This is a genomic window from Streptomyces sp. TRM68367, from assembly GCF_014495685.1.
Classification (GTDB): Bacteria; Actinomycetota; Actinomycetes; order Streptomycetales; family Streptomycetaceae; genus Streptomyces.
On record NZ_JACTVI010000073.1, the window covers coordinates 1 to 42,515 of the forward strand.

34 protein-coding genes and 4 pseudogenes are annotated in these 42,515 nt (G+C 70.3%); 13 read left to right on the plus strand and 25 right to left on the minus strand.

Annotated elements, in window-relative coordinates; translation table 11 throughout:
• The first annotated feature begins 78 nt into the window (after positions 1-78).
• The 4 genes and pseudogenes from H8R17_RS32815 (at position 79) to H8R17_RS32830 (ending at position 8,557) form a co-directional block, all read left to right on the plus strand.
• Positions 79-1,656 (plus strand): ISAzo13 family transposase, encoded by a 1,578-nt coding sequence (locus H8R17_RS32815; protein WP_187826859.1) that lies wholly within the window; start codon positions 79-81, stop codon positions 1,654-1,656.
• A 164-nt stretch (positions 1,657-1,820) separates the two neighbouring features.
• A pseudogene (locus H8R17_RS32820) lies at positions 1,821-2,546 on the plus strand (ISAs1 family transposase); the annotation flags it as partial.
• A gap of 45 nt (positions 2,547-2,591) precedes the next feature.
• Positions 2,592-7,363: pseudogene (locus H8R17_RS32825) on the plus strand (RHS repeat-associated core domain-containing protein); the annotation flags it as partial.
• A 246-nt stretch (positions 7,364-7,609) separates the two neighbouring features.
• A complete protein-coding gene (locus H8R17_RS32830; RefSeq protein ID WP_187826860.1) occupies positions 7,610-8,557 on the plus strand; it encodes a hypothetical protein in 948 nt (315 codons plus the stop codon).
• 57 nt (positions 8,558-8,614) lie between these two features.
• Here H8R17_RS32830 and H8R17_RS32835 read toward each other — a convergent pair whose 3' ends face one another.
• Together H8R17_RS32835 and H8R17_RS32840 are read right to left on the minus strand one after the other, a co-directional pair.
• Positions 8,615-8,761, minus strand: coding sequence for a hypothetical protein (locus H8R17_RS32835; RefSeq protein WP_187826861.1), 147 nt, complete (start codon positions 8,759-8,761; stop codon positions 8,615-8,617).
• A gap of 207 nt (positions 8,762-8,968) precedes the next feature.
• Positions 8,969-10,126, minus strand: coding sequence for an acyl-CoA dehydrogenase family protein (locus H8R17_RS32840; protein WP_262505676.1), 1,158 nt, complete (start codon positions 10,124-10,126; stop codon positions 8,969-8,971).
• Positions 10,127-10,312: 186 nt separating this feature from the next.
• On the opposite strand from H8R17_RS32840, the gene H8R17_RS32845 reads away from it, so the two are divergent.
• Positions 10,313-11,656, plus strand: a complete 1,344-nt coding sequence (locus H8R17_RS32845) for a UDP-glucose/GDP-mannose dehydrogenase family protein (RefSeq protein WP_187826862.1) — start codon at positions 10,313-10,315, stop codon at positions 11,654-11,656.
• A 203-nt stretch (positions 11,657-11,859) separates the two neighbouring features.
• Here H8R17_RS32845 and H8R17_RS32850 read toward each other — a convergent pair whose 3' ends face one another.
• A complete protein-coding gene (locus tag H8R17_RS32850) occupies positions 11,860-12,369 on the minus strand; it encodes a CGNR zinc finger domain-containing protein (RefSeq protein ID WP_187826863.1) in 510 nt (169 codons plus the stop codon).
• Positions 12,370-12,461: 92 nt separating this feature from the next.
• On the opposite strand from H8R17_RS32850, the gene H8R17_RS32855 reads away from it, so the two are divergent.
• Both H8R17_RS32855 and H8R17_RS32860 read left to right on the plus strand, forming a co-directional pair.
• Entirely contained in the window at positions 12,462-12,830 is a 369-nt protein-coding gene (locus H8R17_RS32855) for a VOC family protein (RefSeq protein ID WP_187826864.1), read from the plus strand.
• 14 nt (positions 12,831-12,844) lie between these two features.
• A complete protein-coding gene (locus H8R17_RS32860; protein ID WP_187826865.1) occupies positions 12,845-13,231 on the plus strand; it encodes a VOC family protein in 387 nt (128 codons plus the stop codon).
• Between the two features lie 46 nt (positions 13,232-13,277).
• On the opposite strand, the gene H8R17_RS32865 is transcribed toward H8R17_RS32860, so the two are convergent.
• Entirely contained in the window at positions 13,278-14,408 is a 1,131-nt protein-coding gene (locus H8R17_RS32865) for a dipeptidase (protein ID WP_187826866.1), read from the minus strand.
• A 274-nt stretch (positions 14,409-14,682) separates the two neighbouring features.
• Here H8R17_RS32865 and H8R17_RS32870 point away from each other — a divergent pair, with 274 nt between their 5' ends.
• Positions 14,683-14,892 (plus strand): hypothetical protein, encoded by a 210-nt coding sequence (locus H8R17_RS32870; RefSeq protein WP_187826867.1) that lies wholly within the window; start codon positions 14,683-14,685, stop codon positions 14,890-14,892.
• On the opposite strand, the gene H8R17_RS32875 is transcribed toward H8R17_RS32870, so the two are convergent.
• The 3 genes from H8R17_RS32875 to H8R17_RS32885 are packed head-to-tail and all read right to left on the minus strand — an operon-like array spanning position 14,841 to position 17,796.
• On the minus strand, positions 14,841-16,019 hold the full coding sequence (locus H8R17_RS32875) for a dipeptidase (protein ID WP_187826868.1): 1,179 nt from the start codon (positions 16,017-16,019) through the stop codon (positions 14,841-14,843). The genes H8R17_RS32870 and H8R17_RS32875 overlap by 52 nt on opposite strands.
• 5 nt (positions 16,020-16,024) lie before the next feature.
• Positions 16,025-16,549: a 5-(carboxyamino)imidazole ribonucleotide mutase gene (gene purE, locus H8R17_RS32880; protein WP_187826869.1), complete on the minus strand. Its 525-nt coding sequence runs from the start codon at positions 16,547-16,549 to the stop codon at positions 16,025-16,027.
• Positions 16,546-17,796 carry a 5-(carboxyamino)imidazole ribonucleotide synthase gene (locus H8R17_RS32885; protein ID WP_187826870.1) on the minus strand — a complete coding sequence of 417 codons (1,251 nt, stop codon included), beginning with the start codon at positions 17,794-17,796 and terminating at the stop codon, positions 16,546-16,548. The genes purE and H8R17_RS32885 overlap by 4 nt, the downstream gene beginning before the upstream one ends.
• A gap of 95 nt (positions 17,797-17,891) precedes the next feature.
• Between H8R17_RS32885 and H8R17_RS32890 the strand changes: the two genes are divergently transcribed.
• Positions 17,892-18,398 (plus strand): GtrA family protein, encoded by a 507-nt coding sequence (locus H8R17_RS32890; protein ID WP_187826871.1) that lies wholly within the window; start codon positions 17,892-17,894, stop codon positions 18,396-18,398.
• Between the two features lie 10 nt (positions 18,399-18,408).
• Here the strand turns inward: H8R17_RS32890 and H8R17_RS32895 are convergent, their stop codons facing one another.
• Together H8R17_RS32895 and H8R17_RS32900 are read right to left on the minus strand one after the other, a co-directional pair.
• A complete protein-coding gene (locus tag H8R17_RS32895; RefSeq protein ID WP_187826872.1) occupies positions 18,409-19,689 on the minus strand; it encodes a HAMP domain-containing histidine kinase in 1,281 nt (426 codons plus the stop codon).
• Between the two features lie 153 nt (positions 19,690-19,842).
• A complete protein-coding gene (locus tag H8R17_RS32900; RefSeq protein WP_187826873.1) occupies positions 19,843-20,520 on the minus strand; it encodes a response regulator transcription factor in 678 nt (225 codons plus the stop codon).
• A gap of 352 nt (positions 20,521-20,872) precedes the next feature.
• On the opposite strand from H8R17_RS32900, the gene H8R17_RS32905 reads away from it, so the two are divergent.
• A complete protein-coding gene (locus tag H8R17_RS32905) occupies positions 20,873-22,369 on the plus strand; it encodes an oligopeptide:H+ symporter (RefSeq protein ID WP_187826874.1) in 1,497 nt (498 codons plus the stop codon).
• A gap of 85 nt (positions 22,370-22,454) precedes the next feature.
• Here H8R17_RS32905 and H8R17_RS32910 read toward each other — a convergent pair whose 3' ends face one another.
• From H8R17_RS32910 to H8R17_RS32935, 6 genes are all read right to left on the minus strand, one after another.
• Positions 22,455-23,822, minus strand: a complete 1,368-nt coding sequence (locus tag H8R17_RS32910; protein WP_187826890.1) for a hypothetical protein — start codon at positions 23,820-23,822, stop codon at positions 22,455-22,457.
• A gap of 92 nt (positions 23,823-23,914) precedes the next feature.
• Positions 23,915-25,009: a hypothetical protein gene (locus H8R17_RS32915; RefSeq protein WP_187826875.1), complete on the minus strand. Its 1,095-nt coding sequence runs from the start codon at positions 25,007-25,009 to the stop codon at positions 23,915-23,917.
• On the minus strand, positions 25,006-25,860 hold the full coding sequence (locus tag H8R17_RS32920) for a hypothetical protein (protein ID WP_187826876.1): 855 nt from the start codon (positions 25,858-25,860) through the stop codon (positions 25,006-25,008). Before H8R17_RS32920 ends, H8R17_RS32915 begins: the two co-directional genes overlap by 4 nt.
• Positions 25,861-26,000: 140 nt before the next feature.
• Positions 26,001-26,693, minus strand: coding sequence for an LPXTG cell wall anchor domain-containing protein (locus H8R17_RS32925; RefSeq protein WP_187826877.1), 693 nt, complete (start codon positions 26,691-26,693; stop codon positions 26,001-26,003).
• A gap of 225 nt (positions 26,694-26,918) precedes the next feature.
• Positions 26,919-27,578, minus strand: a complete 660-nt coding sequence (locus tag H8R17_RS32930; RefSeq protein WP_187826878.1) for an ATP-binding protein — start codon at positions 27,576-27,578, stop codon at positions 26,919-26,921.
• Between the two features lie 254 nt (positions 27,579-27,832).
• The gene (locus tag H8R17_RS32935) at positions 27,833-28,210 is read right to left on the minus strand and encodes an STAS domain-containing protein (protein ID WP_187826879.1); all 378 of its coding nucleotides are present in this window, start codon (positions 28,208-28,210) and stop codon (positions 27,833-27,835) included.
• A 240-nt stretch (positions 28,211-28,450) separates the two neighbouring features.
• On the opposite strand from H8R17_RS32935, the gene H8R17_RS32940 reads away from it, so the two are divergent.
• The gene (locus H8R17_RS32940; protein ID WP_187826880.1) at positions 28,451-29,356 is read left to right on the plus strand and encodes an RNA polymerase sigma factor SigF; all 906 of its coding nucleotides are present in this window, start codon (positions 28,451-28,453) and stop codon (positions 29,354-29,356) included.
• Between the two features lie 388 nt (positions 29,357-29,744).
• Positions 29,745-31,292: an RICIN domain-containing protein gene (locus tag H8R17_RS32945; RefSeq protein ID WP_187826881.1), complete on the plus strand. Its 1,548-nt coding sequence runs from the start codon at positions 29,745-29,747 to the stop codon at positions 31,290-31,292.
• Here the strand turns inward: H8R17_RS32945 and hutI are convergent, their stop codons facing one another.
• The 4 genes from hutI to hutU all read right to left on the minus strand — a co-directional run bounded on the left by hutI (position 31,293) and on the right by hutU (position 36,965).
• The gene (gene hutI / locus H8R17_RS32950) at positions 31,293-32,498 is read right to left on the minus strand and encodes an imidazolonepropionase (protein WP_262505677.1); all 1,206 of its coding nucleotides are present in this window, start codon (positions 32,496-32,498) and stop codon (positions 31,293-31,295) included.
• A complete protein-coding gene (locus tag H8R17_RS32955) occupies positions 32,495-33,832 on the minus strand; it encodes a formimidoylglutamate deiminase (RefSeq protein ID WP_187826882.1) in 1,338 nt (445 codons plus the stop codon). Before H8R17_RS32955 ends, hutI begins: the two co-directional genes overlap by 4 nt.
• A complete protein-coding gene (locus H8R17_RS32960; RefSeq protein WP_187826883.1) occupies positions 33,829-35,031 on the minus strand; it encodes an allantoate amidohydrolase in 1,203 nt (400 codons plus the stop codon). The genes H8R17_RS32955 and H8R17_RS32960 overlap by 4 nt, the downstream gene beginning before the upstream one ends.
• A 215-nt stretch (positions 35,032-35,246) precedes the next feature.
• Positions 35,247-36,965, minus strand: coding sequence for a urocanate hydratase (gene hutU / locus H8R17_RS32965; RefSeq protein WP_187826884.1), 1,719 nt, complete (start codon positions 36,963-36,965; stop codon positions 35,247-35,249).
• A gap of 127 nt (positions 36,966-37,092) precedes the next feature.
• Here hutU and H8R17_RS32970 point away from each other — a divergent pair, with 127 nt between their 5' ends.
• The gene (locus H8R17_RS32970) at positions 37,093-38,514 is read left to right on the plus strand and encodes a diaminopimelate decarboxylase (protein WP_187826885.1); all 1,422 of its coding nucleotides are present in this window, start codon (positions 37,093-37,095) and stop codon (positions 38,512-38,514) included.
• 100 nt (positions 38,515-38,614) lie between these two features.
• Here H8R17_RS32970 and H8R17_RS32975 read toward each other — a convergent pair whose 3' ends face one another.
• The 6 genes and pseudogenes from H8R17_RS32975 to H8R17_RS33000 all read right to left on the minus strand — a co-directional run bounded on the left by H8R17_RS32975 (position 38,615) and on the right by H8R17_RS33000 (position 42,282).
• Positions 38,615-39,196, minus strand: a complete 582-nt coding sequence (locus tag H8R17_RS32975) for a hypothetical protein (RefSeq protein ID WP_187826886.1) — start codon at positions 39,194-39,196, stop codon at positions 38,615-38,617.
• A gap of 121 nt (positions 39,197-39,317) precedes the next feature.
• Positions 39,318-40,160 (minus strand): MurR/RpiR family transcriptional regulator, encoded by an 843-nt coding sequence (locus tag H8R17_RS32980; protein ID WP_187826887.1) that lies wholly within the window; start codon positions 40,158-40,160, stop codon positions 39,318-39,320.
• 77 nt (positions 40,161-40,237) lie between these two features.
• Positions 40,238-40,549: pseudogene (locus tag H8R17_RS32985) on the minus strand (aromatic amino acid lyase); the annotation flags it as partial.
• Between the two features lie 191 nt (positions 40,550-40,740).
• Positions 40,741-41,049: pseudogene (locus tag H8R17_RS32990) on the minus strand (SDR family NAD(P)-dependent oxidoreductase); the annotation flags it as partial.
• Between the two features lie 79 nt (positions 41,050-41,128).
• A complete protein-coding gene (locus H8R17_RS32995) occupies positions 41,129-41,776 on the minus strand; it encodes a response regulator (protein ID WP_187826892.1) in 648 nt (215 codons plus the stop codon).
• Complete coding sequence (locus H8R17_RS33000) at positions 41,764-42,282, minus strand: sensor histidine kinase (protein WP_187826888.1); 519 nt, start codon at positions 42,280-42,282, stop codon at positions 41,764-41,766. Before H8R17_RS33000 ends, H8R17_RS32995 begins: the two co-directional genes overlap by 13 nt.
• Between the last annotated feature and the right edge of the window lie 233 nt (positions 42,283-42,515).

A 42,515-nucleotide genomic window follows, 5' to 3' on the forward strand; every position in this document is an offset into this window, starting at 1 on the left:
CTGAATCATCGCAGGTCGGAAGCACCCTTCCTCCATGAAGTGACTGGCTGTCACTGAAGCTCCTGGTGCCGTGAATTCGTGAGGCTGGCGCTGGGCGCCGCGGCCCGCGTTCTGGGCCACGGCGGGATCCGCATGGTGGCCGGAGCGGCCGGGGTGGCGGAGTCCACGGTGTCGCGCGGGAAGCGGGAGCTGGAGCACGCGGAGGAACCCGCTGGCCGGGTCCGGGCACCGGGCGCGGGTCGGAAGCCCTTGCGGGAGGCGGATCCGGGGCTGGTGCCCGCGTTGCTGGCGCTGGTCGAGCCGGACCAGCGCGGCGACCCGGAATCTCCGCTGCTGTGGACGGTGAAGTCCACCCGGAATCTGGCGGCCGAGCTGACGCGCCAGGGGCACCGGGTCGCTTCGGACACGGTGGCCACGCTGTTGAAGGCGGAGGGCTTCTCCCTGCAGGGCACCTCGAGGACCACCGAGGGGGCCCGGCATCCGGACCGGGACGCCCAGTTCCGCTACATCAACGACCAGGTCACGGCGTACCTCGCCGACGGGCAGCCGGTCATCAGCGTGGATGCCAAGAAGAAGGAGACGCTGGGAAACTACGCGGTCATCGGACGCGAGTGGCATCGCGCCGGGCAGCCGGTGCAGGTCCGCGCGCACGACTTCCCCGAGAAGGGTGCCCAGAAAGCGGTGCCGTACGGGATCTACGACATCGGCGCGGATACCGGCTGGGTGTCGGTGGGCTGCGACGGGGATACCTCTGCCTTCGCGGTGGGCACTTTGCGCCGCTGGTGGAACGGTGAGGGGCGCCGCCGCTACCCGCACTCTTCTCGTCTGTTGGTCACCGCCGCCGCCGGAGGCTCCAACGGCTACCGTGTGCGTGCCTGGAAGAAGGAACTCGCCGATTTCGCCTATGAGTCGGGCCTTGATGTGACTGTCTGTCACTTTCCACCGGGAACATCGAAGTGGAACAAAATAGAGCACCGGCTTTTCTCACAGATCAGTATCAACTGGCGTGGCAGGCCCCTGAACAGCCACGAAGTCGTCGTCAGCACCATCGGAGCGACCACGACACGCAGCGGACTGTCCGTCCACGCCGAGCTCGACCCCGGCGCCTGCCCCACCGGCGTCACCGTCCCCGACACCGTCATGGAGCGCCTGCCCCTGACGCCGCACGAGTGGCACGGCACGTGGAACTACACGTTGCGCCCCGAACCGCTCGCTCCCGAACCGCCCCCGCCCAGCACCGAGTTCGGGCGCTTTCCCACCGGGGACAAGCTCCCCGCCTGGCTGCGGCACCCCAGCCTCACCGGACTCGAGCCCGCCGCCTTTGACGATCTCGCCGTCCGCTACCGAGCCTGGCGTGCCGAGCACCCGCCGATCTTCCTGCCCGGGAAACGCCCCGACGGCGGCCCCGGCGCCGGCGGCAGACGGCTCTCCGTCTCCGACCAGCTTGTCGTCTTCCTCCTCAAGAGGCGCTGGTCCATGACGAACGCCGTTCTCGCCGAGGCGACCAGCCTGGCCAAGAGCAGAATCGGCGCGACCCTCCAGGAGGTCACCCCCGTGCTCACCGCGCTCGGGCACAAGGTCCCGGCCGGCGCCCTCACCGTGACCACGGCACAACAACTCGCCGCGATCGCCGGGCACTACCCCACCCTCCCGTAATCCCCACCAAGATCGACGAGTTATTGATCGGCAGGCCCCAGGGCTTCGGCGTTCTCGCGTGATGCCGGGCTTGCCGAGGTTGGGGCGGTGGGGGCGGAAATAGTGCAGGCACGGTCATCCGAGATCATGTGAGTGTCTACGTCCCATGATCGCTACGGAGGTCCGTGCCTGCTGACGCATCCTCTCAAGTTCCCGCAGCTCTTGGCCAGTTACGCGATCAGCTACCGGTCACGCCTGATGAGCGGGTCGGCCGTCTGCGGCGGCTGGCTCAGGTACCCGACCCGCGTGCGGCGCGCGGGCTGCGGCATGCCGCCGTGTACGTACTCGCCCTGAGCGCCGCGGCCGTGCTGGCCGGAGCCCGATCGGTGCTCGCCATCGCGGAGTGGGCGGCCGACACCCCGGCCCCCGTACGGGGCGCGCTGGGCGGTGTACGTGATCCGTTCTCGGATGAGGTCCCAGTTCCGTCGGAAGCCGCGATCCGTCGCCGGCTGGCGCGCATCGACGCCGATGCCCTCGACCGGGCGGTCGGTGCCTGGCTGGCCGACCGCCGTCCCACCCCGGGCACCGGGCTGCGGGCCGTGGCGGTGGACGGCAAGAGCCTGCGAGGTGCGGCGAAGGCGCACGACCGTCGGATTCACCTGCTGGCCGCTGTCGACCATGCCGCCTCGGTGGTCCTGGCCCAGCTCGATGTCGGTGAGAAGCAGGGTGAAGTCGCCTTGTTCCAGCCGCTGCTGGATAGCATCGATCTGACCGGGACGGTTGTCACCTCCGATGCCCTGCACACGCAGCGTGAGCACGCGGAATACCTGGTGAGCAGCCGGAGGGCCCACTGCATCGTGATCGTGAAGGGCAACCAGAAGAAGCTCCGCGCGCAGCTGGGCGCGCTGCCCTGGGCCGAGATCCCGCTTCAGGACCGCACCCGTGACACCGGGCACGGCACGGAGTGCACCCCGGACAAGGACAACACTCCGGACGCATGGTCGCTGACCCGCCCCGACGGCACGCGCTTCTTCTTCGGCTGTGACGGCTATCTGACGTCGGTCGTCGACAACGACGGCAACACGCAGACGTTCACGTACGAGGAGCGCAGGTCCAACAACAAGCCGACCAAGTTCCTGCGCTACATTCACGGACCCGGTCGGCCGTCAGTCCCTGGTCGTCGACTACTACAAGGAGGGTGACGCCACCTACGAGTACATCGACGACACGGGCGCCAAGGTCAGCGACACCAACCTGACCAACCCCAAGATCTACGACCACATCAAGTCTGTCACGGACATCTCGGGTCGCAAGATCACCTTCTACTACACGACCAAGGGCCTGATGGGCCGCATGGTCGACGGCGAGGACTCGTCCCAGCCGAAGGTCTTCAAGTTCACCTACGACGCCACCCAGGGCAACAAGAACGTCAAGCTGGTGACCGCCACCGACCCGCGCGGCAACGGCACCGACCTGGCGTACTATGCCCCGCAGACGGGTGACGATCCCAAGTACCACTGGTGGACGAAGACGATCACCGACCGTCTCGGTGGCGCGACGGACTTCGCGTACGCGGCCAACGCCACGAACACGAAGTTCACCGACACCACGGTCACCGACGCCGAGACCCACGCGACGAAGCACGTCAGCGACGACTTCGCCCGCCCGGTGGAGACGACCAACGCCAAGGCGCAGACCACCAAGCTGGCCTGGGACGCGGACAACAATGTCACGTACCTGGAGGAGGACAACGGCGCCAAGACCGCGTACTGCTACGACCAGAAGACGGGCTACCCGCTCTGGCAGCGCGACGCGGAAAACAACAAGACCGGCGTCCCTGACCAGACGACCACCTGTGTCACGGACACCTCCAAGTGGCCAGCGAACGCGGCGAAGTACGAGTACCAGACCCGCGCGGACGGTTTCTCAGCCGACCTGTTCCGCAAGACCTCCCCGTAGGGCCGCGCCTGGCAGTTCGGCTACGACAGCTTCGGCAACCTGAAGACGGTCACCGACCCGAACGGTGTCGCGACGACGACGGCGGGTGACTACACGACGTCGTACGAGTACGACTCCTACGGTGAGTTGACCAAGGCGACCGACGCCAACAGCCACTGGACCACTTACAGCGGCTTCGAGCCAACCGGCTACCCGACGACGATCACGGATCCGAAGACCTTTGCGACGACGTTCGTCTATGACGAGCGGGGCCAGGTCACCCAGGTCACCGACGCCAACAACAAGGTGACCACGCAGACATACGACACGTTCGGGCGTCCGCTGGTCCACACCGTGCCCAAGGAAACCGGCGTCGTGTTCACCACCCCGGCGCCGGTGTACGACGAGAACGACAACGTCACCAAGTCGACGGCACCAAACGGCGCGGTCTCGACAGCGGTATACGACAACGCGGACCAGGTCACCTCGGCGACGGCACCGGCGAACAACCAGACCAGCCCGCGCACCACGACGTACACCTACGACAAGGTCGGCAATCCGAAGACGACGACCGAGCCCAAGGGCACGGCGACAACGGATGCGACCGACTACGTCACGACGAACAACTACGACGAGATCTACCAGCCCACCTCCGTGGTCAACGCGAAGGGCGACAAGCTCTCGTACGAGTACGACAACGTCGGCAACGCCACCAAGGTCATCGACCCGAAGAAGAACGCCACTGCCGACACCACCGACTACACGACCAAGACCGACTACGACCTGGACCACCGAGTCACAGTCGTCACGGACGCGGCCGGCAAGACCAACAAGAAGGGATACGACAAGGACGGCCTGGTCACCTCGGCGACGGACGCCGAGAACAACAGCACCACCGTCACCTACGACGAGCGGGGCAAGCAGACCGAGGTCAAGGTCCCGCACGACGGCACCTCGACCATCACATACCGCACGACGAAGTACGAGTACGACCAGGTCGGCAACACCACCAAGGTGCTCACGCCGCGGGCGACGGCGGCCGGTTCCACCGACGCTTTCACGTTCCGCACGTCGTACGACGAGCTGAACCGCCCGGTCAAGCAGTACCAGCCCTACGACCCGGCGGACTCCCGCTACAACGACCCGAACGTCTACACGGAGACGACGTACGACAAGGTCGGCCGGGTCGCCAAGACCTCGCTGCCGCCGTCGGACGGCGAAACCGTCCGCAACGACACTACCTACGGCTACTTCGACAACGGCTGGGTGAGGTCCTCCGCGGACCCGTGGGACATCACCACGACCTACGACTACAACGAGCTGGGCCAGCAGACCAAGCGCACCCTGACCTCGGCGGGCGGCTCCTCGGATCGCACGATGACGTGGTCGTACCACCCCGACGGCTCGCTGAGGTCCCGCGCGGACGACGGTGTCCCGGCCGGTAAGTCGGTCGTCCTGGTGGACAACTCCGACACCCAGAATGAAGTTCCCCAAGGTGACGGGCGCCGCGACCACGGCCAAATACACGGTGACCTACGACGGCGGGACGGCCGACAAGACGATCGACCAGAACGCCACCGCCAACCAGGGCACCTGGGTCTCACTGGGTTCCTTCGCCTTCAAGCAGGGCAACACGGCCAAGCTCCAGCTGTTCCAGAACAGCGGCGGAGTCGTGGTCGCGGACGGCGTCAAGCTCGTCCGTGACACGAGCGGCGACCCGGCCGACACGGAGAAGGACAACTTCGCCTACTCCTACGACCTCAACGGCAACCTGACCCAGATCGACGACTCCTCGTCGACGGCGAAGATCGACAACTACGCGATCACCTACACGGGCCTCAACCAGGTCCAGAAGGTCACCGAGAACCTGGCCGGGGCGGAGGAGAAGTCAACGTCGTACACGTACGACGCCAACGGCCTGTTGGACACGGTCACCCACCCGGATCAGTTCTCCAAGTACACGTATGACCTGCGTGACCTGGTGAAGACGGTGTCGGTGGGTAAAACGCCCACGGACGCCTCGCCGAAGCTGACGTCCTACACGTACACCGACCGCGGCCAGGCGCTCCAGAAGACCAAGGCCAACGGCAACACCGTCGACTACACGTACTTCCTGGACGCGGCGCTCAAGACGTCGACCGAGAAGAAGCCCAACGGCACTCTCGTCTCCTCGCACACCTACGCCTACGACCCCAACGGCAACAAGGCGCAGGACGTCGCGAAGAAGATGAACGCCGACGACCACACGGCCTACCTGTCGTCGACGACGGACTACACCTACGACCCGGCCGACCGCCTGGCGAAGTCGGTGAAGACGGGCAACGGCGCGAGCACCGAGACCTATGTCCACGACAACAACGCCAACGTCATCAGCCAAACGGTGGGCGGCACTACAAGCACCTACAACTACGACCGCAACCGCCTGCTGACCGCCACGATCGGTGGTTCCACTGCCAACTACAACTACGACCCGTTCGGCCGCCAGGAGTCGGTGACCTCGGGCGGGCAGGTCATCTCCCGGAGCGTGTACGACGGCTTCGACCACGTCATCGAGTCCCAGAAGATGGACTCCACCGGCGCGATGAAGTCCACCACGTACACCTTCGACCCCCTTGACCGCACCATCTCGGAGACCGCCGACGGCAAGACGACGGACTACGAGTACCTGGGCCTGTCGAACGAGGTCCTGGACGAGAAGGTCGCCGGCACGCTGACCAAGTCGTACCAGTACAGCCCGTGGGGTGAGCGCCTGTCGCAGGTCAAGTACAACAGCGACGGCACGACCGAGGACGGTTACTACGGCTACAACAGCCACACCGACGTCGAGACCCTCACGGACAAGAACGGCGACACAAAGGCGACGTACGGCTACACCGCCTACGGCTCCGACGACAAGTCCGAGTTCACCGGCATCGACAAGCCGGATACGGCCGATCCCAGGAAGGAGGCGTACAACCCCTACCGCTTCAACGCGAAGCGCTGGGATGCCCAGTCGGGTACGTACGACATGGGCTTCCGCAACTACGACCCGGGCCTGAACCGCTTCACCACCCGGGACATGTACACCGGTGCCCTCGCCGACATGGATCTCGGCACCGACCCGTACACCAGCAATCGGTACGCCTTCGCCGGGGGCAACCCCATTTCGGGTATCGAAGTCGACGGTCATACGTCGGTTGATGCCCTGTGCGATGGCGTCCCCGGTTGCAATGCCGTGACCAGCGGTCGCGTCGAGGCAACGGAAGAAGCGAAGAAGCAAGGGCGTGCCGCTGAAGAACTGGCCGCCGACCGGATTCGACACGACGCTGCCGTGCAGGCTACGGCGGCCTTTCTGCGGGCTCAGTATGCGCAGATACCTGACGTGCAGGTGCTCACGGAATACTACATTCCAGGCGCCCAACGCAAGAACGGTAAGGGCGGCAGGGCCGACATCGTTCTGATCTGGGGCGACGACATGTTCGTCTGGGAGATGAAGTCGGTCAAAACCGCTGAGGAGGACGGCCCGGCCACGCTCGATCGGTACATCAATGCGATGCGCAAGATCGAGGAGAAGAAGACGTTCGGCAGGACCGTGCAGCGCGGCTGGGAGCTTCCTCAGATCGCGACCATTGACCCGCTGATCGTCAGGCAACAACTGGTTGCTCAGTCCACACGTACTCGACCTGGCTCAACGCGCACCAGCTCGAAGTTCCAGGGTGTGGTCGGTTGGTGGACACGTAAGCAACAGAACAGGGCTCCCAGGGGAATGGAACCCGTGCCGGTGCATGCGCCGGTGACGATTCAGGCATGACAGCCGACACCGGAGCAGCAGAAGCAAATCGCATGGGGTGCGATTGCCACGGGAACGCTGTACGTGTTCGGCAAGATGCTGACCGATCCCTTCGGAGTGAGTGGCTGACGTACCCCTCGGGGACTTCGGCAAAGAAACTGATCTGCAAGTGACCACAGGCCATCGGACCCGATAGGATACGCGGTGGGGTGGTCGGAGAGCCTCCGGCGCCCCACCGCGTAACGTTCTGATCTTCGGGTGAATGCAATGGATGCCTTCGTATCGATCAATTCCTCCCTGAGCCATGGCTTGGCGGCAGAACTCACCGTGTATGGGGAGGAGCAGTCGGACCTGGTCTCGGCAGCACTCGGTTGGCTCACGGACGGCGTGGCGCAAGCTGCCATGCATAACGAGTTGAATCACCTTGCGCCGAACCACCCGGCCGTGTCGGGTGGTGGGTACTCCCATGTGCGGCAATGCCTACAAGAACCGACTCCAGGGAGTAACTGGGGATTTGTGTCGGTCTGCCCCCAAGGGTCACTCGATGTTCTGTACAACCCGTATAGCCCGGAAGTGGTTCCCTGGCTGAGGAGTCGCATCGAGGAGGCGCCTGAATCTGCCGCAGTTGACATCGGAGGATTCTCGACAGACGGCGAGACCGGGAACCCGATCATTCGACTTTCTGTCTCTTTTGACGAGGAACTCCCGAACTATGTGAAGCTTTCCTATCATGTCGACGAGGCAATGTTGACCGGCACTGCCACTGCGCGGGACGAACACATGCGCCTGCGGACCGTGGTCAGTTGGGCCTGCATGCGATACAACGTTGTTTTCGGGCACTTCTCATATGAACGCTCCGGGGGGGCGACCGAACTCGAGCGCTACTTGCGAGGGCCCGCGCGAGTTCCTTCACGGAACACGCCGCAGTGGCGTGAACGCCTCAGGGGGTACTCCTGGCTGATGGTGGTTTCCGGTGACATTGCCGAGCTCCTCGGAGGCTCGGAAGCTCTCCAGTCCTCTGGAGCCTTCGACTCGGTCCGCATTCTTCCGAACGGTTCCCTGTTGCTCCAGGCCACCCCCTCGTTCCAGCAGTATCGGGGTGAAGCTGTCAGGGCGGTACGCGACGCGGTGCGTGATGTACTCGCTGAAGGTGAGCTTCGCGGTCCGTCTCCGGCGCCAGGACAACCCCCCACGCACATGGTGCTCTTCGGGTAACGACCTCGGGGGAAATTGAGGTCTGGGCGTGCTGGCCTGGCGGTTCGGCTGTTGTGATCAGCAAGCGGTGCCGCGGGCGAGGACGAGTTCGGTGCTCGTCTCGGGGCGGGTGGGCCGTCGGGCGGCGCGGTCGGAGACCAGGCCGGCGCTCGCCAGGTGGGTGTCGGCGTAGGTAGACCACCACGTGCGGGGGCAGCTTGCCATCGGAGCGGCGGGCCTTTCTGCCGTATGAGACCGTGCCGACTGTGGTCGTGGCCGGCCAGCCGCACGTCAACCCGGACCCTGAATGGGTGCGCGCACAGCTCTCCTCTCCCGCGTGATCGAGAGCGGTGCCGGATCAGTACTGACGAGGGGCTGGACGTCCGACGCAGAAGCCCCGGCCTGCCTGGGCCGGGGCTTGTGCATGGCGCGTTACGGCAGGTTCCTCGCCATCACGATCCGCTGGACCTGGTTCGTGCCTTCATAAATCTGCGTGATCTTGGCGTCGCGCATCATCCGCTCCACCGGATAGTCCCGCGTATACCCGTACCCGCCCAGCAGTTGGACCGCGTCCGTCGTGACCTCCATGGCCACGTCCGAAGCGAAGCACTTCGCCGCTGCCCCCTGGTACGTGAGGTCCGCGTCGCCCCGCTCCGAGGCCGCTGCCGCCTGGTAGGTCAGGGCGCGGGCGGCCGAGGTCTTCATGGCCATGTCGGCGAGCATGAACTGGATGCCCTGGAAGTCGGCGATCGGCTTGCCGAACTGCTTGCGCTCCTTGACATAGCCCTTGGCGTAGTCCAGAGCGCCCTGCGCAATGCCCAGCGCCTGGGCCGCGATGGTGATGCGGGTGTGGTCCAGGGTCTTCATCGCCGTGGCGAAGCCGGTGCCCTCCTCGCCGATCATGCGGTCGGCGGGGATGCGGACGTTGTCGAGGTAGACCTCGCGGGTCGGGGAACCCTTGATGCCGAGCTTCTTCTCGGGGGCGCCGAAGGAGACCCCGGGGTCCGACTTCTCGACGACGAAGGCCGAGATGCCCTTCGAGCGCTTCGACGGGTCCGTCACCGCCATCACCGTGTAGTACTCGGACTCGCCCGCGTTGGTGATCCAGCGCTTGACGCCGTTGAGGACGTAGTCGTCGCCGTCGCGGACCGCCTTCGTCTTCATGCCGGCCGCGTCCGAGCCCGCGTCGGGCTCGGAGAGGCAGTACGAGAACATCGCGTCGCCCTTGGCGAGCAGAGTCATGTACCTCTTCTTCAGGGCCTCCGAGCCGGAGAGGATCACCGGGAGGGAGCCCAGCTTGTTCACGGCGGGTATGAGAGAGGAGGACGCGCACACGCGCGCCACCTCCTCGATCACGATCACCGTGGCGAGCGCGTCGGCGCCCGCGCCGCCGTACTCCTCGGGGACGTGGACCGCGTGCAGGTCGCCCGCGACCAGCGCGTCCCGCGCCTCCCGCGGGAACCGCGCCTCCTCGTCCACCGCGGCAGCGTACGGCGCGATCTTCGCCTCGGCCATCGAGCGGACGGCGTCACGGAGCATGTCGTGCTCCTCGGACGGGCGGTACAGGTCGAAGTCAGCCGATCCGGCCAAGGTCGATCACGCTCCAAAGCTGCGGTGCTGGCGCTAATTACCGTTAAGTAACTCAAATTCTAGAGCTCCGCCCAAGCCAGTGATACGTGAGCTTGACGACAACGGGAAGTTGCCCTGCGAAGCGCGCCCGCATGCCCCCGTTATGCTCGGGCGCGCACTGCCTGCCGTAGACCCCCTGGAGCACCCATGGCCCTCAAGATCACCGTCATCGGCACCGGTTATCTCGGCGCGACACACGCCGCGGCCATGGCGGAGCTGGGGTTCGAGGTGCTCGCCCTCGACATCGTGCCGGAGAAGATCGAGAAGCTGGAGCGCGGCGAGGCTCCGATGTACGAGCCCGGCCTTGAAGAGCTGCTGCGCGGCCATGTCGCCGGGTTCGCGGGATCGACGGGCCGGCTGCGCTTCACCCAGGACTGGGCGGAGGTCGGCGCCTTCGGCGACGTGCACTTCATGTGCGTGAACACCCCGCAGCGGCACGGCGAGTACGCGGCCGACATGAGTTACGTCGACGCCGCGATCGCCTCGCTCGCGCCGCACCTGAACGGCCCCGCCCTGGTCGTCGGCAAGTCCACCGTGCCCGTCGGCACGGCCGACCGGCTCGCCGCCTACCTCGCCGCGAACGCGCCCGTCGGCGAGGACGCGGAGCTGGCCTGGAACCCGGAGTTCCTGCGCGAGGGCTTCGCCGTCAAGGACACGCTGCACCCGGACCGGCTCGTGGTCGGCGTGCGCAGTGAGCGGGCCGAGAAGCTGCTGCGCGAGGTGTACGCGACGCCGATCGCGGAGGGCTCGCCGTTCGTCGTCACCGACTTCCCGACCGCCGAGCTGGTGAAGACCTCCGCGAACTCCTTCCTCGCCACGAAGATCTCGTTCATCAACGCCATGGCCGAGGTGTGCGAGGCGGCGGGCGGTGACGTGGCCAAGCTGGCGGAGGCCATCGGGTACGACGACCGGATCGGGCGGAAGTTCCTGCGCGCCGGGATCGGTTTCGGCGGCGGCTGTCTGCCCAAGGACATCCGGGCGTTCATGGCCCGCGCCGGTGAGCTGGGGGCCGACCAGGCGCTGACCTTCCTGCGCGAGATCGACTCCATCAACATGCGCCAGCGCGGGCAGATGGTGGAGCTGGCGCGGCACGCCCTGGGCGGCGGGCCGTTCCTCGGCAAGCGGGTCGCCGTGCTCGGCGCGACCTTCAAGCCCGACTCCGACGACGTACGGGACTCGCCCGCGCTGAACGTCGCCGGGCAGATCCACCTCCAGGGCGGCCAGGTCACGGTGTACGACCCGAAGGGCATGGACAACGCCCGCAGCGTCTTCCCGACGCTGGGCTACGCCGACTCCGCGCTGGATGCCGTGCGGGGCACCGACATCGTGCTGCACCTGACGGAGTGGCGGGAGTTCCGCGAGCTGGACCCGGCGGAGCTGGGCACGGTGGCGTCGAGCCGGCTCGTTCTGGACGGGCGCAACGCCCTGGACCCGGAGACGTGGCGGAAGGCCGGGTGGACGTACCGGGCGATGGGGCGGCCGAAGGCCTGAACTCCGGCCGTCGGGCCGAGTTCGGGAAATGGCCGTGAGGTGAGTTCGACACCGGGGTGACAGCCCGGATCGTCGTCCGGGCGGCGGGCCGCGGCGACCTCCGCGGCGCCGACGCACGAGCACCACGCGGAGGCGCCGGTTCAACGGCCGAGCGTGACACGCCGTCCCACGACCCCCATGCCCTCCCGGACGCCGTTGGCCGGTCAGTCCTTGGCGCGGTAGCGGCGCATCTTGGCGCGCGCCCCGCACACCTGCATCGAGCACCAGCGACCGCGGCCCGCCGGGCTGCGGTCGTAGTACGCCCAGTGGCAGTCGCCGGCCTCGCAGGCCTTCAGCCGCGTCCAGGTGCCCGCGACCAGTGACTCGGCGACGGCCGCCGCGACCCGGCCGAGCAGCGGGCGGCCGTCGGCGGGGGCGAGGGCGAGGGCGGCCGAGCCGTCGCGTTCGTCGACCGTGACGCGCAGCGGAGCCCGCGCCAGCAGCTCGCCCAGCGGGGTCACCTCGCGGTGCGGGGCGTGGCCGGCGTGGGCGAGCAGGGCCGCGCGCAGCGACTCGCGCAGCTCGCGTACGTCCGCCAGGTCCGCCTCGGCTATGCCGAAGGGCGCCCGTCCGTCCGCCGTGTCGAGCGAGTCGGCGCCCGACTCGAGGTCCAGCGTGTTGACCAGGCGCTCGATCAGCGCCAGTCCGCCGGGCGCGGGCGATCTCTCACTCATGGTTGCGACGTTACCGCCGATGGGGGAGTATGCAGTAACCGCGTTACCGGTAGATATCATTTATCGGTAACAGTCGCTTCGAGGAGGAAGTCATGGCTCTCGCCGAACTGGGCGTCGTCGTCCTGGACTGTCCTGATCCACGCGCGCTGGCAGGGTTCTACGCCGAGGTGCTCGGCGGCACCGCCGAGGTGAACTCCGAAGATCCCGCCTGGGTGGACCTGAAGGTGCCGGGCGGGCCGGCGCTCGCCTTCCAGGCCGCCCCAGGGTTCGTACCGCCGCGCTGGCCCGCGCCCGACCACTCGCAGCAGTTCCACCTGGACCTGACCGTCCAGGACCTGGACGCGTCCGAGCGGGGCGTGCTGGCGCTCGGCGCGAAGCCGCTGGACACGGAGGACCGCTCTCGTAACTGGCGGGTGTACGCGGACCCGGCGGGGCACCCGTTCTGCCTGTGCGCCTGCTGAGGACGGAGGAACCCATGGCACCCGTGGCACGTTTCCGCAGCGTCGTCGTCGACTGCCCCGACCCCGCCGCACTGGCCCGCTTCTACGCCGCGATCGTCGGCGGCGAGCCCGACACCGAGGATCCCGAATGGGTCGTGCTCCAGGTGCCCGGCGGTCCCCGGCTCTGCTTCCAGCCGGCCCCCGGGTACACGCCGCCGGAGTGGCCGCGGGCCGACCGCAACTCGCAGCAGTTCCACATCGACCTCGACGCCGGGTCCACCTGGGAGGAGGTCGAGGTGGCCCAGGAGAAGGTGCTGGGGCTGGGCGCGCGGCCGCTGCACGCGGAGGACAAGGAGGACTTCCGGGTGTACGCCGACCCGGCAGGGCACCCGTTCTGCCTCTGCCGGATCGAGCACGACTGATTCCTGGGGCGAGCACACCTGGTCAACCGCACCTCTTGACCCCCGATCAGCCGTCCAGCTCGGCGATCGTCTTCGTCGACGGCTCCCGGCGCTGCTGGGCCGCCCGCGCCGTGAAGTCGCCGCTGCGCAGCATTCGCTGGACGTTGCCCCAGGTCAGCAGGGCGATGTCGGCCTCGGCCCAGCCGCGTCCGATCAGCTCGGCGATGAGCCGCGGGTAGCAGGAGGCGTCGCCCAGCTCCTGCGGATGGGCGGCCCCGGAGTCGTACGTGCCGGACAGGCCGACGCACTGCGACCCCGCGACCGCGCGCACATGGTCGAGGTGGTCGGCGACGTCCCGGACCGTCGGACCGGTCTGCTCGGCGGTCAGCGGCACCATGCACAGGCCGCCCGCGGCGCCCAGCTCGGCGAGCAGGTCGTCGGGGAGGTTGGCCGGGTGGGGGCGCAGCGCGCGGGCGGCGGAGCGGGTGCACAGCGCCGGCGCCCTGGAGACGGCGAACACGCGGCGCATGGTCTCGGGCGAGGCGCCGGAGAGGTCGGCGAGCACGCCGAGCCGGTTCATCTCCCGTACGACCTCCGTGCCGAACCGGGTCAGCCCGGCCTCGCCGGCCCAGGACGCGCCGGACAGGGTCAGCACGCGCAGGCCGAGGGCGTGCAGGGAGCGCAGGATGCCGAGGGAGTCGCTGAGGGCGGTGGCGCCGGCCGGGCCGAGCAGCACGGCGACCCGGCCGCAGTTGCGGGCGTCGGTGGCCTGCCCGGCGCTGTACGCCAGGCGCAGGCCCTCGGGGTGCGTGCGGGTGACCGTCTTGACCAGGTCCAACTGGTCCAGGGTGGCGCCGACGGCCCGGTCGCCGTCGAGGCCGCCGGGCAGGTGCAGCGACCAGAACAGCGCGCCCACGTGACCGCGCCGCAGCCGGGGCACGTCCGTGGCGACGGCGCTCTCGCCGAGTTCCAGGTCGTACCAGTGCAGGTGCCGCAGCGCCCAGGGCAGTCCGCTGTAGCCGTCGGCGACGGGGTGGGCGGCGAGGATGGCGTGGGCCCGCTGGAGCGGCTCGTCGTCCGGGTCGGAGACGGGGGTGTAGGGCTCGGCCGTAACGGGCCCGGCGGCCAGCGGCCCGGTCAGGTCGTCGAGCTCGCCGACCTCGGTGGCGGGGTGCAGGCCGTGCTGGAGATCTGCCATGGCGCTCCGTACGTCGTGATCTACGGCGGTAGGGTCACCGTCGCACGGAGCCCCCGAGGTCTTCCTGGTGGGCGGGGCGTTCGGGGGTACGGCGTCCCGCACCGCGGCACTGCTCAGCCGCGCCGCGCCGCCTCGATCACCTCGTCGAGGGTGTCCCGCGAGCGGTCCAGGTCGGCGATCATCCCGTCGGTGCGGGCGCGCTCGGCGGTGAGGTCGGCGACGAGTTTCGCTCGTCGAGGCGCTGACGGACCCGGGACTGGCGAATCTCCACCTGGTGTATGCCGACCCGGACTCGCCTGTCGTCCGGCGGATCCGCGCGGACTGGCCGGGGGCCCTCGTCGCCAACCCCGTGCTGCCGGAGATCTCCGCCGAGGCGGTGCACCGGGAGTCCGCGCGGCTGCCGGCCGCCGGGGCCGACCTGACCACCCTCGATCAGCTGTCCAGCGACTCGAACGTCGCGTTGGACGGCGAGCGCGTGGCCTGAAGGCCGCGGGCCACGTCCTCGGCCGCGCCCAGCACCCGCACCGCGTTCCGCCAGGTCAGCTTGGCCAGGTCGGGCCTCGACCAGCCGCGGTCCAGCAGCTCGGCGATCAGGTTCGGGTAGCCGGAGACGTCGTTCAGGCCGTCCGGGGTGAAGGCCGTGCCGTCGTAGTCGCCGCCGATGCCGAGATGGTCGACGCCGGCGACCTCGCGCATGTGGTCGAGGTGGTCGGCAACCGTGGACACCGTGGCGACCGGGCGCGGGTGCCGCTCCTCGAAGGCGCGGTGCACCTTCATCGCCTCGGGGGTGGTGTCGAGGTGGTGGAAGCCGTGCGCGCGCATGTTCTCGTCGGCCGCGGAGGTCCAGTCGACGGCGGCCTGGAGCACGAACTTCGGTACGAACGTCACCATCGCGACGCCCCCGTTGGCGGGCAGGCGCTCCAGCACGTCGTCCGGGATGTTGCGGGGGTGCTCGCACACGGCCCGCGCGGAGGAGTGCGAGAAGATCACCGGCGCGGAGGTGGCGTCCAGGGCGTCCCGCATGGTCGAGGCGGCGACGTGGGAGAGGTCGACGAGCATGCCGAGGCGGTTCATCTCCCGGACCACCTCGCGGCCGAAGGCCGACAGCCCGCCGACGCCCGGCTTGTCGGTCGCCGAGTCCGCCCACGGCACGTTGTCGTTGTGGGTGAGCGTCAGGTAGCGGACGCCGAGCGCGTACAGGCCGCGCAGGGTGCCCAGCGAGCAGCCGATGGAGTGGCCGCCCTCGGCGCCCATGAGGGAGGCGATCCGGCCCTCGCCGCGCGCGGCGGCCATGTCGGCGGCGGTGAGCGCGGGCCGGAGGACCTGCGGGTAGCGGTCCTGCAACTGCCGTACGCAGTCGATCTGTTCGAGCGTGGCCGGGACCGGGTCGGGCAGGTCCGCGCGGACGAACACCGACCAGAACTGGGCACCGACGCCGCCCTCGCGCAGCCGCGGCAGGTCGGTGTGCAGGTGGGCGCGCTGGTCGGTGGCGATGTCGCGGGCACCGAGGTCGTAGCGGACCTGCTCGCGCAGGGCCCAGGGCAGGTCGTTGTGCCCGTCGGCGACGGGGAACTCGGCGAGGAGCGTGCGGGCGTCGTCGAGGGACGTCATGCCGGTCACTTCCCGAAGCCGAAGCCGCCGCCCGTGCCCTCGACCTTGGAGCGCAGGCGCTTGCCCTTCTCGGTGGCCTGGTCGTTCAGGTCCTGCTGGAACTCGCGCATCTTCTGCAACAGTTCCTCGTCGTGCGCGGCGAGGATGCGGGCCGCGAGGAGACCGGCGTTGCGGGCACCGGCGACCGACACCGTCGCTACGGGCACGCCGGCCGGCATCTGCACGATCGACAGCAGCGAGTCCATGCCGTCGAGGTACTTCAGCGGAACGGGTACGCCGATCACCGGGAGCGGGGTGACGGAGGCGAGCATGCCGGGCAGGTGGGCGGCGCCGCCCGCACCCGCGATGATCACCTTGATGCCGCGTTTGTCGGCCTGCTCGCCGTACGCGATCATCTCGCGCGGCATGCGGTGCGCGGAGACGACGTCGACCTCGTAGCCGATCTCGAACTCGTCGAGGGCCTTGGCGGCGGCCTCCATGACGGGCCAGTCCGAGTCCGACCCCATGACGATGCCAACAACAGGGCTCATTCGGTGATCGTGCCTCTCAGGTAGCCGGCTGCGTGACGGGCGCGCTCCAGCACCTCGTCCAGGTCGTCGCCGTAGGTGTTGACGTGGCCGACCTTGCGGCCGGGCTTCACGTCCTTGCCGTACATGTGGATCTTGAGCTGGGGGTCGCGGGCCATGCAGTGCAGGTATGCGGAGTACATGTCCGGGAAGTCGCCGCCGAGGACGTTGACCATGACGGTCCACTTCACGCGCGGGCGCGGGTCGCCGAGCGGGAGGTCGAGGACGGCCCTGACGTGGTTGGCGAACTGGCTGGTGATCGCGCCGTCCTGGGTCCAGTGACCGGAGTTGTGCGGTCGCATCGCCAGTTCGTTGACGAGGATGCGACCGTCGCGGGTCTGGAACAGCTCCACGGCGAGGTGGCCGACGACGCCGAGTTCCCTGGCGATGGTCAGGGCCATCTCCTCGGCCTTCAGGGCGAGGTCCTGGTCGAGGTCGGGCGCGGGGGCGATGACCGTGTCGCAGACGCCGTTCACCTGGCGGGACTCCACGACCGGGTACGCCACGGCCTGGCCGTGCGGGGAGCGTACGACGTTCGCGGCGAGCTCCCGGACGAAGTCGACCTTCTCCTCGGCGAGGACGGGGACGCCCGCGCGGAAGGGGGCGGCGGCCTCGTCGGCGGAGTCCACGACCCACACGCCCTTGCCGTCGTAGCCACCGCGCACCGTCTTGAGCACGACGGGGAAGCCGCCCGCCCGTCGCCCACCGCCGCCCTTGCCGGAGGGCACTTCGTTTCCGCCCCCTTCGAGCTCGGCGGCGAAGGCCGCGACATCGGCCGGATCGGAGACGATCCGGTGCCGCGGGCACGGCACGCCGATCGCGTCGAGTCTCGCGCGCATCACGCCCTTGTCCTGGGCGTGCACGAGCGCGTCGGGGCCGGGGCGCACGGGTATGCCGTCCGCCTCCAGGGCCCGTAGGTGCTCGGTGGGCACGTGCTCGTGATCGAAGGTGATCACGTCACAGCCGCGCACGAACTCACGCAGCGTGTCCAGGTCGCGATAGTCGCCGATGACGACATCGCTCACGACCTGGGCCGCCGAGTCCTGAGGGGTGTCACTGAGGAGCTTGAATTTGATGCCCAACGGGATGCCCGCCTCGTGCGTCATACGCGCGAGCTGACCCCCGCCGACCATGCCGACTACCGGGAACGTCACGCCCCCAGGGTATCGGCCACGCCACGGTGGCCGATTCCCCGGCCTCGCCCGACGCATTTCCGGGCCGCCACGCTCGTCCACAGGAAGATCACACGTGTGGATGGTTAGCATGGCTGAGTTGACGCAACCGACGGACAGGGGCCGGTACGCATATGGGACGCGGTTCCTCGGGGCTCCGACGGCTCGTTCACGAAGTCGCCAAGTTCGGCGCGGTGGGCGGAGCCGGACTGCTGGTCAATCTCGGCGTGTTCAACCTGGTACGGCAGGTGACCGACCTCCAGGTGGTGCGCGCGAGCGTCATCGCGACCGTCGTCGCGATCATCTTCAACTACGTCGGCTTCCGCTACTTCACCTACCGTGACCGCGACAAGACCGGCCGGACCCGGGAGATGACCCTGTTCCTGCTGTTCAGCGTGGTCGGGCTGGTGATCGAGAACGGCGTGCTGTACGTGGCGACGTACGGCTTCGGCTGGGACAGCCCGCTGCAGAACAACATCTTCAAGTTCCTCGGCATCGGCGTCGCCACGCTGTTCCGGTTCTGGTCGTACCGGACGTGGGTGTTCCGGGCCCTGCCGGCGCGGGAGGCGGTGGCGGACTCCGCGTTCCTCAAGGCGCACAAGCCGATGCCGAAGCCGAAGCCGAAGCAGCGGGTGGGCTGAGCCCGGGCGCCTACCGGACCATCGGCCCTCCCTCGTCGCCCACCGTGGCGTTCGCCAGCGGCGTGCGCGACAGGAACAGGCCGAACACCGCCGGCTTGGTCTGGAGCAGCTCCAGACGCCCGCCGTCGGCCTCGGCCAGGTCGCGGGCGACGGCCAGGCCGATGCCTGTGGAGTTCCGCCCGCTGATCGTGCGCTCGAAGATGCGCGCCCCCAGGTCGGCCGGGACCCCCGGCCCCTCGTCGGTCACCTCCACGACGGCCTGGTTGCCGATGACGCGCGTACGCAGCGCGACCGTCCCGCCACCGTGCATCAGCGAGTTCTCGATCAGCGCCGCCAGCACCTGGGCGACCGCGCCCGGCGTGCCCACGGCCTCCAGGTGCCGCTTGCCGGAGCTCACGATCGCGCGCCCCGCGCTGCGGTACGCCGGCCGCCACTCGGCGATCTGCTGCTGCAGGACCTCGTCCAGGTCGAAGGTGACGGCGGAGCCGTTGCGCGGGTCGCGCGAGTTGGTCAGCAGCCGGTTGACGACGTCCGTCAGGCGCTCCACCTGCGTCAGCGCGATCGTCGCCTCGTCCTTCACCGTGTCCGGGTCGTCGGTGAGGGTGATCTCCTCCAGCCGCATGGACAGCGCGGTCAGCGGCGTACGGAGCTGGTGGGAGGCGTCGGCGGCCAGCCGCCGCTCGGCGGTGAGCATCCGGGCGATGCGCTCGGCGGAGGAGTCCAGCACGTCCGCGACCCGGTCCAGCTCGGGGACGCCGTACCGCTTGTGCCGCGGGCGCGGGTCGCCGGAGCCGAGGCGTTCGGCGGTCTCCGCGAGGTCGGTCAGCGGCGAGGCCAGCCGGTTGGCCTGCCGGATCGCCAGCAGTACGGCGGCCACCACCGCCAGCATCGCCACCAGCCCGATGATCAGCAGCGTACGGCCGACTTCCCGGGTCACCGAGGAGCGCGGCTCCTGCACGGTGACCGTCTCGCCCTCCTCGCCCGGTTCCGTGGCGCTGATGACGTCACCGATCGGCTTGGTGCCGATCTCGATCGGCGCGTGTCCCGGGATCCGGATCACCGCGTAGTAACCGTCCTCCGTGATCTTCCCCCGCAGCGCCGTTGCATCCACCGACTGCGCCCCCAGCAGCCGGCTGTCCACGATGCTGGCCAGCCGCACCGCCTCGGACTCCACCCGCTCCTGCGCACTCGAACTGATCGTCTTGGACTCGACGATCACCAGGGACACCCCGAAAACGGCGATGACCACGAGCACCACGGCAAGCGTGGACTGAATAAGACGACGACGCACGGGCCCCTCCGGGCAGTTCCTCTATGCCAACCAGTTGTGCAGCCCCGAAAGGGGCGCGGGGCGTCGTCGATATGCGGCTTGGCCGCGTGGGCGCGACCAGCCACAGAGCACCCGCAGCCGCCGCCGAACACAAACCCTACGGCGAACAGGAACTCAGCTCTTCTCGAACCGGAACCCAACACCCCGCACGGTGGCGATGTACCGAGGATTCGCCGCATCGTCCCCGAGCTTCTTGCGCAACCAGGAGATATGCATGTCCAGCGTCTTCGTGGAGGACCACCACGTGGTGTCCCACACCTCACGCATCAGCTGGTCACGCGTAACGACCCGCCCCGCGTCCCGCACGAGCACCCGCAGCAGATCGAACTCCTTGGCAGTGAGCTGCAACTCCTCGTCACCCATCCACGCCCGGTGCGACTCGACATCGATCCGCACCCCGTGCGTGGCAGGCGGTTGCTGCGGCTCCGCGGCACCCCGCCGCAGCAGCGCCCGGACACGGGCGAGCAGCTCGGCGAGCCGGAACGGCTTGGTGACGTAGTCGTCGGCGCCGGCGTCGAGGCCCACGACGGTGTCCACCTCGTCCGCCCGCGCGGTCAGGATCAGGATGGGGACGGAAAGCCCCTCGGCGCGGAGCCGGCGGGCGACCTCCAGGCCGTCCATGCCGGGCAGGCCGAGGTCCAGCACGACGAGATCCACGCCGCCCTGCGTTCCGGCGTCGAGCGCGGTGGGTCCGTCCTCGCGCACCTCGACCTCGTACCCTTCCCGGCGCAGTGCGCGGGCCAGCGGCTCCGAGATGGACGCGTCGTCCTCGGCGAGCAGTACACGGGTCATGAGGTGATGGTAGTCCTGCAAACACAAGAGCTGGGGTGTGACCGCTCACCTTGGTTCTTATCGCGCTCAGCACTGCCTCTTACCTTCGCTCGCGCGAGGGCGAACTCCGCAGGTATAGGGTGCGATCCAGGTAAGGACCTTCGAAACGGTTGCATGGTTGCGCCGATACCTGTGATCCGCATCTCATGCCCTTTCATATCCCGCCATATCCTGCCGTATGGTGAATCTACGCCTGTAGCACCACAGGGACCTTTGGCACCGGCTTGACGCTGAAGGTCTCTTTTGTGTGCCGACCCCCACAACCGGGAGCGCACCGCGCAGGCAACGCGTCCCGACCAGCAAGGAACGACCTATGGCGTCCAGACTGACGAAGGACTCGGCCCGTCCGGGCACCCCCGGTACCGAGAAGACCTTCTTCGGCCACCCCCGCGGACTGGCCACCCTGTTCATGACCGAGATGTGGGAGCGATTCTCCTACTACGGCATGAGGGCTCTGCTCCCGCTGTACCTCGTCGCCCCGGGCGGCCTGCACCTGAGCGCGACCGCCGCGACGGCGATCTACTCGGTGTACCTGTCGCTGGTGTACCTGCTCACCATGCCGGGCGGCTGGTTCGGCGACCGGCTCTGGGGCCCGCGCAGGACCGTCGCCGTCGCCGCCACGGTCATCATGCTCGGCCACCTCACGCTGGCGCTGCCCTCGTCCGGCACCTTCTACGCCGGTCTCGGGCTGGTCGCCATCGGCTCGGGCCTGCTGAAGGCCAACATCTCCACGATGGTCGGCCAGCTCTACGACGGTCCGGACGACCCGCGCCGCGACGGCGGCTTCACGGTCTTCTACATGGGCATCAACCTCGGCGCCTTCGCCGCGCCGCTGGTGATCGGCACCGTCGGTGAGAACGTCAGCTGGCACCTGGGCTTCGCGCTGGCCGCCCTCGGTATGGCGCTGGGCCTCGCCCAGTTCCTCTTCGGCCGCCGCCACCTCGCCGCGCACTCCAGCGTCGTACCGAAGCCGATGTCCGCCGACGAGAAGGTCGCCACCCTGCGCAAGGCCGCGATCTGGGCCGGCATCGCCGTCGTGTTCTACGCGATCGTCGGCTTCTCCGGCCACTACACGCTGAACTGGATCCTGGTCCCGCTGACCCTGCTCGGGGTGATCATCCCGACCCTGGTCCTGGCCCGCATCAAGCGCGACCGGGAGCTGGACCGGGCCGAGCAGTCGAAGATGTCCGCGTACATCTGGTTCTTCGTCGCCGCGGCCGTGTTCTGGATGATCTACGATCAGGGCGGCTCGACCCTGGCGATCTTCGCCTCGTCGTCAGCCGAGAACAGCGTCCTCGGCTGGGACTTCCCGGTCGCCTGGTACCAGTCGGTCAACCCGGTCCTGATCATGGCGCTGGCTCCGGTCTTCGCCTGGGTCTGGCTGGCGCTGAACCGGCGCGGCAAGGAGCCGAGCACGATCGTGAAGTTCGCCTCGGGCCTGGTCCTGGTCGGCGCGTCCTTCTTCCTCTTCCTCGCCCCGCTCTCGATCGCCGACGGCGGGCACAAGGCGGCGGCGCTGTGGCTGGTGGCGATCTACTTCGTGCAGACCGTCGGCGAGCTGATGCTCTCCCCGGTCGGCCTGTCGGTCACCACGAAGATGGCGCCCGCGAAGTACGCCTCGCAGATGATGGGCGTCTGGTTCCTGGCCGTCACCGCCGGTGACGCCACGACCGGCCTGCTGTCCATCGCCGGCGTCGAGCTGAACCGCATGGGCGTCGTGGCCATGGAGGCCGCACTCGCCGTGATGGCCGCCACCGCGGTGTGGATGTACCGCAAGAAGGTCAGGTCTTTGATGGGCGACGTCCGCTGACGTCCGTCCACGGGCAGCACGGAGGGCCGCCGCATCGTCCGATGCGGCGGCCCCCGGCCGTTTCCGGGGCGCCTTCGGCGGAGCGCTACCGCATGAGCCGGCCCGGCATGAAGGTGAACACCGCGCCGCCCAGCAGGATCGCCGTGCCGGCCACCAGGCCCAGGGCCTTGAGGGTGCCCTGGTCGTCGGCGCCCGTTTCGGCGAGGCCGCCGTCGGGGGCCGTACCGGCTCCGCCGGCGGAGCCGCCCGAGGAGCCGCCCGCGGAGCCGCCCGCGGCCGATCCCGAGCCGCCCGCGGCGCCGCCCGGCTGTTCGGAGGTGTCGAGGGTGAGGGAGACCTCCGTCTTGGCCGGGGTGCAGGTCGTGGTCGTGCCGAGGGCCTGCACCGTCAGAACGCCCGGGGAGAGCGTCGACTTGCCGCTGGCGCCCGGTTTGTAGGTGCCCTTCAGGTCCGGGATCTCGATCGGCTGGCCCGATTTGATGTCCTCGGAGTTGGTCGGACCCTCCACATGCACCGTGCCCTTGTCGGCGCCGCCCAGCACCACCTCCATCGACGGTTTCACGGAGTCCTCGGGGATGTCGGCGGGGCTGTCCATGACGGACTTCTTGAACTGCACGGTGAGGTCGTAACTACCGCCGTTCTTCTTGGCGTTGATCTGCACGGGCGAGGTCGCGTCCCTGTCGCCGATCGGGGTCTTGCACTCGTACGGGATCTGGACCTCCTCGCCGGTGAAGTCGGTCTGCCCGCCGTCGCCGCCACCACCGGTTCCTCCGGTACCTCCCGTGCCCCCGGTGCTCGAACCGCCGCCGTCACCGCCGGTGTCGGTCGGGCCGGGGGTGTGCGTGGGGGTCTGCGATCCCGTCGGCAGGCCGGTCGGCAGCTCGGTCGGGAGCGTGGGTACGACCGTCGGCAGCCCGCCCGTAGTGCCGCCCGAACTCCCGCCCCCGTCCGTCACCTTGATGGTCGCGGCCTTCTGCACCGCCTCCTTGGGCGCGCACTTGGTGTCGGTCGGGATCGGCTTGCTGACGTTGATGGTGTACGCGTGCGGAGTCAGCGTCACCTCGCCGGGCGCCGTCAGCTTCAGCTTCCCTTTCATGTCGGCCAGCTTCATGTCACCGCCCTTGGGAATCGGCGGGTTCTGCCGTGCCCCCTGCATGGCGATGTCGGCGGTCTGCCCGCCGGCTGCCTTGAGCGTGCCGGCCGGCTGGACGGTGTTCTGCTCCAGGTCGAGGATGTCGGGGTTCTTGGACGCGGCCTGGACGAACTTCCAGACGATCTCGACCTCGTCGCCGACCTTCGCCTCGGCGGGCGCGCTGATCTCGACCTTCGTGGTGCCCTGGACCGGGGGCAGCCCGGAGATCGCGGGCGGGATGCACTCGGTCGCGTAGGCCACCTCGGCGGCCTGGGCGGGCGCGGCGGTCACGCCGACCAGCATCCCCGCACCGCCGAGCATCAACGCGACGCCCGCGGCACGCGCGCGCGTGGCCGCGCTCACTCTTGCCGGTGCTCTCCGGCTCGCCTTCGTGGGTGCTCTCCCCTGCGTTCTCACGTGTTTCCCTTCGTCGTCCTCGTCGTCGGGTTCTTCTCGTGCGGTGCGGAGAGCCGATCCGCCGCGCCCGGATCCGCGTCCGGGGTGAACCACGGCAGGTTCGAAGTCGTAGCTGGATCGGTGGTGCCGAAGGAGGTGAACTTGGGGCTGCGCGGCGTCAGTTCGGGCAGCCGCAGCCCGCGGTGCCGCGCGCCGCGATGCCGCAGACCGCTCGTCGTGCGCGGCCGTACGCGGTCCAGGACGGCCAGCCCGGCGCGGAAGACGGCGGCCGGTACGACCAGGGCCACCAGGATCCAGAACAGGGTCACGCCCCAGGGACGGCCCACGCCCCAGGGCTGTTCGGCGAGGACCTTCCCGCCGTACTTCAGCGACACGGTGTAGTCGCCGTGCGCCCCGGCGGCGAGCTCCACCGGCAGCTCGATGCGGGCCTTCCGGCCGGGCTCGATCGTGCCGCGCCACTGCTGGTCCTGCCACTGAGGGGCGAACACGCCGTGGGAGGTGCCGACCTGGAAGACCGGGTTCTTCACCGTCGACGTGCCGACGTTGCCGACGGTGAAGACGAGCGTGCGGGCCTGCGCCGCGCCGAACCAGGTCAGCAGCCCGCTGGAGCCGTCGAGCCGGGTGTCGGTGAGGACGGACAGCCGCCCGCCGGCCGCCTCGGCGGGCAGCGGTTCGACCGCGTGCCCGGCGACCTGGAAGATCGCGTCGGCCGCGGCCTTCGCCCCGGTGACCGTCGCGACATGGACCACGCACGGGCACGGCACCGGCGGCTCGGCGACCGGCAGTTTCCGGCTGAACCGGCCCTCGGCGTCGGTGGTGACGGCCCGGCCGTCGGCGTTGGCACAGGAGTTGGTGCCGCCGACCACGCCCCTCGAGGGCACGGACCGGCCGCAGATCAGCAGCATCAGCAGGGCACCCGGCCGCCAGCCGCTGCCCGTGACGGTGATCGAACCGCCGGTTCCCGCCTGGGACTTGGACAGCTTCACCTGCGGCCCCTCCGCCGCTCCGGCGGGCGTTCCCGCCGCCCAGGGGCCCACCAGCGCGAGCAGCAGCGTGAGCACCGCCGCCGGAATCCGCAGCCTGCCGTTCACGGCACCGCTCCCGTCAACTCGACGCCCCTACGCGGCGGTTCGACCGCGATGCCCTCCGCCGTACGACGCCTGCGACGCCGTACGACGGCGAAGGCGGCGGCCGCCACGGCCACCGCTCCTCCCCCGGCCCCCGTCACCGCGCCCCACGGCACGAACCGCGCCGACGCGCCCGCCGTGTCGTGCGCCCCGCCCGCCGCCGTGACGGTCAGCCGGACGTCGACCGCGTCGAGGGCGGGCCGGCCGGGCCACGGTTCGGCGAGCTGCACGCGGCGGCCCGGCGGCAGCTGCACGGGCAGGGTGCGCGGAGCGCGGTCGAGGAGCCGGCCGAAGACGCCGTCCGCGCGCACGGCGAGCCTCGGCGCGAGGACCGTGGTGCCACGGTTGACCAGCTCGTACGTGATGCGGTCAGCGCGTACGGCCACGTGCTCGACGGTCAGCGCGGACAGCGCCGGGCCGCCGACGCGCAGGCGCAGCGGTACGGCCGTGGACCGGCCCTCGGTGTCGCGCGCGACGAGCGTGCCGGTCTGGTCGCCGGGCGCGGCGCCCGCCCGGACGGTCACCGTGAACGGCACGTCGGCGCGGGTGCGGGCCGGGACGCGCACGGCCGGCTCGGCGAAGGCGAGCGGGACGTCGGTGCCGCTCAGCCGGACGGTGACCGGGCGCCCGCCGCGGTTGGTCACGGAGACCGTGTCCTCCAGGACCGCCCCGGGCGCACCCTCGGCGTAGAAGGACGGCCGCCCGCCGCCGGAGGGCGCCAGCGACCAGCCGCCACCCGCCGGCGCCGCCCCGATCAGGGCGAGCAGCGCCACCGGCGACAGGAACAGAATCAGGGCGCGGACGGGTGACGGCATGGGCGGCTCCATGGTCGTGCGGCGGCTCCACTGGCGTAGGGCGGCGCTGAGGTCGTGCGGCGGCTTCCGTGGGTTTACGGCGGCGATGCGCTCGTGCGGCGGACGGCCCAGCTCCGGCGAGCGGTCGTACCGCCGTCGGGTCAGCGGCGTACCCGCGCCGGCTGGTTCCGCCGGGTCAGCCACAGGACGCCGGTCGCGCCCGCGAGCAGGACCGTGCCGCCGAGGGTGCCGAGGGCGATGGCCGAGTCCTCGGGGCCGGTCTGCGGGAGTTCGGCGCCGGAGCCGCTACCGGTGCCCGCGCCCTGTGCGGAGCCGCCGCCCGCCGCGGCCTTCACGTCGAGGGTGAGGGACGGCTTCGGGTCGTTGGTCGGTGTGCAGGTCGTCGTCGTACCGAGGGCCTTGATGGTGAGCACGCCCGCCGTGAAGGTGACCTTGCCGGTCTTCTTCGGTGTGTACGTCCCGCTCAGGTCGCTGATCTTGATGGGCGTGTTGGCGGGGATGGCCTCGGCGTTGGGCGGGCCGGTCACGGTCATGGTGCCGCTGTCGGCACCGCCGAGCTCGATGGTGGCGCTGGGGTTCATCGCGCCCTTGCCCAGTTCGACCGGGCTGGACGAGACGCCCTTCTGCCACGACATGGTGATCTTGTAGCCACCGCCGCTCTCGACCCCCTTGATGTCGATGGGTGAGACGGCGCTCTTGTCGCCGATCGGTGTCTTGCACTGGTAGTTGACGTCGACGACCTCGGCGTGGGCTGCGGGGGCGGCCATCAGCACCGCCGAACCGGCCAGGGCCGCGGCGGACGCGAGCGCGGCGGTTCGTTTCCGGTACGACACGGTTCCGCTCCCTTTCGAGTTCCTGGTACGCGTTTCCTGACGGCACATCAGATCGGCCGTCAAGGTACGCCCGGGGTCGAAAGGAAGGAAGACACAGTGCATGCCAAATGTGGGAGGTGATCCGCCCAAAGGGCGCGGGGCTGTGCTCGATGTGCGGCTCCGCCGCGTGGGCGCGACAAGCCACAGACAGCACGCCGACCGCAAACGACAGGCGCCCCTACGGCGCTACGCCGGCGCCCCCAACTCCGCCCACACGGTCTTTCCCGCAGCACCAGGGTTCCGCACAACCCCCCAGTCCAGACACAACCGCTGCACGATAAACATGCCATGCCCGCCGGGCCGCCCCGCACGGTGCGGCGTCCGCGGCGCAGGCTGCCCCGCACCCCGGTCGGAGACCTCAAGACGGATCACCTTGTTGTCACAGGTGATCCACAGCTGGTCCGGCCCCTCGGCATGCAGACACGCGTTGGTGACCAGCTCGGAGACGACGAGCAGCACATCCTCGGCGGCGGCCCGCTGGTCCGCGCCGACCGCCGGCAGCCAGCCCCAGGCGTACAGGGCCTGACGGGTGAAGTCACGGGCGAGCGGAACGACACCACTCTGGCCGTCGAAGCTCAGGCGGCGGATCTGCCGGCCCCCCGGCGGCGCGGACGACTCGGCCGACGGCTCTCCCGCCGCGGACGACTCGGCCGTGACGGACGCCCCGCCCGGCCGTACGCCGCCCTCGGACGCCCCGCCCGGCCGTACGCCGCCCTCGGACGCCCCGGCCGGCCGTACGCCCTCTCCGGACGCTCCCGCCCCGGGTCCGCCTCTCTCGGACGCTCCGGAAGCGCCGCTGGGCTCCGGACCGCGGTCGCCCGGCGAGTAAGGCCGGGTGGTGCTCATCAGCGCTTCACCTCACCGATTCACCAGTTCATGATTCAAAAGTCAGTACACAGTCAGTCACGCGGTACGCCGCCCGCCGGTTCGTGACGACCCGGTCACAGCGGGCGGCCGACATGTCAGCGACATGTCCAGCATGACTCCTGCCCTGGCCGCCGGGCAGAACACCCCCTTCTTCGGCGCGAACGGCATAGCGAGGGGAAAGTGCTGGTCAAACGAGGGAGATCCGAGGCGTGGCAGTGGCACGCCGAACCAGGTCAGCCGGTTTCGCCGCCCAGTGCCGCCTCGACCGAGTCGTGGACGGTGAAGACCGCCTCCGCCCCTGTGATTTCGAACACACGTGCCACCACCGGCTGCATTCCCGCGAGGTGGACCCCGCCTCCGGCGGACTCCGCCTTGAGGCGCGCACCGAGCAACACGTTCAGCCCCGTCGAGTCGCAGAACTCCAGCCGCGAACAGTCGAGGACGAGCCGGTTGAATCCCTTGGCAAGGCAGTCGTCGAGTGGCTCACGCAACAAATCGGCGGTGTGGTGATCCAACTCACCCACCGGGGTCACGACGGCACTGGTGCCCTCTTCCCGAACCTCCACCAGAAGCCGGCCAGACTGTGTGCTGCCGACCGTCCCGCGGTCCATACCGCCTCTCTCTCCCGACGTCGTGGCTGCTTGCTGACGCCCTCGAACACTACGCCTTCCCTCCGCGGTCCGACACCCGAACAACCACCCACAAACGGACATATGAACACAGAACGCACTTGCGGTGGGCTCAGGAAAGCGGGTAGGGCTAGTAAGGACACGTAACCGACACGGCCGGCTTTGGAGGCGCCGCACACCGCAGTGCACGTAATTGGCTTCGGCAGCCATATGCCGTGAACGATGGAGGACATCATGTCACCCCGGCTCGACGCATCGCGTACCCACAAGGCGACGTCGACACCCCCTCCGGAACATCTGGATCCCATCGAGCAGGACGACATACTCGCCGGACTACCGGAGATCCCCCCGTACGACGAGGTGGGGCCGGTAGACGCACGAGCCCTGTCCAAGACCCTCTTCGAGCGGCTCGAATCACTGGAGGAAGGCACCCACGAGTATTCGTACGTCCGGAACACGCTCGTCGAACTCAACCTCGCGCTGGTCAAGTTCGCCGCCTCCCGCTTCCGCTCGCGCAGCGAGCCGATGGAGGACATCATCCAGGTCGGCACGATCGGCCTGATCAAGGCGATCGACCGTTTCGAACTCTCGCGCGGCGTCGAGTTCCCCACATTCGCGATGCCGACCATCGTCGGCGAGATCAAGCGCTTCTTCCGCGACACCTCGTGGTCCGTGCGCGTCCCGCGCCGCCTTCAGGAACTCCGGCTCGACCTGGCGAAGGCCGGCGACGAACTGGCCCAGAAGCTCGACCGCGCACCGACGGTGAACGAACTGGCCGAGCGGCTCGGACTCTCCAACGACGAGGTCGTCGAGGGCATGGCGGCGTCGAACGCCTACACGGCGTCGTCGCTGGACGCCCAGCCCGAGGAGGACGACGCCGAGGGCGCGCTCGCGGACCGGATCGGGTACGAGGACCACGGGCTCGAAGGCATCGAGTACGTCGAGTCGTTGAAGCCGCTGATCGCCGAACTCCCGCATCGGGACCGGAAGATCCTCTCCCTCCGGTTCGTCGCCAACATGACCCAGTCGGAGATCGGTGACGAACTGGGCATCTCTCAGATGCATGTGTCGCGGTTGCTGTCACGGACGTTGGTGCGGTTGCGCAAGGGGTTGACACTCGAGGAGTGACGGTCGCTCACGGCCTGTGCAGGTATTGCGGACATCACAGGTATGGCGGGTATCCCGGGTATCCCGGGTATCCCGGGTATCCCGGGTATCCCGGGTATCCCGGGTATCCCGGGTATCCCGGGTATCCCGGGTATCCCGGGTATTACGAACAGACGGACCGTTGACCGTCGGCCGGGTTCGCGCCCGGCGCCCCGTCGACGCCGAGTGCCCTCCGGGCGCAGGGCGTCCATCGGGCGCCGGGCGCGGTTTCGTTTGCCAGGGCACTGTTTGATTACTCGCGGAAACCTCTTTTCTCACGGTGCCCGTTCCACCACTATGGGGCACTCCCATACCGGACGGTCCGTCAGGGCTGCGGCATGGATGCAGCGGGGTGCGAGGAGGCAGGTGGATGGCTCGGGCCGACGGGACCGACGACGACGCCGGCGGCGTGGGCGGGGTGCTCGCCGGTGCGTCCGACGCGCGGCTGGCCGAGTTGCTGCGTGCCGACACCTCCGCCACGCAATCGGCGCTGCGCGAACTCCGGGGGCGGCACGGCCCGTCGGTGCTCGCCTACGCCCGCCAGTGCACGGTGAGCGATTCCGTGGCCCGGCAACTGGCCGCGCAGACCGTCACGTTCGCCGCCCGTGAGGCGGCCCGCGGCTCCGATGCCGACGGCCCGCTGCGGCACCACCTCCTGCTGCTGGTCGGCCGGGTGGCCGAGCAGTGGGCCGCGGACGAGCGGGCCACGGGCCTCGACCCCGGTCTGCTCCTCGTCCTGAACGCGGCGGGCCCCGGCGGCCCGGTACCGCCCCTGCTCGCGGCCTTCCGGACCCTGCCGTACCGCACCCAGGGCCTCGTCTGGTACGGCCTCGTGGAGGGGGTGCCGGCGGACCACACGGCCACCCTGCTCGGCCTCACCCGCGACGACGTGGCCTACGGCACCGGCGCCGCGCTCCAGTGCCTGGCCCAGGCCTGCCTGCGCGCCCGCCTCGCCGCCTCCGACGAACCCCGCTGCGGTGACTTCCGCCGGCTCATCGAGGAGTCGGCACGGCCCGGCAACCCCCGGGACAGCGCCGACCTGCGCGTCCACATGGCGCAGTGCGCCCGCTGCTCGGCGGCCCACGAGGAACTGTGCGCCCTGCGGGACTCCCCGCGCACGGCCCTGGCGGAGGGTCTGCTGCCGTGGGCGGGCACGGCGTACGTGTCGGCGGGCGCGGCGGTGGGCGAACCGCGCCGCAACGCCCGTGCGGTGGCGGTCACTTGGCCGCCGTCCCGCCGCTTCGTCCTGGCCTCCGCGGCCCTCGGGGTGGCGCTGGCGCCGCTACTGGTCTTCCTGCTGTCGCAGGGCGGTTCGCCGTCCCAGCACACGGCGGCCCCGGCGAGCACACCGCCGGTGAGGGTGACGATCCCGGCCGTCACCCCGTCCCCCACTCCCACGCCCTCCCCTTCGGCGACGAGCAAATCCCCGTCGCCGTCGCCGAGTTCGCCCTCTCCTCGGACACCGCGACCAAAGCCCACCCCCACGCTCACGCCCACCGCACCTGCGTACCAGCCGCCGGGCGCCGCCTACGCCCAGGTGGTCAACCTCACTTCGGGCCGGTGCCTGGACATCGACGGCGCCCCGGAGAACGGCAGGGACGTGGTCACGGCCGCCTGCACGTCCTCCCGTGACCAACGGTGGCGGGTCGACTCCGCACGGGGCGTGCTGCAGTCGTACGCCGACCCCGGCTACTGCCTGGACAGCCGCGGCTCCGTGGACCTGGGCATCGGCATCTGGGAGTGCGACGCGGTGGACGGGCCCAACGGCCGGAACCTGAGGTTCGCGGTGGACTCCAGCGGAGTGATCCGCCCGGGCATCGCCACGGACCGCGCGGTGACTGCGAGCGAGGGCGACTCGCTGTCCCTGGTGCGCGAGGCGGGGCGGGGGGACCAGCGGTGGCGGGCCGGGGCCTCCTGATCAGACGACCCGCAGTCCTCGCCGCCACACCCCGCTGACCAGCGGAACCCCGGGTCGATAGGCCAGGTGGACGTGGCTCGGGGCGTCCAGGAGGGTCAGGTCGGCGGACGCGCCCGGGGTGAGGCGGCCGATGTCGTCGCGGCGGAGGGCTGCCGCGCCGCCCGCCGTGGCCGACCAGACGGCCTCGTCGGGGGTCATGTGCATGTCCCGTACGGCGAGGGCGATGCAGAACGGCACGGACGACGTGAACGACGAGCCCGGGTTGCAGTCGGTGGACAGGGCGACGGTCGCGCCGGCGTCGAGGAGGCGGCGCGCGTTCGGCCACTGGGCGCGGGTGGAGAACTCGGCGCCGGGCAGGAGCGTGGCGACGGTACGGCTGTTGGCCAGGGCGTCCACGTCCTGGTCCGTGAGATGGGTGCAGTGGTCGGCGCTGGCCGCGTCGAGTTCCACGGCGAGCTGGACGCCGGGGCCGTGGGTGAGCTGGTTGGCGTGGACGCGGGGGTGCAGGCCCCTGGCCTTGCCGGCGGTGAGGATCGCGCGGGCCTGGTCGCCGTCGAAGGCGCCCTTCTCGCAGAAGACGTCGACCCAACGGGCGTACGGGGCGCACGCGTCGAGCATCTCGCCGGTGACGAGGGCGACGTAGGCGGCGGGGTCGCCGGCGTGCTCGGGAGCGACGATGTGGGCGCCGAGGTACGTGACCTCGTCGGTGTGCTGGGCGGCGATGCGCAGGGCGCGGGACTCGTCCTCGGCTGTGAGGCCGTAGCCGGACTTCGTCTCCATCGTCGTGGTGCCCTGGTGGAGCGCCTCGGCGAGGTACCGGGTGAGGTTGGCTTCGAGCTCGGCGTCCGTCGCGGCCCGGGTCGCGGCGACCGTCGTGCGGATGCCGCCCGCGCTGTAGGCCCGGCCGGACATGCGGGCGTTGAACTCGGCGGTGCGGTCGCCCGCGAAGACCAGGTGGGAGTGGGAGTCGACGAAGCCGGGCAGGACCGCCCGGCCGCCCGCGTCGACCCGATTGTCAGTGGCGGGTGCTTTGCTTGATTCACCGGTCCACGCGACGCGGTCGCCGTCGATGACGACGGCCGCGTCCTGGACCAGGCCGAGGGGGGATCCGTCACCGAGGGAGGGGTCGTTGGTGACCAGCGTGGCGATGTTGGTGATGACGGTGCTGCTCATGGCGTCCTCGTGGGTGGCAGGGGCGGTCGTCATCGGCGCAGGGCCCGGACGGCTTCCGTCAGTGCCTGCGGCACATCGGGTACGAGCGTGTGCGCCCCGTCGCGTACGACGTGCCGCCCTCCCACGATCGTGTGCCGTACGTCCGCTGCCGTCGCGGCGAATACGGCCGTCTCGGCGCCGAGCCGTGGCGGCGGCCCCGCCGTTCTGACCGAGTCGAGCGCGATCGTCGTGAGGTCGGCGAGCGCGCCGGCCTCGATGGTGCCCGCGTCCGGCCAGGCGAGGGCGGCGTGGCCGTCGGCGGTGGCGGCGCGCAGCAGGGCGGCGGCGGTCCAGTGACCGCGGGTGCGGGTGCGCAGGCGCTCGTCGAGTTCCATCGCGCGGGCCTCTTCGAGCAGGTCGATCACGGCGTGGCTGTCGGAGCCGAAGGAGAGCGGGGAGCCCGCGTGCTGGAGGGCGAGGGCGGGTCCGATGCCGTCGGCGAGGTCCCGCTCGGTGGTCGGGCACATGCAGGTGCCGGTGCCGCTGCCGCCGATCAGGGCGATGTCCTCGTCCGTGAGGTGCGTGTGGTGGACGCCGGTGGTGCGCGGCCCGAGCACGCCGTGGTCGGCGAGGAGGCGGGTGGGCGTGCACCCGTGCGCTGCCCGGCAGGCGTCGTTCTCGGCGGTCTGCTCGGACAGGTGCACATGCAGCGGGGCCCGCCGCTCCCCGGCCCACCGGGCGACCGTGGCGAGCTGGCCGGCGGGCACGGCCCGTACGGAGTGGATCGCCGCCCCGATCCGTGCGTGATCCCGGTCCTTGAGAACTGAACAGCGTTCGGCCCAGGCCTGCGCCGTCCCGTCGGAGAAGCGGAGCTGGTGGGCGCCTGGCGGCTGTCCGAAGCCGGCGGAGAGGTAGGCGGTGTCGAGGAGGGTGATGCGGACACCGGCTTCGGCGGCGGCCGCGATGAGCGCCTCGCCCATGGCGTTGGGGTCGGCGTAGGGGGCGCCGCCGGGGGCGTGGTGCACGTAGTGGAACTCGCCGACCGTCGTGATGCCGGCGAGGGCCATCTCGGCGTACACGGCGCGGGCGAGGTCGTGGTACGTCTCCGGGGTCAGCCGGCCGGCGACGGAGTACATGACCTCGCGCCAGGTCCAGAAGGTGCCGGAACCGACCTGGACGGTGCCGCGCAGGGCACGGTGGAAGGCGTGGCTGTGGGCGTTGGCGAGCCCGGGGATCGTGAGCCCGCGCAGAATCTCGGCGCCGGGTGGCGGTGTGGGCGTGTCCGTGTGGACGGCGGCGACACGGCCGTCGGCGATCTCCAGGAGGACTCCCGGCTCGACGTGCGTGCCGAGCCAGGCGTGCTCCAGCCAGCAGGTCCTCGGTGTCACCTGCACGCCAGTCCTTCCAGTACGTCGGCGAGGGCGAGCGCCCCGGCCACGCAGTCGTCCTCGGTGGCGGACTCGGCCGGGGAGTGCGAGACGCCCGTGGGGTTGCGCACGAACAGCATGGCGGTCGGGACGCTCCCGGAGAGAATCCCGGCGTCGTGTCCCGCACCGGTGCCGAGGACGGGCACGGTGAGGCCGGTGTCCTTGCCGAGGATGCGGGCGAGTTCGTCGCGCAGGGCGTGGTCGAACTCGACGACGGGCGTGAACGACTCGCGGACGACGTCGAGGTCGACACCGTGTTCCTGCGCATACGCGCGTGCGGCCGTCTCGATGCCGTCGATCACGGTGTCGAGGGTGTCCTGCCCGGGCGCGCGGGAGTCGAGCCAGCCGCGTACCAGGGACGGGATGGCGTTGACGCCGTTCGGCTCGACGGCGATCTTGCCGAAGGTCGCGACGGCACCGGCGAGCCGGGCCTCGCGGCGGGCGGCGAGCACGGTCTCGGCGTACGGCAGCATCGGGTCGCGCCGGTCGGTGAGCCGCGTGGTGCCAGCGTGGTTGGCCTCACCGCGGAAGTCGAACCGCCAGCGTCCGTGCGGCCAGATGGCGCTGGCGATGCCGACGGCGTCCCCGGTGAGGTCGAGGGCGCGGCCCTGCTCGACGTGCAGCTCGACGAAGGCGCCGATGCGGGCGAGCCGCTCCGGGTCCGGCCCGATGGCGTCCGGGTCGTAACCGGCGGCGGCCATGGCCTGCGGGAGCGTGACCCCGTTGCCGTCGGTGAGCCGGTGCGCCTGCTCGACGGTGAGCTGCCCGGCGGCCAGCCGCGACCCGACGCAGGCGAGCCCGAACCGGGCGCCCTCCTCGTCCCCGAAGTTGACGATGCCGACCGGCTTGGCGAACTGCGCTCCGCTCGCGCGCAGTTCGTCCAGGGCGGCGAAGGCGGACACGACGCCGAGGGGCCCGTCGAAGGCACCCCCGTCCGGCACCGAGTCCAGATGCGACCCGGTGACGACGGCGTCCCCGGCAACCGGGTCCCCCAGCCAGGCCCACTGGTTGCCGTTCCGGTCCACCTCGTACCGCAGCCCCCGCCCCTCGGCCTGCACCTGGAACCAGGCCCGGCATTCGGCGTCGGCACCGGTCCACGCAAACCGGCGGTAGCCGTGCGAGCCGGGGTGCCGCCCGATGGGGTTCAGCTCGCGCCACATCTCCTGGAAGGAGGGCGCGTTGGGCGACTTTTCCTTGCGGGAAGGGCCGTTGGACGCCTCAGTCCTTTCCGGCCGTACAGGCCGTGGGCAGTCGTTCCGCAGGGCGATGGGGGCACCTCCCGGGCCCTCAAGGCAATGGGGGAGGGTGGGCACGACCGGACCCGGGGACGGCGACGAAGCGCCGGCCTGCACCGGACGGTTGCCGCTCGCTTCGCTCACGCGTCGTCCCCCTCACGCATCGGGACACGCACGCCCCGCTCGGCCGCCACCGACTCGGCGATGTCGTACCCGGCGTCCACGTGACGGATGACGCCCATCCCCGGGTCGTTCGTCAGCACCCGGCGGATCTTCTCGCCGCCGATCTTCGTACCGTCGGCCACCGTCACCTGTCCGGCATGGATGGACCGCCCCATCCCCACCCCACCGCCATGGTGAATGGACACCCAGGACGCCCCGGACGCGACGTTCACCATGGCGTTCAGCAACGGCCAGTCGGCGATCGCGTCGGAGCCGTCGAGCATGGCCTCGGTCTCCCGGTACGGAGAGGCGACGGACCCGCAGTCGAGGTGGTCGCGCCCGATGACGACCGGCGCGGACAGCTCACCGCTCGCCACCATGTCGTTGAACCGCTCACCGGCCTTGTCCCGCTCGCCATAGCCGAGCCAGCAGATCCGGGCGGGCAGCCCCTGGAAGTGCACCCGCTCTCCGGCCATGCGGATCCAGCGGGCCAGGGACGCGTTCTCGGGGAACAGCTCCAGAACCGCCCGGTCCGTCCTCGCGATGTCGGCGGGGTCGCCGGACAGGGCCGCCCAGCGGAAGGGGCCCTTGCCCTCGCAGAAGAGGGGCCGGATGTAGGCGGGGACGAAGCCGGGGAAGGCGAACGCCCGCTCGTAGCCGTCGAGTTGGGCCTCCCCGCGGATGGAGTTGCCGTAGTCGAAGACCTCCGCGCCGGCGTCCATGAAGCCGACCATCGCCTCGACGTGCCGGGCCATGGACTCACGCGCACGCGTGGTGAACCCGGCCGGGTCCTTCGCGGCGTAGGAGGCCATGTCCTCGAACTCCACGCCCAGTGGCAGGTACGCCAGCGGGTCGTGGGCGGAGGTCTGGTCGGTGACGACGTCGATGGGTGCGCCCATGGCCAGCAGCTGCGGGACCAGCTCCGCGGCGTTGCCGAGCACGCCGATGGACAGCGGCCGGCGGGCGTCCCGAGCCTCCACGGCCAGCTGGAGGGCGTGGTCGAGGGAGTCGGCGCGCACGTCGAGATACCGGTGCTCGATGCGGCGCTCGATCGCGCGCGGGTCGCAGTCGATGCAGATCGCGACGCCGTCGTTCATGGTGACGGCGAGCGGCTGGGCGCCGCCCATGCCGCCGAGCCCGGCGGTCAGTGTGATGGTCCCAGCGAGGGAGCCGCCGAACTTCTTCGCGGCGACGGCGGCGAAGGTCTCGTATGTGCCCTGGAGGATGCCCTGGGTGCCGATGTAGATCCAGGAGCCGGCGGTCATCTGGCCGTACATGGTCAGGCCGAGGGCCTCCAGGCGGCGGAACTCCTCCCAGTTCGCCCAGTCGCCGACGAGGTTGGAGTTGGCGATCAGGACGCGGGGGGCCCACTCGTGGGTCTGCATGACGCCGACGGGGCGGCCGGACTGCACGAGCATCGTCTCGTCGGCCTTAAGGGTCTTCAGCGTCCGCACCATCGCGTCGAACGACCGCCAGTCGCGGGCCGCCTTGCCGGTGCCGCCGTACACGACGAGCTTGTCGGGGTGCTCGGCGACGTCGGGGTCGAGGTTGTTCTGCAGCATCCGCAGGGCGGCTTCCTGCTGCCATCCCAGGGCGCTCGGTTCCGTGCCGCGCGGCGCTCGGACAAGACCAGAGGGCGGCCCGGAGGGCCTCGGTTGAGGGTGGTGGCGGGAGACGGGCGGGCGGGGTCCTGACATCGTCTGCCTCCTGGTGGGCTGGCTCCCGGCGAGTTATTGCTGCGGATATTCACATCCTTACTCGATGAATAAAACTAGTCAATACGATGATGTGCCAGCGTGGGTAGGACACGGACTGTTTGGCTGAATGCGGGTCCGGGACGCGAGGACGACGACACGACGGGGGTTCGGTGTGGACATCGGCTACGACGGGGACGTGAGCTACCCCGGTGCCGGGCGGGCGGCCCGGCGGGACGAGGCGGTGCGGGCGGCCGTGGAGCAGGGGCTGCTGGGGCCCGGCACCCCCATCGTGGGGCTGCTCGACGTCACCGGCATCCGGGAGTCGGCGGTGGAGCTGCGCGCGGCGTTCGACGCGGTGACGGAGCCCGGCACGCCGGCGCTGCACGCCTTCGCGGTGAAGGCGACCCCGCTGGTGCCGGTGCTGCGGCTGCTGCGCGACGAGGGCATCGGCGCGGAGGTGGCGAGCCCCGGGGAGCTGGCCCTGGCGCGGGCGGCGGGGGTGCCGGTGGAGCGGACGGTGCTGGACTCGCCGGCCAAGACGCCGGCCGAGCTGCGGGAGGCGCTGGCGCTCGGGATCGCGGTCAACGCGGACAATCCGCAGGAGCTGGACCGTATCGACGCCCTAATGGGGTCCGCGGTCAGCCGCTCTCCGCTCGGGATCCGGGTGAACCCACAGGTCGGCGGCGGTTCCATCGAGGCCACGTCCACGGCCACCGCGACCTCGAAGTTCGGGGTGGCACTGCGGGACGAGGGCGCGCGGGAGTGGGTCGTACGGGCGTATCTGGACCGGCCGTGGCTGACCCGGCTGCACGCGCACACCGGGTCGCAGGGCGTCCCACTGTCGCTGCTGGTGCGGGGCGTGGCGGAGACGTACGCGCTGGCCGAGGAAATCAACGGGCGGGCGGGGCGCCGTCAGATCGACACGGTCGACATCGGCGGCGGGCTGCCGGTGAACTTCGCGTCGGACGCGACGACGCCCACATACGCGCAGTACGCGCGCATGCTGCGGGAGGCCGTGCCGGGGCTGTTCGACGGGCGGTACGGGCTGGTCACCGAGTTCGGACGGTCACTGCTGGCCAAGCACGGGACGGTGGTGGCCCGGGTCGAGTACGCGAAGACCTCCGGCGGCCGCCCGGTAGCGGTGACCCACGCGGGCGTCCAGGTGGCGACGCGCACGGTGTACGCACCGGCGAGCTGGCCGCTCCGGATCGCCGTGTACGGAGCGAAGGGCCGCCCGAAGGAGGGCCCGCCCGTGGTCCAGGACGTGGCAGGGCCGGCCTGCTTCGCGGGCGACCTGCTGGCGGAGAGGCGAGCGCTGCCGCTGGTGGAGCAGGGCGACTATGTGGCGGCCCTGGACACGGGCGCGTACTACTTCGCCCACCACTACGGCTACAACTCCCTCGCCCGACCCGGCGTTTACGGCTTCGCCTCCGACGGGACGGGATCTGTCACGTTCGCGATGGTGCGGGAACCACAGAGGCTGGAGGAGATAGTCGCCGAGTCAGGCGGAGCCCAAGCCTCTGCTCTCACGGAACTGCAACGCCCCTGAAGGGGCGGGGCTGTATCGATACGCGGCTCCGCCGCGTGGGCGCGACAGGCCACAACGTGCACTCACCCGGCAACGACCGAAACCCCCACGGCGCGTAGCCTCAAACCAACGCCGCACTCTTCCGCCGCTTACCCCCCGGCGCCGCATCCCCCGCAGAGATCCCGGTACTGCGATACCCCTTGACCGCCTTACCCACCGGCCGGCCCCCCGATCGCAACCAGTCCACACGCACCCACAGCAGCTCCTCCTCGGCCCGCTCCAGCCGCCCGATCCACGCCGCCTTGAGCCACAACCCAACCCCGGCCCCAGCCATCAGCATCCCGCCCGCCGCCGGCAAGGCAACCGCACTGCCCAGCGCCGCCAGAAACGCCAGCAGCAGCCACCACCTATGCCCCCGCCGCCAGTTGCGGACACTCACCGCCCGGTCCTGAAGCACATCGTGCTTGCCGGCCCGGGCCACCGACCGGGACAGCGCGACGTACCGTCTGCGCCGCGCGTACGCCACGACCACCGCGCCGACGACGAACAGCGCCGCCCCGGCCAGCACGCCGATCCGGCGCCCGGTCAGTCCCGGCATCAGCACACCGATACCCGCCGCGAACACGCCCAGCCACCACAGCGGTGCCGCACCGGCCCGTACGACGACGGCCACCCGAGCCAACCCCTGTCCACCGCGTGCCACGTTCAGCCTCCCGCCTCAAGGTCTGCAATGCCTCTGAAGGGTGTCTTATAGGAGACGCACGGTAGTAAGGCAAGCTGAGACGAGTCTGAGAACGCCGGACGCACCGCGCCCCGTCCCCACATCACTCCACGAACAGGCCCCGGGCCGCCGCCTTCGCGTCGAACTCCTCCAGGCGGGCCTGCGCGTCCGGCAGGTCGTCGCACATCGCCTCCAGCAGGACCCGGCCCAGCAGCATCGGCGCGCAGGCCGTGTCGAAGGCGAGGCCCGTGCCGACGGCGGCGGGCAGCAGCAGGTCGGACACCTTGGCGACGGGCGCGAACGCGGAGTCGGCGACGGTGACGACGGTCAGCCCGGCCTCCCTGGCGTAGGCGAGCGTGTCGACGACTTCGCGGGGGTGCCGGGGCAGCGCGAAGCACAGCAGGGACCTCGCGCCGGCGTGCACGGCGGCGTCGATGCGGTCGTGCAGCATGCTGCCGCCCTCGCCGAGGAGCCGTACGTCCGGGTGGACCTTGGCGGCGAAGTACGCGAAGCCGTACGCCTGAGCGGCGGCCGCGCGCAGGCCGAGGACCGGGAGCGGACGGCTCCTCGCGAGCAGCCGCCCCGCCTTCTCCACGTGCTGCGGATCGGCCAGTACCTCCGCGAGGTGCCTGAGATTCTCGATCTCGGCCTCGACGGCCTGCTGGTACTCGTTGTACGAGCCCGCCTCGGCCGCCGGTTCCGCGGGAGCGACCTCGCGCAGGTGCCGGCGCAGGGCCGGGTAGCCGTCGAAGCCGAGGGCGACGGCGAAGCGGGTCACGGACGGCTGGCTGACCCCGGCCAGTTCGGCGAGCTCCACGCTGGACAGGAACGGCACGTCGGCGGCGCGCCGGACCATGCTGTGCGCGATGCGCCGCTGGGTCGGCGTGAGCCGGTGCCCCTCGAAGAGCGCCTGCAGCCGGGCGGCCGGGCTGTCGCTCACGCTCATGCCGTACTCCCTCTCCAGATGTCCGTGAACCGGTCGAGCAATCGTGCCGCCGCCGTCACGCGGCGGGTGTGGGCGGGTTCGTGCGGGGCGAGCGCGGACTGGCCGAGGGTGAGGGTGTTGTTGCTCATCAGCGCCGCGATGTCCCCGGTGCCGACCGGCCCGAACTCGTGGACGACCGGATATGCCCCGCTCTCCAGCGCCTCGCACAGGGCGGTCACGACACCGGGCCGCAGCCCCGCGCCCCCGGCCGGCACCTGGTTCGCCCGTGCGGCGAGCATGGCGCGCGCTTCCCGGGCCGGCAGTTCCTCCCCGTTGGCGCCGGCGCCGGTGGAGCGGCCGTAGACGCGGCCGGTCGCGGCGATGCCGTGCGCGGCGTTGCAGGACTGAGACGACATCGCGCTCGAACTCCCCTCAAACGCGGACACCGGACCTTGCCGTCCGGTCATCCGTCACTCGGATCAGCACCGGAGCGTTGACAACCTGTTCAGACACAGTATTGGGGCGGCTACCGGACGTGCCTGACGGGTGCGGCCGGGTTCTCCGAAGAGCACAGTCCCGACCAGTCGTTGTTGACCTGGGTCACCACGGAGCCGCCGCCCTCGCCCTGTTCACGGAAGCGGGCCGCCGCCGCGCGGCCGCAGGTGAACGTACCGCGCAGATGGCTGGTGACGACGAGGTCGAAGTCGTCGTCGGTGGTGTTGCGCAGGGGCCTGTCGCGCAGCGCCCCGGCGTTGGTGATCATCACGTCCAGCCGGCCGAACTCGTCGGCCGCACGCCGCACCAGCGCGTCGGCGAACTCGGAACCGCCGACCGCGCCGACATGGGCGACGGCCGCTCCGCCCGCGTCCGTGATCAGACCGACCGTTTCCGCGGCCACCTCGGCATCGAGCGGCATCTGCCGCCGACCTGTGTCCCGGTCGGTCCGGGACATCCGTCGCGGTCGGCACGGCAGTCAGCCGGCCGGGCCGTCAGCCCCTCGGCGGCACCAGCCCTTGCCGCACCGCGAACAGCGCGGCCTGGGTCCGGGAGGTGAGCCGGAGTTTGCGCAGCACGTTGCTCACGTGGGTGCGGGCGGTGCGCTCGCTGATCACCAGCTCGTCGGCGATCTGCTGGTTCGACCGCCCCTCGGCGACGAGGACGAGGACGTCACGTTCCCGGCCGGTGAGCGAGGCGAGCCCGGTCGGTGGCGAGACGATCTCCTGGGTGAGCCCCCTGGCGACCGCGGGGTCCAGGAACACCTCGCCCCGGGCGGCCGCGCGGATCGCGGCGACCACCTCACCCGCCTCGGCGTCCTTGAGCAGGTAGCCGGCGGCTCCCTGCGCGAGCGCGGCGTGGACGCGTTCCATCTCGCCGAAGCTGGTGAGCACCACGACCCGGAGACCGGGGTGGCGCTGCTTGATCACTCCGATCGCAGTCGCCCCGTCCATCCTGGGCATGAGCAGGTCGATCAGCACCACGTCCGGCAGTTCCCGATGCGCGGCCATCGCGTCCAGTCTGGTGAGCGCCTCCTCACCGTCGGTGGCCTCAGCGGCCACCTCCATGTCGTCCAGGACCTTGAGGTAGGCGCGGATGCCCCGGCGTACGACGGCGTGGTCGTCGACGATCAGGACCCGGATCGGGCGGGGTCCGCCGTCTCCCGGAGCGGGACCGCCGTCGGGGCGCTCCGGGACTCCGAGTCCGCGGGAGGCGACTCCGGTACCCGTACGGGGAGGGGTATGACGACCCATACGGCCGCACCGCTCTTCCCGTATCTGATCCTCATGGTGCCGCCCCATCGCTCCGCCCTTTCCCGCATGGTCGTCAGTCCGTAGCCGTGGCCCCAGGCCGGGCCGGTCGTCCGGCTGTCCTCCCCTTCCGGCCCGGGCCCGCGCCCGCCGGATGCCGCGAGCCCGCGACCGTCGTCCTGGACGCTCGCGGTCAGGGTGTGGTCGCGTACGCCGAGGCGGATGGTGACGCTGGTGGCCTCCGCGTGCTTGACCACGTTGTGGATGGCCTCCGCGACGATCCGGTACATGTCCTCGGCCAGGTCCGGTTCGACGGCGTCCAGCTCCGCTCCGCACAGCAGCCGGATGCTTGAACGAGTCGGTGGTGAGCGGGCAGGGGGCGCCTCGTGGCCGGTCACAGCATCGTAGCCCCGCGGATTCGACCCGGGTCTACGTCATTCGTCCCGTTCACCGCCCGGTCGAAGCGCCGAGCCGGTCGAGTCATTGCACGCGTTCCTCAGGGCTGCGCCCCGCCTACCGTGAGGAAGGAGCGCCCCGTGGAGCGCTAGTCCCAATGCCGTGTAGTTAGGGCTTGCCGGGAAACAAGCCGTGGCTTCGGGCCTTGGTCCTCGTTGTTGTGGTATGGGGAGAC

Coding starts and splice junctions, on each gene's coding strand:
- H8R17_RS32905 (WP_187826874.1), top strand. CDS start 20,873: ATGGCGTCCAGACTGACGAAGGACTCGGCCCGTCCGGGCACCCCCGGT.
- H8R17_RS32835 (WP_187826861.1), bottom strand. CDS start 8,761: ATGGCAAGCTGCCCCCGCACGTGGTGGTCTACCTACGCCGACACCCAC.
- H8R17_RS32930 (WP_187826878.1), bottom strand. CDS start 27,578: ATGAGCACCACCCGGCCTTACTCGCCGGGCGACCGCGGTCCGGAGCCC.
- H8R17_RS32900 (WP_187826873.1), bottom strand. CDS start 20,520: ATGACCCGTGTACTGCTCGCCGAGGACGACGCGTCCATCTCGGAGCCG.
- H8R17_RS32850 (WP_187826863.1), bottom strand. CDS start 12,369: ATGAGTGAGAGATCGCCCGCGCCCGGCGGACTGGCGCTGATCGAGCGC.
- H8R17_RS32910 (WP_187826890.1), bottom strand. CDS start 23,822: ATGCTCGGCGGTGCGGGGATGCTGGTCGGCGTGACCGCCGCGCCCGCC.
- H8R17_RS32855 (WP_187826864.1), top strand. CDS start 12,462: ATGGCTCTCGCCGAACTGGGCGTCGTCGTCCTGGACTGTCCTGATCCA.
- H8R17_RS32940 (WP_187826880.1), top strand. CDS start 28,451: ATGGAGGACATCATGTCACCCCGGCTCGACGCATCGCGTACCCACAAG.
- H8R17_RS32845 (WP_187826862.1), top strand. CDS start 10,313: ATGGCCCTCAAGATCACCGTCATCGGCACCGGTTATCTCGGCGCGACA.
- H8R17_RS32860 (WP_187826865.1), top strand. CDS start 12,845: ATGGCACCCGTGGCACGTTTCCGCAGCGTCGTCGTCGACTGCCCCGAC.
- H8R17_RS32890 (WP_187826871.1), top strand. CDS start 17,892: ATGGGACGCGGTTCCTCGGGGCTCCGACGGCTCGTTCACGAAGTCGCC.
- H8R17_RS32830 (WP_187826860.1), top strand. CDS start 7,610: ATGGATGCCTTCGTATCGATCAATTCCTCCCTGAGCCATGGCTTGGCG.
- H8R17_RS32935 (WP_187826879.1), bottom strand. CDS start 28,210: ATGGACCGCGGGACGGTCGGCAGCACACAGTCTGGCCGGCTTCTGGTG.
- purE (WP_187826869.1), bottom strand. CDS start 16,549: ATGAGCCCTGTTGTTGGCATCGTCATGGGGTCGGACTCGGACTGGCCC.
- H8R17_RS32970 (WP_187826885.1), top strand. CDS start 37,093: ATGCGGGTCCGGGACGCGAGGACGACGACACGACGGGGGTTCGGTGTG.
- hutU (WP_187826884.1), bottom strand. CDS start 36,965: ATGTCAGGACCCCGCCCGCCCGTCTCCCGCCACCACCCTCAACCGAGG.
- hutI (WP_262505677.1), bottom strand. CDS start 32,498: ATGACGACCGCCCCTGCCACCCACGAGGACGCCATGAGCAGCACCGTC.
- H8R17_RS32960 (WP_187826883.1), bottom strand. CDS start 35,031: ATGTGGCGCGAGCTGAACCCCATCGGGCGGCACCCCGGCTCGCACGGC.
- H8R17_RS32865 (WP_187826866.1), bottom strand. CDS start 14,408: ATGGCAGATCTCCAGCACGGCCTGCACCCCGCCACCGAGGTCGGCGAG.
- H8R17_RS32945 (WP_187826881.1), top strand. CDS start 29,745: ATGGCTCGGGCCGACGGGACCGACGACGACGCCGGCGGCGTGGGCGGG.
- H8R17_RS32875 (WP_187826868.1), bottom strand. CDS start 16,019: ATGACGTCCCTCGACGACGCCCGCACGCTCCTCGCCGAGTTCCCCGTC.
- H8R17_RS32980 (WP_187826887.1), bottom strand. CDS start 40,160: ATGAGCGTGAGCGACAGCCCGGCCGCCCGGCTGCAGGCGCTCTTCGAG.
- H8R17_RS32885 (WP_187826870.1), bottom strand. CDS start 17,796: ATGCGTCGGGCGAGGCCGGGGAATCGGCCACCGTGGCGTGGCCGATAC.
- H8R17_RS32920 (WP_187826876.1), bottom strand. CDS start 25,860: ATGCCGTCACCCGTCCGCGCCCTGATTCTGTTCCTGTCGCCGGTGGCG.